The sequence below is a fragment of the Aquimarina sp. I32.4 genome (assembly GCF_002924285.1).
GTDB lineage: Bacteria > Bacteroidota > Bacteroidia > Flavobacteriales > Flavobacteriaceae > Aquimarina.
In genome coordinates this window covers 1-57365 of record NZ_PGUB01000017.1, presented here as the reverse complement: position 1 = coordinate 57365, position 57365 = coordinate 1, and the positions used below count along the sequence as shown (strand labels likewise).

Annotated in this window: 47 protein-coding genes and 1 pseudogene; 42 read left to right on the top strand and 6 right to left on the bottom strand. The window is 33.9% G+C overall.

Annotated elements, in window-relative coordinates; all coding sequences use genetic code 11:
- Positions 1-72 precede the first annotated feature (72 nt).
- From CVD18_RS05895 to CVD18_RS05885, 3 genes are all read left to right on the top strand, one after another.
- Positions 73-459 carry a creatininase family protein gene (locus CVD18_RS05895; RefSeq protein ID WP_103864517.1) on the top strand — a complete coding sequence of 129 codons (387 nt, stop codon included), beginning with the start codon at positions 73-75 and terminating at the stop codon, positions 457-459.
- Between the two features lie 71 nt (positions 460-530).
- Positions 531-740 (top strand): hypothetical protein, encoded by a 210-nt coding sequence (locus CVD18_RS05890; protein WP_103864516.1) that lies wholly within the window; start codon positions 531-533, stop codon positions 738-740.
- A 451-nt stretch (positions 741-1191) separates the two neighbouring features.
- Entirely contained in the window at positions 1192-2433 is a 1242-nt protein-coding gene (locus CVD18_RS05885; protein WP_103864515.1) for a hypothetical protein, read from the top strand.
- Between the two features lie 67 nt (positions 2434-2500).
- Here the strand turns inward: CVD18_RS05885 and CVD18_RS05880 are convergent, their stop codons facing one another.
- Positions 2501-3334: a universal stress protein gene (locus CVD18_RS05880; RefSeq protein WP_369858584.1), complete on the bottom strand. Its 834-nt coding sequence runs from the start codon at positions 3332-3334 to the stop codon at positions 2501-2503.
- 193 nt (positions 3335-3527) lie between these two features.
- Here CVD18_RS05880 and rimP point away from each other — a divergent pair, with 193 nt between their 5' ends.
- The 3 genes from rimP to infB are packed head-to-tail and all read left to right on the top strand — an operon-like array spanning position 3528 to position 8146.
- Complete coding sequence (gene rimP / locus CVD18_RS05875) at positions 3528-4028, top strand: ribosome assembly cofactor RimP (RefSeq protein WP_233194484.1); 501 nt, start codon at positions 3528-3530, stop codon at positions 4026-4028.
- A 15-nt stretch (positions 4029-4043) separates the two neighbouring features.
- Entirely contained in the window at positions 4044-5276 is a 1233-nt protein-coding gene (nusA, locus tag CVD18_RS05870) for a transcription termination factor NusA (RefSeq protein WP_103864514.1), read from the top strand.
- A 44-nt stretch (positions 5277-5320) separates the two neighbouring features.
- A complete protein-coding gene (gene infB, locus CVD18_RS05865; protein ID WP_103864513.1) occupies positions 5321-8146 on the top strand; it encodes a translation initiation factor IF-2 in 2826 nt (941 codons plus the stop codon).
- Between the two features lie 631 nt (positions 8147-8777).
- On the opposite strand, the gene CVD18_RS05860 is transcribed toward infB, so the two are convergent.
- Entirely contained in the window at positions 8778-9233 is a 456-nt protein-coding gene (locus CVD18_RS05860) for an SPOR domain-containing protein (RefSeq protein WP_103864512.1), read from the bottom strand.
- A gap of 224 nt (positions 9234-9457) precedes the next feature.
- On the opposite strand from CVD18_RS05860, the gene CVD18_RS05855 reads away from it, so the two are divergent.
- The 19 genes from CVD18_RS05855 (at position 9458) to CVD18_RS05765 (ending at position 39235) form a co-directional block, all read left to right on the top strand.
- On the top strand, positions 9458-10780 hold the full coding sequence (locus CVD18_RS05855; RefSeq protein WP_103864521.1) for a c-type cytochrome: 1323 nt from the start codon (positions 9458-9460) through the stop codon (positions 10778-10780).
- Positions 10781-10838: 58 nt separating this feature from the next.
- The gene (locus CVD18_RS05850) at positions 10839-13964 is read left to right on the top strand and encodes a TAT-variant-translocated molybdopterin oxidoreductase (protein ID WP_103864511.1); all 3126 of its coding nucleotides are present in this window, start codon (positions 10839-10841) and stop codon (positions 13962-13964) included.
- 35 nt (positions 13965-13999) lie between these two features.
- Positions 14000-15736 carry an NrfD/PsrC family molybdoenzyme membrane anchor subunit gene (nrfD, locus tag CVD18_RS05845; RefSeq protein ID WP_103864510.1) on the top strand — a complete coding sequence of 579 codons (1737 nt, stop codon included), beginning with the start codon at positions 14000-14002 and terminating at the stop codon, positions 15734-15736.
- Between the two features lie 4 nt (positions 15737-15740).
- The gene (locus CVD18_RS05840) at positions 15741-16280 is read left to right on the top strand and encodes a DUF3341 domain-containing protein (protein ID WP_103864509.1); all 540 of its coding nucleotides are present in this window, start codon (positions 15741-15743) and stop codon (positions 16278-16280) included.
- A 5-nt stretch (positions 16281-16285) separates the two neighbouring features.
- Entirely contained in the window at positions 16286-16960 is a 675-nt protein-coding gene (locus tag CVD18_RS05835; protein ID WP_103864508.1) for a cytochrome c, read from the top strand.
- 44 nt (positions 16961-17004) lie between these two features.
- Positions 17005-18348, top strand: coding sequence for a quinol:cytochrome C oxidoreductase (locus CVD18_RS05830; protein ID WP_103864507.1), 1344 nt, complete (start codon positions 17005-17007; stop codon positions 18346-18348).
- A gap of 31 nt (positions 18349-18379) precedes the next feature.
- Positions 18380-19456, top strand: a complete 1077-nt coding sequence (locus CVD18_RS05825) for a cytochrome c oxidase subunit II (protein ID WP_103864506.1) — start codon at positions 18380-18382, stop codon at positions 19454-19456.
- Positions 19457-19498: 42 nt separating this feature from the next.
- Entirely contained in the window at positions 19499-21325 is a 1827-nt protein-coding gene (locus CVD18_RS05820) for a cbb3-type cytochrome c oxidase subunit I (protein ID WP_103864505.1), read from the top strand.
- A gap of 269 nt (positions 21326-21594) precedes the next feature.
- A complete protein-coding gene (ruvB, locus tag CVD18_RS05815; RefSeq protein WP_103864504.1) occupies positions 21595-22617 on the top strand; it encodes a Holliday junction branch migration DNA helicase RuvB in 1023 nt (340 codons plus the stop codon).
- Positions 22618-22642: 25 nt separating this feature from the next.
- Positions 22643-23974, top strand: a complete 1332-nt coding sequence (locus CVD18_RS05810) for a cytochrome P450 (protein WP_103864503.1) — start codon at positions 22643-22645, stop codon at positions 23972-23974.
- Positions 23975-24098: 124 nt separating this feature from the next.
- Complete coding sequence (locus CVD18_RS05805; RefSeq protein ID WP_103864502.1) at positions 24099-24632, top strand: mechanosensitive ion channel family protein; 534 nt, start codon at positions 24099-24101, stop codon at positions 24630-24632.
- A complete protein-coding gene (queG, locus tag CVD18_RS05800; protein ID WP_103864501.1) occupies positions 24633-25556 on the top strand; it encodes a tRNA epoxyqueuosine(34) reductase QueG in 924 nt (307 codons plus the stop codon).
- A gap of 245 nt (positions 25557-25801) precedes the next feature.
- Positions 25802-28093 carry an NADP-dependent malic enzyme gene (locus CVD18_RS05795; protein ID WP_103864500.1) on the top strand — a complete coding sequence of 764 codons (2292 nt, stop codon included), beginning with the start codon at positions 25802-25804 and terminating at the stop codon, positions 28091-28093.
- A 568-nt stretch (positions 28094-28661) separates the two neighbouring features.
- Positions 28662-29243: a Holliday junction branch migration protein RuvA gene (ruvA, locus tag CVD18_RS05790; protein WP_103864499.1), complete on the top strand. Its 582-nt coding sequence runs from the start codon at positions 28662-28664 to the stop codon at positions 29241-29243.
- A 4-nt stretch (positions 29244-29247) separates the two neighbouring features.
- Positions 29248-36456, top strand: coding sequence for a cell surface protein SprA (sprA, locus tag CVD18_RS05785; protein WP_369858583.1), 7209 nt, complete (start codon positions 29248-29250; stop codon positions 36454-36456).
- A gap of 285 nt (positions 36457-36741) precedes the next feature.
- Positions 36742-37125, top strand: coding sequence for a glycine cleavage system protein GcvH (gene gcvH, locus CVD18_RS05780; protein ID WP_103864497.1), 384 nt, complete (start codon positions 36742-36744; stop codon positions 37123-37125).
- Complete coding sequence (locus CVD18_RS05775) at positions 37097-37519, top strand: VanZ family protein (RefSeq protein ID WP_103864496.1); 423 nt, start codon at positions 37097-37099, stop codon at positions 37517-37519. The genes gcvH and CVD18_RS05775 overlap by 29 nt, the downstream gene beginning before the upstream one ends.
- Positions 37520-37651: 132 nt before the next feature.
- Positions 37652-38377: an energy transducer TonB gene (locus CVD18_RS05770; protein ID WP_103864520.1), complete on the top strand. Its 726-nt coding sequence runs from the start codon at positions 37652-37654 to the stop codon at positions 38375-38377.
- 111 nt (positions 38378-38488) lie between these two features.
- Positions 38489-39235, top strand: a complete 747-nt coding sequence (locus tag CVD18_RS05765) for an energy transducer TonB (protein WP_103864495.1) — start codon at positions 38489-38491, stop codon at positions 39233-39235.
- A 143-nt stretch (positions 39236-39378) separates the two neighbouring features.
- Here CVD18_RS05765 and CVD18_RS23095 read toward each other — a convergent pair whose 3' ends face one another.
- Entirely contained in the window at positions 39379-39738 is a 360-nt protein-coding gene (locus tag CVD18_RS23095; protein WP_233194482.1) for a hypothetical protein, read from the bottom strand.
- A gap of 147 nt (positions 39739-39885) precedes the next feature.
- Positions 39886-40152, bottom strand: coding sequence for an MBL fold metallo-hydrolase (locus CVD18_RS23090; protein WP_233194481.1), 267 nt, complete (start codon positions 40150-40152; stop codon positions 39886-39888).
- A gap of 295 nt (positions 40153-40447) precedes the next feature.
- Here CVD18_RS23090 and cyoE point away from each other — a divergent pair, with 295 nt between their 5' ends.
- The 15 genes from cyoE to tsaB all read left to right on the top strand — a co-directional run bounded on the left by cyoE (position 40448) and on the right by tsaB (position 54161).
- Positions 40448-41350, top strand: a complete 903-nt coding sequence (cyoE, locus tag CVD18_RS05755; RefSeq protein WP_103864519.1) for a heme o synthase — start codon at positions 40448-40450, stop codon at positions 41348-41350.
- Positions 41341-41922: a cytochrome c oxidase subunit 3 gene (locus CVD18_RS05750; protein WP_103864494.1), complete on the top strand. Its 582-nt coding sequence runs from the start codon at positions 41341-41343 to the stop codon at positions 41920-41922. Before cyoE ends, CVD18_RS05750 begins: the two co-directional genes overlap by 10 nt.
- A gap of 139 nt (positions 41923-42061) precedes the next feature.
- Positions 42062-43045: a cytochrome c oxidase subunit 3 gene (locus tag CVD18_RS05745; RefSeq protein ID WP_103864493.1), complete on the top strand. Its 984-nt coding sequence runs from the start codon at positions 42062-42064 to the stop codon at positions 43043-43045.
- 21 nt (positions 43046-43066) lie between these two features.
- Entirely contained in the window at positions 43067-43426 is a 360-nt protein-coding gene (locus CVD18_RS05740) for a cytochrome C oxidase subunit IV family protein (RefSeq protein ID WP_103864492.1), read from the top strand.
- A gap of 136 nt (positions 43427-43562) precedes the next feature.
- A complete protein-coding gene (locus CVD18_RS05735; protein ID WP_103864491.1) occupies positions 43563-44216 on the top strand; it encodes a hypothetical protein in 654 nt (217 codons plus the stop codon).
- A 40-nt stretch (positions 44217-44256) separates the two neighbouring features.
- Positions 44257-44991, top strand: coding sequence for an SCO family protein (locus CVD18_RS05730; protein WP_103864490.1), 735 nt, complete (start codon positions 44257-44259; stop codon positions 44989-44991).
- Positions 44984-45526: a DUF420 domain-containing protein gene (locus tag CVD18_RS05725; RefSeq protein ID WP_103864489.1), complete on the top strand. Its 543-nt coding sequence runs from the start codon at positions 44984-44986 to the stop codon at positions 45524-45526. Before CVD18_RS05730 ends, CVD18_RS05725 begins: the two co-directional genes overlap by 8 nt.
- A 70-nt stretch (positions 45527-45596) precedes the next feature.
- Positions 45597-45836, top strand: a complete 240-nt coding sequence (locus tag CVD18_RS05720) for a hypothetical protein (RefSeq protein WP_103864488.1) — start codon at positions 45597-45599, stop codon at positions 45834-45836.
- Positions 45837-46043: 207 nt separating this feature from the next.
- The gene (locus tag CVD18_RS05715) at positions 46044-46748 is read left to right on the top strand and encodes an ABC transporter ATP-binding protein (protein WP_103864487.1); all 705 of its coding nucleotides are present in this window, start codon (positions 46044-46046) and stop codon (positions 46746-46748) included.
- A complete protein-coding gene (locus tag CVD18_RS05710; RefSeq protein ID WP_103864486.1) occupies positions 46738-47967 on the top strand; it encodes an ABC transporter permease in 1230 nt (409 codons plus the stop codon). The genes CVD18_RS05715 and CVD18_RS05710 overlap by 11 nt, the downstream gene beginning before the upstream one ends.
- Positions 47968-48052: 85 nt before the next feature.
- The gene (locus CVD18_RS05705) at positions 48053-49318 is read left to right on the top strand and encodes an ABC transporter permease (protein WP_369858582.1); all 1266 of its coding nucleotides are present in this window, start codon (positions 48053-48055) and stop codon (positions 49316-49318) included.
- Positions 49319-49356: 38 nt separating this feature from the next.
- Positions 49357-50481: an efflux RND transporter periplasmic adaptor subunit gene (locus CVD18_RS05700; protein ID WP_103864484.1), complete on the top strand. Its 1125-nt coding sequence runs from the start codon at positions 49357-49359 to the stop codon at positions 50479-50481.
- 122 nt (positions 50482-50603) lie between these two features.
- Positions 50604-52052: a TolC family protein gene (locus CVD18_RS05695; protein ID WP_103864518.1), complete on the top strand. Its 1449-nt coding sequence runs from the start codon at positions 50604-50606 to the stop codon at positions 52050-52052.
- A gap of 73 nt (positions 52053-52125) precedes the next feature.
- A complete protein-coding gene (locus tag CVD18_RS05690) occupies positions 52126-53397 on the top strand; it encodes an efflux RND transporter periplasmic adaptor subunit (protein WP_103864483.1) in 1272 nt (423 codons plus the stop codon).
- Positions 53398-53498: 101 nt separating this feature from the next.
- Positions 53499-54161, top strand: coding sequence for a tRNA (adenosine(37)-N6)-threonylcarbamoyltransferase complex dimerization subunit type 1 TsaB (tsaB, locus tag CVD18_RS05685; RefSeq protein WP_103864482.1), 663 nt, complete (start codon positions 53499-53501; stop codon positions 54159-54161).
- Here tsaB and CVD18_RS05680 read toward each other — a convergent pair.
- Both CVD18_RS05680 and CVD18_RS05675 read right to left on the bottom strand, forming a co-directional pair.
- Positions 54115-54822 carry a hypothetical protein gene (locus CVD18_RS05680; RefSeq protein WP_103864481.1) on the bottom strand — a complete coding sequence of 236 codons (708 nt, stop codon included), beginning with the start codon at positions 54820-54822 and terminating at the stop codon, positions 54115-54117. The two genes, tsaB and CVD18_RS05680, sit on opposite strands and share 47 nt — an antisense overlap.
- A 444-nt stretch (positions 54823-55266) precedes the next feature.
- Positions 55267-56129: pseudogene (locus CVD18_RS05675) on the bottom strand (IS5 family transposase).
- Between the two features lie 334 nt (positions 56130-56463).
- On the opposite strand from CVD18_RS05675, the gene CVD18_RS05670 reads away from it, so the two are divergent.
- Positions 56464-56790: a roadblock/LC7 domain-containing protein gene (locus CVD18_RS05670; protein ID WP_103864479.1), complete on the top strand. Its 327-nt coding sequence runs from the start codon at positions 56464-56466 to the stop codon at positions 56788-56790.
- Between the two features lie 32 nt (positions 56791-56822).
- A complete protein-coding gene (locus CVD18_RS05665; RefSeq protein ID WP_103864478.1) occupies positions 56823-57197 on the top strand; it encodes a hypothetical protein in 375 nt (124 codons plus the stop codon).
- Positions 57198-57365 lie beyond the last annotated feature (168 nt).

Sequence of the window (57365 nt, the reverse complement as noted above, 5' to 3'; positions counted from 1 at the left end):
AACATATCTTTTTAAGACCAAAAGCTACAGAGGGGTCAATATGACCAGAATGGGGGTCAGTATCCATAGAATATCCATTATAGCGGAGGAACTGAAGCAACTGGACCGTATGTGGTACTAGGGAAACATAACTTCAAATTGAAATCTTATACCCAAAGAGTTGCTAAAGGTGTAGGAAAGACTCTTGTTGTTCTGATAATACCTTTTGCTCCAAATCATATAAGCTTAAAAAAGTTCTCAGGAACAATATCTCTTGAAGAGCAAACCTTTTATAATGTCAATAAAGAAATAGCATTGAGTATGATATCGAGTGGTTTTACGCAGATTATTTTAATGTGTGACCATTATAATAGTCAACAACCTCTTAAGGAATTGGCAGATACACTTGCCTCAAGCTATAGAAACCAAAAAGTAGATGTGTATTATGCAGGTAACGGTTATGCAAAAGCAAGGGGATAATTGAAAAATCAATTAAAAAACGAAACATAGCTGCAGGAGGACATGGTGGTCATTGGGATGTTTCTGAAATAATGTCCATTTCAAAAAAGCATGTTCGGCCAAATTTGTTTGGCATTGGTGATACAATTAAGGGAGGAAATGCACAACTTGATCGTCGAGGTGTCTCAGGTAATCCTAGAAAAGCTAATGCAAAAGACGGGCGACAATATGCAGATTTGAGGGTTAAATTGTATATAGAAGAAATTAAAAATCACATAGAAACTTTTAGACAGGAGGAATGAAAATTCACATAAAATCAGGAGTTCCTCATCTTATTAAAATAGTGTGGTTGAATGTGACAAAACCAAGTCCTGTTGTATACCAAATATACACTACTTACTTTGCCAAAGGTAAGGCATGTTACAAACTTGAATACGTTTATTTGACGTAAGAAGACTTATCTGTTTTTGTCTTTATCCGTTATGGGTATATAGTTGAGTTGATAAGAAAAACACAGGTTTTCAAAATTTTAAGTTTGAAGAGTAGGTCAATATAATCTATAACTAATATGACCTGTAATTTTGAATTTGGTAAGCTAGAAAATTCCTTTACATTGAAAATGCAAAACCTAACGAACGTCGTGATCTTTGATTACTTTAAAGATAACCGTTGAGTAAGAGTGTTTTTATAAAGCTAATGACAAAGTTTTAACTTAAATAATTATGTAATTTTGACTCCATAAAAATAAAAGGGATGATTAAGTTTTTTAGTATAATATCTATAGTTGGATTGCTGTTCAATGGTTGTAGTGATGGTAAATCGAATAAGTCAAATTCAAGAAGCTCTGAGGTTGAATCAGCTCATGTCTTGGCGTATCGAATGGAGACACCTGAAGGAAGAATTTATTATATGGAAGTTCATGAAAAGATACCATCTAAGAGTAATGTGTCTGAAGCAGTCGAATTGGGATTAAACAATAGAATTTATTCTTATAATGAGCACCCTTATACTTGGAGCCGTGATGATGCGACGATAACCAAATGGAGCGTAGACAAGGCTACCTTGGAAGTATCAAAGAACGGAGTTATTAGTTTTGCGCATTTAGGTATTTCGGGAGATGTTGCACCTCCCGTTTTTCTATCAGATACTCAGGCTTTTTTTTCAAAGCTTGCCGAAGGAGTGATCGTAGAGTGGAACCCTTCCAACATGAAGATCACAAAAGTTCACAATGTAGACCCACTTCCTGATGTTGGTGTGCAAATCGACTGGTATAAAGATTGGTTTAAATACCTTCTTTCAAATGGAAAAATTTTAATGTCTATTGAATTTGGTACACCTGTTTTCTGTTGTTCAGAGTATGTGAAACCAGGTGCAATGGTGGCAATTTTTGACCCTACAACCAGTTCTATCGAATATAGTAAGGATAACCGATTATATTCAAATGGACTTGACATTCTCTCAGATGAGAAAGGTACAAAGTATTTAACTCCTGGAAGAAGAAATGCTTTTGTAGCTCCTTACTTTAAGGAAAATGATGTGCCAAATCCTTTTGCTTTACTAAAACTCAATGATGATGGAACGTTTGATTCAGATTTTTATGTTGATCTGTCCAACGTCCTTCCAATTACATTTTATGCTTCTAGTACTTTTATGTTAGATAATAAGCTTGTTTTTACTTATGTAGATGCTAAGGAGTATAACCACCCAGATTCATATGACCAGAGGTGGTCGGTTTATGGAGGAGGTGATTTTAAGACGGTAGTACTGGATCTGGAAACACTGAAAGTAACCCCATTCACAGGACTTGATGAGGACTATGATTATACTCAATTTAATAATACAATTGATGGGGCAAAATATTTCTTTGCTGGTTATACTGATTCAGCATTAGACACAGAGTTTTCATTTTTCCTTAGACAAGATGGGTTTGATGATTTTAAAGTTGTTTCTTCTCACAAGGGGGGTACAATGCAACATATAGCAAAACTTTGGTAGCAATTTTACGTAGAAACAAATGAGCAGGAGTCTGTAATTTCTGGTTAGTCTTAAAAAAAAACCTCGGTTATATTTTAAATGTTAATACAGGGCGTTTTGCGTGATTTACTACATCTTCTCCAAGACTTCCGTTTATAAAATGTGATATTCCTTTTCTTCCGTGGGTGCTGATACCGATCATGCCAGCATTAATTGAATTGGCAAAGTTGAGGATTCCTTTTTCTACAGTGATATCGTTATAAATATTTAAGGTGTGGTTTTGTAGAGAGAGAGAAGAAGTCATTTTATTCATTTTTTCTTCAGTCTCATGTGTAGTTTTAAAACCGTTTGCAGTGTTGATCCAAACAAGATGAAGCTTTGCGTTGATGGATTTTGAAAATTCATGAGCGGCTAATAAGCAAGATTTGTCTTCGTCATCAAAATTTGTAGCATAAACAAAATCATTGATTTCAAAAATATCACAATCCTCTTTAATAACTAAGACAGGCTTTTTTGATGTGCGAACTATTTTTTCTGCATTAGAACCGATGAATAATTCTTCAAAACCAGTAGATCCATGAGATCCCATGATAATGATGTCAATATTGTTTTTGGTGCTAGAGTTGATAATACCATGCATTACATCTTCAAAACTTACAGTTTCTATGACTTCGATATCCTGTAAATAGTCTTGTTTGAGTACTTCTTCAAATTTTTTATGAGCCTGTTTCATAAAGAATATAGCCTCAGGGGCTGGTGCAGGAGCACCAGAAGACATAAGGTCAGTAAGGTGAATTGGTAGTTCTAGTATGTGAAGCAAAAAGATTTTAGAATCATTTCTTTTTGCAATTTGCGCAGCAACCTTCAGTGCGCTTTCTGCTTGTCTTGAGAAATCGGTAGGAACAAGTATGTTTTTTATCATAATATAACTTTTTTGAAAGGTGTATATGTTTACCGTTTTGTGAATTTAGAATCTCAATCTTGTCTAGATCGAAGCTTAAAGAAAAAGAGTCTATAATATGGTATCTTAAATTTACGAATAAATTCATTCTCAGCGATATTTTGTATCTAAGATATTATTACTATCTTTGCACCGTTGAAATTAAAAAACCAGAATGAGGGGACGAGAAGTCCCCTCTTTTTATCTATTTATGCCATTAAAGGACAAAGTTCAGAATTTATTAGAAGAGGCGCTTCAAGAGAATCCGTCTTTATTCTTAATTGAAAGTAAGATTAACTCAGGTAATAGTATTGAGATTATTATCGATGGTGATGATGGTGTTACTGTAGAGAATTGTATTGCTGTAAGTAGAGCAATAGAGCATAATTTGGATAGAGAAGAAGAGGATTTTTCTCTTCAGGTAATGTCAGCAGGGGTTTCAGAAGGAATTAAGCATGTTCGTCAATACAAAAAAAATATTGGTAGAAAGCTGAAAGTAAAAACAACTGAGCAAACTATAGAAGGGGAACTTGTTTCGGCAACAGAAGATGTAATTGAGTTGACTTGGAAAGCAAGAGAGCCAAAACCTGTTGGTAAAGGTAAGGTAACAGTTACTAAGGAAGCTGCTATAGCTTATAAAGATATTGTAGAAGCAAAAGTTATGATAACATTTTAATAATAATATATTGATATGGAAAATATCGCATTAATAGAATCATTTTCAGAATTCAAGGATGATAAATTTATAGATCGTGTTACATTGATGTCGATCTTGGAAGATGTGTTTAGAAATGCTCTTAAGAAGAAGTTTGGTAGTGATGATAATTTCGATATTATTATAAATCCTGATAAAGGAGATTTGGAGATATGGAGAAATCGTATCGTTGTTGCAGATGGAGAAGTTGAGGATGACAATCAAGAAATATCAATAACAGCAGCTAGAAGAATAGAACCTGATTTTGAGGTGGGAGAAGATGTGTCAGAAGAAGTAAAGCTTATTGATCTGGGAAGACGTTCTATATTAGCATTGAGACAGAATCTGATTTCTAGAATTCATGAGCATGATAACACCAATATTTATAAGCAGTTTAAGGAATTAGAAGGAGAGATATATACGGCAGAAGTGCATCATATTCGACATAGAGCGATAATTATGTTGGATGATGAAGGAAATGAGATTATCTTGCCAAAAGATAGACAGATCCCTTCAGACTTTTTTAGAAAAGGAGAAAATGTAAGAGGAGTTATTGAATCTGTAGAGCTTAAAGGTAATAAGCCATCTATAATTATGTCAAGAACATCACCTTTGTTTTTAGAAAAATTATTTGAATCTGAAATACCCGAAGTGTTTGATGGGTTAATCAGCGTTAAGAAAGTGGTGAGGATACCAGGAGAGAAAGCAAAAGTAGCTGTAGATTCATATGATGATAGAATAGATCCTGTTGGAGCATGTGTGGGTATGAAAGGATCGCGTATACATGGTATAGTGAGAGAATTAGGTAATGAGAATATTGATGTTATTAATTATACTAATAATTTACAATTATTTATTACAAGAGCACTAAGTCCTGCAAAAGTTACTTCTATAAAGATTAATGAAGAGACTAGTCGAGCAGAAGTTATGTTGAGACCAGAAGAGGTTTCAAAAGCAATAGGGCGAGGTGGTCATAATATAAGATTAGCGGGTCAGCTTACAGGTTTTGAGATAGATGTGTTTAGAGAAGGTGTTGAGGAAGATGTAGAGTTAACAGAGTTCTCAGACGAAATAGATTCGTGGATTATAGAAGAGTTTTCTAAGATAGGATTAGATACTGCTAAGAGTATTTTGGAACAGGATATTAGTGATTTAGTAAAGCGAACTGATCTTGAAGAAGAGACAGTAGGCGAAGTGATTAGAATTTTAAAATCTGAATTTGAAGATTAATAATCACAATTAATTATATTTGAGCATTAAATAATAAGGCGTTTATGGCTGAAGCAGGAACAATGAGACTAAATAAAGTATTACGCGAATTCAATATCTCGCTAGATCGAGCTGTTGACTTTTTGAATTCAAAAGGTCACGAGATTGATGCGCGTCCTACTACAAAAATTTCTTCAGAAATTTATAAGCTCTTGTTTGATGAATTTCAAACAGATAAGAGTAAAAAAGTGGCTTCAAAAGAAGTTGGAGAAGAAAAGAAGAAGGAGAAAGAAGCATTGCGAGTGCAAATCGAACATGAGCAGGAAGAAAGACGTAAGCGTGCTGAGGCTCGTGAAGTTGTGAAAGCTAAGGCTAAATTAAACGGACCTAAACAGGTGGGTAAAATAGAATTAGGAGCTAAAAAGAAAGAAGAGGGTGTAGAGCCTAAAAAAGAAGAAGTAAAAGAAACTCCTTCTGCTAAAGAAGTTCCTAAGAAAGAAGAAGTAAAAAGTTCTGAACCTGAGATGATTTCAAATAGGCCAAAAAAGCAAGGTTTGAAAATAACAAAACAGGCACCTCCTGCGCCAAAAGAAGTAAAGAAAGAAAAACCTAAAGAGCCAGAGGTGAGTAAAAAGGAAAAGCCTAAAGAGCCAGAGGAGCAACCTGTGGTTTCCTCAGAGCCAGAAAAAGTAAAGACTCAGTATAAAAAATTAGATGGTCCTAATTTTACAGGTCAAAAAATTGATTTAACTCAGTTTAAAAAGCCTGCTAAAAAGAAGGATGATAAATCAGATAAAAAATCTTCTGCAGGAGATGCTGCAAAGAAACGCCGTAGAAGAATAAGTAAAGATGGAAATCAAGGTTCTGGCGGAGGTAGACCTGGAGGTCAGTCTGGTGGAGGAAATCGAGGAGGAGGAAACCGTGGAGGTGGAAACCGTGGAAGAGGACCAGTAAAAGGAAAAAGACCTGCTGTTGTCAAGGAAGAGCCAAGTGAAGAAGAAGTACAAAAACAAGTAAGAGAGACTCTTGAGAAATTACAAGGGAAATCTAATAAGTCTAAAGCAGCAAAATATCGTAGAGATAAAAGAGATCAGCACCGTCAAAAAGCTGAAGATGATGTAGCGCAACAAGAACAAGAGAGTAAAGTGCTTAAGGTGACAGAGTTTGTTACTGTGTCAGAAGTGGCAACGATGATGAGTATATCTACTACAGAAGTAATCTCAGCATGTATGTCTCTTGGGATTATGGTAACGATGAATCAGCGTTTGGATGCAGAAACATTGTCTATAGTAGCAGATGAATTTGGGTATGAAGTAAATTTCGTAACAGCTGATATTGAAGAGGCTATAGAAGAAATTGTTGATGCCCCAGAAGATTTAGAAAATAGAGCTCCAATAGTAACAGTAATGGGTCATGTTGATCATGGTAAAACATCATTACTAGATTATATTAGAAAAGAAAATGTAATTGCAGGAGAGAGTGGAGGAATAACTCAACATATCGGAGCTTATGGAGTGCAATTAGATAATGGGCAAAAAATAGCCTTCTTAGATACTCCAGGTCACGAAGCATTTACAGCAATGCGAGCTCGTGGTGCTCAGGTAACGGATTTGGCGATTGTTGTAATTGCGGCAGATGATGATGTGATGCCACAAACTAAAGAAGCAATAAGCCATGCACAAGCAGCAGGAGTTCCAATTATATTTGCTATAAATAAAGTTGATAGACCTGAGGCAAACCCTGAAAAGATAAAAGAAAAATTAGCTTCTATGAATTTGTTGGTAGAAGATTGGGGAGGAAAAATTCAATCCCATGATATTTCAGCAAAAACAGGATTAGGAGTAAAAGAATTGCTAGAAAAAGTGCTTCTTGAAGCAGAAATACTTGAGCTTAAAGCGAATCCAGATCGTATGGCATCAGGAACAGTTGTAGAAGCATTCTTGGATAAAGGAAGAGGGTATGTGTCTACAATATTAGTGCAAACAGGTACACTACGTATAGGAGATTATGTTCTTGCTGGTAAAAATAGTGGTAAGATAAAGGCAATGCATGATGAGAGAGGGAATAATGTAAAAGTAGCAGGACCCTCTACCCCAGTTTCTATTTTAGGACTTGATGGTGCGCCACAAGCAGGGGATAAGTTTAAGGTATTAGAAGATGAAAGAGAAGCAAAAGATATAGCTTCAAAACGAGCGCAATTACATAGAGAGCAATCTGTTCGTACACAAAGACATATTACGCTTGATGAGATTGGACGTAGAATTGCGTTAGGAGACTTTAAAGAGCTTAACATAATCCTAAAAGGGGATGTAGATGGTTCTGTAGAGGCGTTAACAGATTCGTTCCAGAAATTATCGACAGAAGAAATTCATGTAAACATAATCCATAAAGCGGTAGGAGCAATAACAGAAAGTGATGTATTATTAGCATCTGCATCTGATGCGATTATTATTGGGTTTAATGTAAGGCCAGCAGGAAATGCTAGGCAAGTTGCAGACAAGGAAGAAATAGACATCAGAACGTATTCGATTATTTATGATGCTATTAATGATCTTAAAGATGCGATGGAAGGGATGTTGTCTCCTGTAATGAAAGAAGAAGTTACGGGTACGGCTGAAATTAGAGAGACATTTAAGATTTCTAAAGTTGGAACAATTGCTGGTTGTATGGTATTGACAGGTAAGATTTATCGTAATTCTGGAATCAGATTGATTAGAGAAGGAGTTGTAGTTTATACAGGAGAATTGGCTTCTCTTAAACGTTTTAAAGACGATGCAAAAGAGGTTGCCAAAGGGTATGATTGTGGATTGCAAGTGAAGAATTACAATGATATAAAAATTGGTGATGTAGTAGAGTCGTATCAGGAAGTAGCAGTAAAAAAGAAATTGTAGTATTTCTTTTAACTATAAATTTAAAAAGGCTAATAACTTTCGTTATTAGCCTTTTTAAATTTATAAGGATAGTGAGGATGTTTGCTGTGGTAAAAGGATAGTTTTTGTTGTTTTGAAAATGTTGTTTTGTGAGGTGCTACTAGTCTGATTAAATGTAAAAGAAGCTTATGTAAAGGCTGAAAATATGTTAAGAACAAGTTGCTTTCCTTTGATAATTTAAGCTCAATATGATTTTTCTCTATTCTCTTTCTTAAACAATACTCGACCTGATGTTTTTTTTAACTAGGTATGAGCTTGCGGTGTTTATAGAAGTGTGGTTGTAATAGTGATGTTAACTTGATTTAATGTAAGGAGGAAGTGTTCTTTTATAGATGTTTTTTAGGTTGAAAAGAACGGAGGTGAAGATATCAAGTTATTTTCTGTAAAAGCCTAGTCTTGATTATAAATATTCTTTATTTCATTTCAAAAAAAACTTGAGTTTATGGTTTTTGTGTTCTTGTAGGTTTATGTGAATTCACGATTCTTAAAAGGTGTTGGTGTAGAAAGGGTGTTTGCACTAAAAAAAGAATAAAAAAAACTCCTGAAATTACGCTCAGGAGTTCTTTATGGATGTTGTTGTGGTATAGTCTTGTTACTTTTTCTCTGGTTTAAATATGAATGCGTTTGGAAATTTTGCGTGTACTTCTTTTAAGGCTCTATCGGCTTCTAGCCTTGTTCTGTAATTCCCCATCCATACTTTGTAGTTAGGGGTCTCCCATTGGATAGATGAATCCCAATCAGGGAAGGCTTCTTTAGATGCTCTTGTAATTTCATTTGCCTTGTTTAGGCTTCCATAATATAGTTGAATTTTGTAACGATCACTAAACTCTCCGTCTTTTTCCATTTTTGACTTTATATCAAGAAGCATTTTTATTTTGGGATCTTGGTTGATAGTAACAGAGGCTTCTGGCTGTGAGTACGTATTTGCTTGAACAAAAGTGTTTTGATTTGAAGTTTGATCTGAATCATCTTGAGCGCTTAAAGTGCTGATAATTAAAAAGAAGAAACTAAATAAGGGTGTATAGTTCGAAGTGTTTAATATTCTCATTACAAATTGATTTAATGCAAAGGTAAAGTTTAATAGTTTAAAATTGTTAATTTGTTTTATTTAGAATTAATATAAATTAATAGTTAACGGTTCTCTAACATTTCTAAAATCGACTTATTGTAGTACTTTTGTTACCGAATTAAATGTGCCGGTTTTTATGTCTTTTTGTTAAAGATAAAAGAAAAAACCATACCAAAATTAAGACGATAATTCTACTTGAAGATATGAAACAGGTGAAACACCGAAATTCAGCCTCTAAAATCCTAATCCTAGGAACTGTTTTTTTATTTACTTTTTTTAATCCTGTGTACGCACAGGATGCACCAGCTGTTGATGCTGCTGTTGCAACTGAAGCTTCATCTGGAGGAGATGTAGCCAAAGGAGAAGAGTTGTTTAAATCACTTTGTGCAGCTTGTCATAAGCGATATAAGAAAATGACAGGCCCTGCGCTTTTTGGAGTTGCTGATAAGTATGAGAAAGAATGGATATATTCTTGGGTAAAGAATAGTACTGCAATGATTGCCTCTGGTGATGCGCAGGCTGTTGCTATCTATGAGGAATATAACAAGACTGCAATGAATGCTTTTCCGCAGTTGTCTAATGCTGATATAGATAATATAGTAGCATATGCAATGGTGCCAAAAGCTGATCCGCCACCACTGCCACAAGGAGGAGGTTCTGAGGTTTCAGGAAATAACGGTTCTGGTATTTCTGTTAATGTGATGTTAGCAATACTGGCATTGGTGTTCTTGATGCTTGTAGTAGTGTTGTTTTTGGTAAACAAAACACTAAGAAATTTTGCAGAAGCAAACAATGTAGTATTGCCACAATCAAAAGGAAGAACTCCAATATGGAAAGCTTTTATTGAGAATCAATTCTTGGTACTTGTTACAGTAGTTCTATTAATGTTAGCTAGTGGGTACTATGTGTATGGCTACTTTATGCAGGTAGGAGTTGATCAAGGGTATCAGCCAGTTCAGCCAATACATTATTCACATAAGATACATGCTGGAGATAATGAGATAGAATGTAAGTACTGTCACTCTTCTGCTAGAGTAAGTAAAACATCAGGAATTCCTGCTCTAAATGTATGTATGAACTGTCATAAGTCTATAAGTGAAGTGGCAGAGGCTACCGCGACAGCAGAGCATTCAAAAGAATTTTATGATGGAGAAATCCAGAAGTTATATAAAGCAGTTGGATGGGATGCAGATTCGCAATCATATACAGGTAAAACAGAACCAGTAAAATGGATTAGAATTCATAACCTGCCAGACTTTGCATACTTTAATCACTCTCAGCACGTAACTGTAGCAGGAGTAGAGTGTCAAAAATGTCACGGTCCTGTAGAAGAGATGGAAGTTATGTATCAATTTGCTCCACTTACAATGGGATGGTGTGTTAATTGTCATAGGGAGACCAACGTAAAAGTTGCAGACAATAAATATTACGAGAAAATTCATAAAGAACTTTCTAAGAAATATGGTGTAGATCAGCTGACAGCTGCTCAGATGGGTGGTTTGGAATGTGGTAAGTGCCATTATTAATAATAAAAAAATTGTTTCCGTAGTTGGAAGAATAGTAAGAAGCTAATATCAATTATATATGTCATCAAACAAGAAATACTGGAAAAGTGTTGAAGAGCTAAACGAAAATAGCTCTATTGTTGAGACGCTACAACAAAATGAATTCGTAAAGGAAATTCCTACGGATGAGTTTTTAGGTGATAAATCATCGTTAGAGAATTCTTCGACATCACGTCGTGATTTTCTTAAATATGTAGGTTTTAGTACAGCAGCTGCTTCATTGGCAGCATGCGAAGGTCCCGTTAAAAAATCGATACCATATGTGGTTCAGCCGGACAGAATTGTTCCTGGTGTGGCAAACTATTATGCTACTACAATTGCAGATGGGTATGACTTTGCTAGTGTCTTAATAAAAACTAGAGAAGGTAGACCAATAAAAATAGAAAAAAACAATTTAGCTAAAACTAATTCTGATGCCAATGCAAGAGTACACGCTTCTGTATTGTCATTATATGATAGTGCAAGGCTTCAAGGACCAAAAAAGGGAAATGAAGATATTAGCTGGGATGCTTTAGATAAAGAAGTAAGTTCTAAGTTGAATAACTTAGGAGGTAAAGAACTTGTGTTGTTAACACAAACATATGCTAGTCCTTCTACTGCAAAACTAATTTCTGAGTTCAAAGCAAAACATCAAAACGTAAGACATGTAGTGTATGATGCAATTTCCAATGATGAAGCGTTGGATGCGTATCAATTAATGTATGGTAAAAGAGCGCTTGCAGATTATGATTTTGCAAAAGTAGATACGATTGTAAGTATAGCTGCAGACTTTTTAGGAGATTGGCAAGGAGGAGGGTACGATGGTGGTTATGCACAAGGTCGTATTCCTAAGAATGGAAAAATGTCTAGGCATGTACAGTTTGAGGCAAATATGTCTTTGACAGGTGCTAATGCAGATAAAAGAGTGCAGGCTACTCCATCACAACAAAAGCAAGTATTAGCTGCATTGTATAAATATGTTACTGGTTCAGGAGGTTCCAAAGGAGGTCTTGATTCAGGATTGGATGCTCAGGTTGTAAAAGCAGCAAAGCAAATACAGAAAGCAGGAAGTAATGCGGTAGTTGTTAGTGGTATTCAGGATGTTGATGCTCAGTTGTTGGTTTTAGAGATTAATAAAGCAATACATAGTAAAGCATTTAATGAGAAAACCCCTCGTACAATACGGAAGGGTGATGCTAAAGCAGTAGCACAATTAATAAAGAGTATGAATGCAGGGCGAGTAGGTGCCGTGTTAGTTGCTGGAGTTAATCCAGTATATTCATTACCGAATACAGAAGAATTTAAGACAGGTCTTGAAAAAGTAGATATCTCAGTTGCATTTAGTATGCATAATGATGCAACAGCAGAATTGTGTGACTATATAGCTACAACACCTCATTATTTAGAATCATGGGGAGATGTCGAATTGAAGGAAGGAAGCTATAGTTTGATGCAACCTACAATTAGACCGTTATTTGATACAAGACAATTTCAGGAAACATTGTTGAAATGGACTGGAAATACAGCTACGTATCATGAATATATAAAAGATGCATGGACTGGGATTCTAGGTAATACTTCTTGGAACCAAGCTTTGCATGATGGGGTATTAGAGAAACCAGCTCTTGTAAAACAAGAACTGGTAGATGCAATAGCGATGCCTGAAGGAGATGTTGTAGAGGGTGCCTCTGTAAAATCTACAAGTCCTGATGTTGATTCTGCAGCAAGAAGATTGTCTACTGCAAAATCAGCTGAATTTGAACTTACATTATACACAAAAACTGCTTTAGGAGACGGTCAGCAAGCGAATAACCCTTGGTTACAAGAATTGCCAGATCCAATATCTAGAGCATCATGGGATAATTATTTAACAGTTTCTGGGGCAGATGCAGATGCATTAGGGTTGACAAATGAAAATGTTGCCAATGGAGCTTTAAATGGTAGTTATGCAAAAATAACTGTAGGTAAATCTGAGCTTATTGTTCCTGTTCTTATACAGCCAGGGCAAGCAAAAGGTTCTGTAGGATTAGCCTTGGGTTATGGTAAAACAAAAGGAGTTAAAGAAGATATGAAAGTTGGGGTAAATGCATATCCTTTGTATCAAAATTTTAACGACGTTCAAAGTGTTTCTATAGTTGCAGTAGGAGGAGTTCATGAATTTGCGTGTGTGCAGTTGCATAATACGTTAATGGGGCGGGGAGATATTGTAAAAGAAACTACATTAGAAGTATTTAATACAAAAGATAAACATTATTGGAATGCAATTCCTGAAGTAAGCAAAAATCATATAGAATTTGAGGTTACTTCACCAGAAGTAGACCTTTGGGATGAATTTGATCCATCAATAGGTCATCATTTCAATCTTTCTATTGACTTGAATGCTTGTACTGGATGTGGAGCATGCGTTATTGCTTGTCATGCAGAAAATAATGTGCCTGTAGTTGGTAAATCAGAAGTGCGTAGATCTAGAGATATGCACTGGTTGCGTATTGACCGTTATTACTCTTCAGAAGAGAGTTTTGATGGTGATAATCAAAAGAAAGATAATATTGCAGGATTAGGAAGTTCATTGTCTGAGTTTGGAGAGATGGAAAATCCATCAGATAACCCTCAGGTAGTATTCCAACCAGTAATGTGTCAACATTGTGACCATGCGCCTTGTGAGACTGTATGTCCTGTGGCAGCGACATCACATGGTCGACAAGGACAAAATCATATGGCATATAACCGTTGTGTAGGTACAAGATATTGTGCAAACAACTGTCCATATAAAGTGCGTAGATTTAACTGGTTCTTGTATAATAACAATGACGAGTTTGACTATTACATGAATAATGACTTGGGTAGAATGGTACTTAATCCTGATGTAACTGTACGTTCTAGAGGGGTTATGGAGAAGTGTTCTTTCTGTATCCAGTCTACGCAAGCAATTATCTTAAAAGCAAAACGTGAAGGAAGACTTGTAGAAGCAGGAGAGTTTAATGATTCTTGTGCTTGTTCAGCTGCTTGTTCATCAGGAGCAATGCGTTTTGGAGATGTAAATGAAGAAGGTAGTAAAATTGCAGAGCTAGTAAAAGATGACAGAGCGTATCATTTATTAGAGCATGTAGGAGTAAAACCAAACGTAGTATATCAGACTAAAGTAAGAAATACTACAGAAGCCTAATTAACTAAAATAAAGAATCAATTCAATTATAAAGGATTATGTCTCATTACGAAGCACCTATAAGAAAACCTTTAGTAACCGGTGATAAAACATATCATGATGTAACATTAGATGTTGTAGCGGCGGTAGAAGGAAAAGCAAATAAGTCTTGGTGGATTGTGTTTTCAATCTCACTTATTGCGTTCCTTTGGGGTATGGGTTGTATAATATATACAGTCTCTACAGGTATTGGAACCTGGGGATTAAATAAAACAGTTGGATGGGCCTGGGATATCACCAATTTTGTATGGTGGGTAGGTATTGGTCACGCTGGAACCCTTATTTCGGCGGTACTGTTATTATTCCGCCAGAAATGGAGAATGGCAATTAACCGTTCTGCGGAAGCAATGACGATCTTTGCTGTAGTTCAGGCAGGATTGTTCCCAATTATACACATGGGGCGTCCTTGGTTGGCGTATTGGGTATTACCTATACCAAATCAATTTGGATCATTATGGGTAAACTTTAACTCACCATTGCTTTGGGATGTATTTGCGATATCAACATACTTATCAGTATCATTAGTGTTCTGGTGGACAGGTCTTTTGCCTGATTTCGCAATGATTAGAGACCGTGCCATTACACCATTTAATAAAAAGATTTATAGTTTACTTTCTTTTGGGTGGAGTGGAAGAGCAAAAGACTGGCAACGTTTTGAAGAAGTATCTTTGGTTCTTGCAGGTTTAGCAACACCACTTGTACTTTCTGTACATACGATTGTATCTTTTGATTTTGCTACTTCTGTAATACCAGGATGGCATACCACGATATTTCCACCATATTTTGTGGCAGGAGCGGTATTTTCTGGATTCGCAATGGTAAATACACTTCTTATTATTATGAGAAAGGTATCGAATCTAGAAAATTACATCACCATCTTGCATATAGAGTTGATGAATATTGTAATAATGATTACGGGGTCTATAGTAGGGGTAGCTTATATTACTGAGTTATTCGTCGCATGGTATTCTGGAGTAGAGTATGAGCAGTATGCATTTCTTAATAGGGCAACAGGACCTTATTGGTGGGCATATTGGGCGATGATGACATGTAATGTGTTCTCTCCACAGTTTATGTGGTTCCCAAAATTGAGAAGAAGTATTATGTTCTCTTTTATTATTTCTATTGTAGTAAACATAGGGATGTGGTTTGAACGTTTTGTGATTATCGTAACCTCATTACATAGAGATTACTTACCATCTTCATGGACGATGTTTTCTCCAACCTTTGTAGATATAGGAATATTTATAGGTACGATAGGATTCTTTTTTGTCTTGTTCTTACTGTACGCAAGAAGCTTCCCAGTTATTGCTCAGGCAGAGGTAAAATCAATACTGAAATCTTCGGGTGAGAAATATAAGAGATTAAGAGACGCGGGGAAAGATCATAGAGATGAGCTTCCTAAGAGAGAGGTAAAAATAATTCGAGAGGATGTACAAGTATCTTCAGAAAATGTGGCAGTAGAAGCAAGTCAAGAAGACATTAATAGTTTATTAGGTAATCTTGGATCTTTTGACCCATCTACTCAAAAGGCAGATGATCTTAAGCAAGTAAATGGTATCGGCCCTGTAATGGAAAAGAAACTTAATGAGATCGGAATATTTACTTTTGATCAAGTGAGTAAAATGACCTCTACAGAGTATGATATATTAGATAGTATTACAGGATCTTTCCCTGGTAGAGCACAACGTGATGATTGGGCTGGTCAGGCACAACAACTAAAAAATAACTAAGAGTATGGCATCAAAAGTTATACATGCACTATATATTGATGACGATATCCTGATGGATGCCGTTAAGAAAGTTCGAACAGAACATTATCATATCGAAGAGGTTTATACCCCTTTTCCAGTCCACGGGCTAGATAAAGCAATGGGATTACCTCATACACGTTTGGCTATTACAGCCTTCTTATATGGTTGTGTCGGTTTGACTATAGCAACTGTGATGATGAATTATATCATGATAGAAGATTGGCCTCAGAATATTGGTGGAAAACCAAGTTTTAGCTACCTTGAGAATATGCCTTCTTTTGTGCCGATTATGTTTGAACTTACCGTGTTTTTTGCAGCGCATTTAATGGTAATAACCTTTTATATGAGAAGTAAGTTATGGCCGTTTAAGAAAGCAGAAAATCCTGATGTAAGAACTACAGATGATTATTTCTTGATGGAGGTTGACGCAGGGAGTCATGATGTAGATCATCTTATTAGTTTCTTGGGTAATACCGGAGCAGTAGAAATTAAAGTAATAGATAAGGAAGAAGATAACCATTAGTAATAATGAAGAATACTATAAAAATATTAGCAGCGGCAGTAGTGATAATTTGTGTTGTTTCTTGTCAAAATAAATCAAAGCCTAATTATCAGTATATGCCTAATATGTATGAACCAGTAAGTTATGAAACTTATGGGGATTATAAGGTTTTTCCAGGTAGTCAGGAAGCGATGTTGCCTGTAGAGGGGTCTATTCCTAGAGGATGGATGCCATATGAATATGAAAATTCAAATAATGGATATCTTCAGGCTAAAGATAGTCTGAAAAACCCTATTCGTTATACCAAAGAAAACGAAGAAGTAGGTAAAGAATTATATGATATCTATTGTGCAATTTGTCATGGAGGAAAAGGAGATGGTAAAGGTACATTAGTGAAAAGAGAAAAAATTCTTGGGGTTCCTAGTTATGCAGATGTAGGTAGAGCAATCACAGAAGGGAGTATTTATCATGTAATGTATTACGGGATTAATTCAATGGGGTCTTATGCTTCTCAGACAAGTGAACACGAGCGCTGGCAAATTGTTCAATATGTGCAAAAATTAAAAGCTGATCTAGAAGGTAAAACACCTCGAATTGATACAGAGGTTGTAGAAGTGGTAGAAGTAGTTGTAGATGAAAAGCATGAAGAGCTGGCAAACGATCATCAAGAACCAGCAAAAGATCATAGTAACGCACATTAATAGTGCATTAGTAAAAAAGTTAAGAATAACGATATTATAAAGATATGTATACGCTATCAAATAGATTAAGATTATTTTCTATCATCCTTATGGTTGTAGGTTTAGTAGGTCTTGTTGTTGGATTTGCACAAAGGCCTGGATCTATACAGGAAGTAAAAGAAATGATGGCAACGCACGACGCTCACGGCGGTGGTCATGGAGAATCACATGCAGAAAAAAGCGACCATGGAAAAGAAACTCATGGTGAAAAAGCAGACGAAGAAGATGCTCATGGAGGAGATGCACATTATGAGCATGTTTTACATCAATTACAAAACAAGCCTTGGGCGTCGTTATATGTAGCCGCATTTTTCTTTTTTATGATAGCCTTAGGTGTATTGGCATTTTATGCAATACAGTTTGCGTCACAATCAGGTTGGTCCCCAGTACTCTTTAGAGTTATGGAAGCTATTACAGCATACCTAGTACCTGGTGGAATTGTGCTTTTTGTAATCTTGGCATTATCAGGATTTCATATCAACCATTTATTTGTTTGGGCAGACCCTAAGGTGGTAGAACACGATGCACTTCTTCAAGGTAAAGCAAGTTGGTTAAATGGTACATGGTTTATTATTAGAGCAGCATTCTTTTTAGCAGGCTGGATGTTATACCGTCATTTTGCGGTAAAATATTCAAGATTGCAGGATGAGGATTCAACAGGTAATAAATGGTATAAGAAAAGTTTTAAAATATCGGCAGCGTTTTTGGTGTTCTTTATTTATACAGAATCTATGGCATCATGGGATTGGATTATGAGTTTTGATCCACACTGGTTTAGTACGTTGTTTGGGTGGTATGTATTTGCAAGTTTATTTGTTTCAGGAATTACCACAATAGCTTTGTTAACTATTTACTTAAAGTCTAAAGGGTATTTAGAGTTTGTAAATAATAGCCATATTCATGATTTAGCTAAATTTATGTTTGGTATCAGTGTTTTTTGGACATATCTTTGGTTTTCACAATTTATGTTGATATGGTACTCGAATATTCCTGAAGAGGTAACGTATTTTATTACTCGTATAGAAGATTATAATTTACCATTTTTCGGAATGTTAGTGATGAACTTTATTTTTCCATTATTAGTATTAATGAATAGTGACTTTAAACGTGTAAACTGGTTTGTTGTAATGGCAGGAATTGTTATTCTTTGTGGACACTATATAGATATTTTTAATATGATAATGCCTGCAACTGTTGGTAAATCTTGGTTTATAGGGATCAGCGAAATTAGTGCTGTGTTATTATTCCTTGGATTGTTCTTGTTTGTAGTGTTTAGAGCATTAACCAAAGCACCTTTGTTAGCTAAAGGAAACCCATATATAGAGGAAAGTAAGCATTTCCATTATTAATTTGAATTGTAAAAAAAGAAGATAGATAAAAATGACTGTATTCTTAACCATAGTAGTTATAGCGCTTTTTGGAATCACCTTATGGCAAATGTCAAAAATATTGAATTTGTCAAAAGTAAGTGGAGAAGATAACTCTCAAGTAGCAAATGATAAGGATAATAACTTACAAGGTAAGTTAATGCTTGTATTTGTAGTGCTTTTTTATATATTGATGGCATATTGTTTTATTCAGTATAACTCATATTTTTTACCTGAATCAGCTTCAGAACATGGAGTAGATTATGATAGATTGATGCTGATATCAATGGTGTTGATTATGATTGTACAAATCCTTACTCAAGGGTTGTTGCACTTTTTTGCATACAAATACAGAGGTAAAAAAGAAAACAAAGCATTGTTCTTTGCAGATAATGATAAATTAGAATTTATTTGGACTATTATTCCAGTAATAGTACTTGCTGGATTAATTATATATGGATTATTTACTTGGACCGATATCATGAATATTGATGAGAATGAAGGAGATCCATTAATCGTAGAGTTATATGCATATCAGTTTGACTGGCGTGCAAGATATGCTGGTGCAGATAATGAATTAGGTAAAGCTAATGTGCGTTTTATCGAAGGTATTAATACATTAGGATTGGATGTCTCTGATGGTTACGGAAAAGATGATAAAATAACAAATGAACTACACCTGCCTGTAAATAGAAAAGTAATTTTTAAGATGCGATCTCAAGATGTATTGCATTCTGCATACATGCCTTTCTTTAGAGCACAAATGAATGTTGTTCCAGGTATGATTACTGAATTTGCATATACACCAACTCTTACTTCTGAGGAGATGAGAAATAGTGAGTTTATGATAGAGAAAGTTGCTACTATCAACAAAATCAGAAAAGAGAAAAGTAAAAAATTGGTTAAAGCGGGAGACGAAGCTTTAGAAGAGTATACTTTTGATTATTATTTGCTGTGTAATAAAATATGTGGAGTATCACATTATAACATGCAGATGAAGATTATCGTAGAATCTGAAGAAGATTATGAAGCTTGGATAAAAGAGCAAACTACTTTTGGTGAGCAGTTATCAGCACAAGCAAGCAATTAAGAAAGATAATAATAATATATCATATTAAATATAGATAAGGATATGTCAGCAATAGCAAACGTACACGATCACGCAGAAGACCATGCTCACGATCACGGACATCATCATAAAGAAACATTTATTACCAAATATATCTTTAGTGAAGATCATAAAATGATCTCTAAGCAATATTTGATTACTGGTTTAATCATGGGAATCATTGGTATTGCAATGTCTCTATTGTTCAGAATGCAAATAGCATGGCCTGATCATAAATTTACGGCTTATGAAGTTTTATTAGGTAAGTTTGGTGAAGATGGAGTTATGGATCCAGGAATCTATTTAGCTTTAGTTACAATACATGGTACTATAATGGTATTCTTTGTATTAACTGCAGGGCTAAGTGGTACGTTTAGTAATCTTCTTATTCCATTGCAAATTGGAGCACGAGATATGGCATCAGGATTCCTGAATATGGTGTCTTACTGGTTATTCTTTTTGAGTAGTATAATCATGATTTTATCATTATTTGCAGAGGCTGGACCTGCATCAGCAGGATGGACAATCTATCCTCCGTTGAGTGCATTACCACAAGCCATTGGTGGATCTGGTACAGGAATGACGTTGTGGTTAGTGTCTATGGCAATATTTATAGCCTCTTCTTTATTAGGTTCTTTAAATTATGTGGTAACAGTAATTAATTTGCGTACCAAAGGAATGTCAATGACAAGAATGCCACTTACAATATGGGCTTTCTTTGTGACTGCTATTATTGGTGTGGTTTCATTTCCAGTGTTATTATCAGCAGCATTATTGTTGATTATGGATAGAAGTTTTGGTACTTCTTTTTATCTAAGTGATATTTATATACAAGGAGAAGTATTACATAACCAAGGAGGGTCTCCTGTACTTTTTGAACATTTATTCTGGTTCTTAGGACATCCAGAGGTATATATTGTATTACTACCAGCTTTAGGTATTACATCAGAAGTTATAGCAACAAACTCGCGTAAACCAATATTTGGATATCGTGCAATGGTTGCTTCAATATTAGCGATTGCATTTTTGTCTACAATCGTATGGGGACACCATATGTTTGTATCAGGAATGAATCCGTTTTTAGGTTCTGTATTTACATTTACAACCTTATTGATTGCAATCCCTTCAGCTGTAAAATCGTTTAATTATATAACCACACTGTGGAAAGGTAATTTACAATTTAATCCAGGGATGTTATTTTCTATAGGATTGGTATCTACTTTTATTACAGGAGGACTTACAGGAATTATATTAGGAGATAGTACATTAGATATTAACGTACATGATACATATTTTGTAGTAGCACATTTCCATTTAGTAATGGGTATATCTGCATTGTATGGATTATTTGCAGGAGTGTACCACTGGTTCCCTAAGATGTATGGTAAAATGATGAATAAAAACTTGGGGTATGCACATTTTTGGATAACAGCAATTGGAGCATACGGAGTGTTTTTTCCAATGCACTTTGTTGGAATGGCAGGATTACCAAGACGTTATTATACCAACTCTAACTTCCCGTATTTTGATGATTTAGCAGATACAAACATATTAATTACAGTATTTGCATTTATTGCAGCTTTTGCTCAATTGATATTCTTATATAACTTTATTACCTCTATGTTTTACGGTAAAAAAGCAGAACAAAACCCTTGGAAATCTAATACACTTGAGTGGACGACTCCTGTAAAAGCTACACATGGTAACTGGCCTGGAGAGCTCCCAATAGTACATAGATGGCCTTATGATTATAGTAAGACCAATGAGGATGGAGAGTATGTTATAGCTGGACAAGATTATGTACCGCAAACTGTTCCTTTGCAAGAAGGAGAAGAAGAAATGCATCACTAAAAAAAGAATAGACAGGATAACAGTACAGGTATAAATTAGCTGTTAGCCTTATAAAATAAAAAACGCTCAGAAATTCAATTTCTGAGCGTTTTTTATTAGGATATACGTAGTTTAGTAATATCTCAACAGATGCTTCACCATTTAGAGTTATATCAGCTATATCTTAATGTGTAATTGGTATTATAGGTAATAGATAAGGCTCAGGTTTTTCTAGTATCTTTGTGTTGATTAAATATGATCTATACAATACCTTTTACTCAATTCAATATATGAACGAAAACCTCGATCCAACAAACGACAATTTTTCTAATGAAGATCTGGATGTAGAAAAAGCATTAAGGCCTCTTGCCTTTGATGATTTTGCTGGTCAGGATCAAGTTCTCGAAAATCTGGAAATTTTTGTTAAGGCTGCGAATTTAAGAGAAGAAGCATTGGATCATACCTTATTCCATGGCCCTCCTGGTCTTGGTAAGACGACATTGGCGCATATTTTGGCAAATGAATTAGAGGTGGGTATCAAAGTTACATCAGGACCAGTTTTGGACAAACCTGGGGATTTGGCAGGTTTATTAACAAATCTAGATGATAGAGATGTTTTGTTTATTGATGAAATACATCGATTAAGTCCTATTGTAGAAGAATATCTATATTCTGCTATGGAGGATTATAAGATCGATATTATGATCGAAAGTGGCCCTAATGCACGTACAGTACAGATTAATCTTAACCCATTTACATTGATAGGAGCAACAACCCGTTCGGGATTGTTAACAGCACCTATGAGAGCTCGTTTCGGGATACAATCACGATTACAATATTATACCACAGAATTATTATCTACCATAGTGCAACGTAGTGCGTATATCCTAAATGTTCCTATTTCTATGGAAGCAGCTATTGAGATAGCAGGTAGAAGTAGAGGAACACCAAGAATCGCAAATGCTTTATTACGTAGAGTAAGAGATTTTGCTCAAATTAAAGGAAATGGAAAGATCGATATAGAAATCTCTAAGTTTGCCCTCAAAGCATTGAATGTTGATGCACATGGTTTGGATGAGATGGATAATAAGATTTTGATGACGATGATAGATAAATTTAAAGGAGGCCCTGTAGGGTTAACTACAATAGCTACAGCGGTAAGTGAAAGCCCTGAAACTATAGAAGAAGTCTATGAGCCTTTTTTGATTCAACAAGGGTTTATCATGCGTACTCCCAGAGGTAGAGAAGTAACAGAAGCAGCCTACAAACATCTAGGAAGAGTAAAAGGAGGAATTCAGGGAGGTTTGTTTTAAGCAAATAATCTAATAAGTATATCATATGGGGTACAGAGAAATCCCAACAGTTTCTTTTTTTAAGGTAATTCAGAATGCAAGTCGTATTCTCAAAAATCCACTTCCTTTTCATCGAGAGAATTTTGAAAAATCAGGAGATATTTTCAAAGTCAAATTAGGGTTTGGAAAATCAGCAATTTTTATTCGAGATGCAGGTTTTGCTAAACATATGCTACAAAAACAGCACAGAAAATATACAAAGTCTGCATTACAAACAAAAGATTTGGCCAAATATATAGGAGAAGGCTTACTTACTTCTAGTGGTGAAAAATGGTTAAAGCAAAGGCGTTTGATCCAGCCAGCATTTCATAAACGAAAGTTGGAACTACTTATAGGAACAATCAAAGAAGTTATTGAGGAAGAAGTCTCTAAAATTACTACAGAAAAAAATACAGATATTTTTCCTGCAATGAGTGATTTGGCTTTTAGAGTGGTTGCAGAATCATTATTTGGATATACTGATACAGGAAATACGATAAGTAGATTGCAATATATAACAGAAAAGGCACAAGAATCTCTGATTAAAGAAATAAGACAACCCTATAAAAAATGGTGGTTTCGCTTTAGCGGAAAGATAAAAAAGACTTTTCAGTTAACACAAGAGGCAAGAGATATCCTTACTGTTATTATAGAAGATAGAAGAAAATCAAATCAAAGCCACAATGATCTTTTGGATATGTTGTTAACAGCAAAATACGAAGATGGAAGCTCCATGGATAATGAGCAATTGATTGATGAAATTTTAATCTTGTTTATTGCAGGTCATGAGACAACATCAAATGCATTAACCTTTACATTGTTGTTGTTAGCATTGCACCCCTCGATTCAGGAAAAGGTATTTAATGAAGTCTCTATAACTGCAGAATACGAATCTATAATAGAAGAAATAGGACAATATCAATATACCAAACAATGTGTTGAAGAAGCAATGAGGCTATACCCGCCAGCATATTTTTCTGATCGAGTCGCAATAGAAGATGATACCTATAATGATATTAAACTACAAAAAGGCGATACGATTTTGATTTCGTTTTATGAAATTCATAGACATCAACAATTTTGGGATAGCCCATCTACCTTTGATCCAGATAGATTTGGTCTCAATATAGATAAAAAACAATATTCAGATTGTTACTTTCCTTTTGGCGCAGGGCCCAGAATGTGTATTGGTAATAATTTTGCAATGTATGAAATGATTCTGGCGATAAGTACTTTGATAAAAAAATACCATATCACTACACATCTCAAAGAAATTGAAATTAAACCTTTGATTACTCTAAAACCAGAGAATGCAATCATAAAACTTGTACCTAGGTAGAAGATCGTAATATCTCTTATTGGTATCGAATCGGTTCTTTTTTGCAATAGTTATATACTATTTCTTTTAATCTTCATGTATTTGGTATTTTTACAAAAACAATGAAGTTTATTAAACAAACGATATGATACTTGTTTACAGAGATGAGATTTTATTGACAGTCATAATAGTAGTGCTGTTGTTTTTTGTGTTGTTGATAACAAAACAGGTGATTAAGAAGTTTTCGGTTTTAAGAGCTATAAATCCAAATCGAAGAAAATTAATACGTAATCTATCATATCTGTTTCATTATCTTATTGCAGGAATAGCTTTAGTTGTTGTCTGGGGAGTTAAGTTTGAAGAATTTAGTGTTTTTATATCTTCAATACTAGCTGTTATAGGGGTAGCTTTTTTTGCACAATGGTCAATTTTATCAAATCTTACAGCTAGTATTATCTTATTTTTTAGCCACCCAGTAAGAATTGGAGATCGAATACGAGTGTTGGATAAGGATTTTGACTGGACAGGAGAAGTTAAAGACATTACTGGTTTTTATCTATTTATGATTACAGATACAGGAGAAAATATAACATTACCTACTTCATTGGTGATTCAAAAAGGTATTCAGATAATGAATAAGCTTCCAGAGGAGCAAATTCATGATAAAGAAGAAGTATAATTGAATTCTAAAACCCAATATACCGAGCTTATTAAAACAGAGGCAAAACGTTTAGGTTTTTTGTCTTGTGGTATTTCTAAAGCAGCATTTCTAGAAGAAGAAGCACCTAGATTAGAAAAGTGGCTCAATCAAAATATGAATGGGCAGATGTATTATATGGAAAATCATTTTGATAAGCGTTTGGATCCAACTAAGTTGGTTGATGATTCAAAAAGTGTAATCTCATTACTACTCAATTATTTTCCTTCAGAAACTCAAAAAGATCCTGATGCTCCAAAGGTTTCTAAATATGCCTATGGTACAGATTATCATTTTGTGATCAAAGATAAATTAAAACACTTATTACATTTTATTCAAGAAGAAATAGGAGAAGTTCATGGTAGAGCCTTTGTTGATTCGGCACCAGTTTTAGACAAAGCATGGGCAGCAAAAAGTGGACTGGGGTGGATAGGTAAAAACAGTAATCTGCTGACACAAAAAGTAGGTTCTTTCTATTTTATAGCCGAACTTATTATTGACCTAGATTTAGAATACGATACTCCTGTTACCGATCACTGCGGAACCTGTACGGCATGTATAGATGCTTGCCCTACCCAAGCAATCGTAGAACCTTATGTAGTTGATGGCAGCAAATGTATTTCTTATTTTACTATAGAGCTTAAAGAAGAAATTCCATCATCATACAAAGGGAAATTTGATGATTGGATGTTTGGTTGTGATGTATGCCAAGATGTGTGTCCATGGAACCGATTCTCGAAGTCACATAACGAACCTCTTTTTGATCCAAAACCAGAACTATTGGATATGTCAAAAAAAGATTGGGAAGAAATTACTCAGGAAGTCTTCTCTAAAGTGTTTCAGAAATCAGCAGTAAAGAGAACCAAATTTTCAGGATTAAGTAGAAATATTAAGTTTCTTAAATAGTGATATCGTTTTTTAAAAATTAAAATGACTTAAATACAAGAAATTACTCGTTGTAGATTTTTTAGAGTTGGGCAGGTGTTGTAAATCAGTGATTTAATGTGATTTTTTGAAGATTCTTTTGCATTAATTTTTGCATGTCAAACAGACTTGTACCTTTGTATGTATTCAATGAATGTTTTTGTACGATTTCATATGAGAAATGGTATTGCATTTAATTTACATTCACAAATTTATCTTGATAGCGTATGAGTATCGAAAGTAAAAGAAGAGAGGCATTAGTATATCACGCTAAGCCTACCCCCGGAAAAATAAAAGTCGTCCCTACAAAAAAGTATGCGACCCAAAGAGACTTATCGTTAGCATATTCTCCTGGAGTAGCAGAACCTTGTTTAGCAATAGAAAAAGAAAAATCAGACGTTTATAAATATACAGCAAAAGGAAATTTGGTTGCTGTAATATCAAATGGTACAGCCGTTTTAGGGTTAGGAGACATAGGTCCCGAAGCCTCAAAGCCAGTGATGGAAGGTAAAGGGCTTTTGTTTAAGATCTTTGCCGATATTGATGTGTTTGATATAGAGGTGGATACCAAAGATGTAGATGCTTTTATAGAAACGGTTAAAAATATTGCACCCACATTTGGAGGAATTAACCTTGAGGATATCAAAGCTCCTGAAGCTTTTGAGATAGAAAGACGCTTAAAAGAAGAGTTGGATATTCCTGTAATGCATGATGATCAACATGGGACAGCCATAATTTCTGCGGCGGCATTATTGAATGCTGTAGAAATTGCAGAGAAAAAACTAGAAGAAGTTAAAATTGTAGTTAGTGGAGCAGGAGCAGCTGCAGTGTCATGTACCAGATTATATAAAGCTTTTGGTGCAAAGTCAGAGAATATAGTGATGACCGATAGCAAAGGAGTAATCCGTAAAGACCGTGATAACCTTACCCCAGAAAAAGCTGAATTTGCTACATCAAGAGATCTCAATAACCTAGAAGATGCTATGAAGGATGCAGATGTGTTTATAGGTTTGTCAATGGCCAATTTGGTGACGCCAGATATGTTGATATCGATGACAGATAATCCTATTGTTTTTGCAATGGCTAATCCAGATCCCGAAATAAAATATGACTTGGCGATAAAAACGCGTAAAGATGTTATTATGGCAACTGGTAGAAGTGATCATCCTAATCAGGTTAATAATGTACTAGGATTTCCATTTATTTTTAGAGGAGCATTAGATGTAAGAGCAACTGCAATTAATGAAGAAATGAAGATGGCAGCTGTAAAAGCATTGGCAGAATTAGCCAAAGAGCCAGTTCCTGAGCAGGTAAATATAGCGTATGGAGAAACACGTCTTAATTTTGGTAAAGAATATATAATACCTAAACCTTTTGATCCAAGATTGATGGCCAAAGTGCCTCCTGCGGTAGCAAAAGCTGCAATAGAGAGTGGAGTGGCAACAGAACCTATTACTGACTGGGAAAAATATGAAAATGAGTTGTTGGAGCGAATGGGTAACGACAATAAATTAGTGAGATTATTGTTGGACAGAGCAAGAACAAACCCAAAACGAGTTGTTTTTGCAGAAGCAGACCACTTAGATGTGTTAAAAGCAGCTCAAACAGTAAAAGAAGAAGGTATTGCTTACCCTGTATTGTTGGGACGTAAAGATGTTATACTAGAATTAATGCAAGAGATTGATTTTGATCCTGCTGATATTGAAATCATAGACCCTAAAGCAGATGAAGAGAGCGAGCGTAAAAATAAGTATGCCAAAAAGTATTGGGAAGCCAATAAGCGTAAAGGAATTACCTTGTATGATGCAGAAAAATTAATGCGAGAACGCAATTATTTTGCAGCAATGATGGTCAATGAGAAAGATGCAGATGCACTACTTTCAGGATATTCTAGAAGTTACCCAACCGTTGTTAAGCCTATATTAGATCTTATAGGTCTAGCAAAAGGGTCGACTAGAATTGCGACTATGAATGTGATGATGACAGAAAAAGGACCTTTATTTATTAGTGATACATCAATCAATATTGATCCTTCTTCAAAAGAATTAGCAAAAATTGCGCAAATGACAGCTAAGACCGTAGAGATGTTCGGGGTAAAACCTGTAATGGCAATGATTTCTTATGCTAATTTTGGGTCATCAAAACACCCAGATGCTACAAAAGTACAGGATGCAGTAGCATATTTACATAGATATTATCCTGATCTAATTGTAGACGGAGGATTGCAAATGAATTTTGCTTTAAACAGAAAAATGAGAAAGGATAAGTTTCCGTTTTCTAAGCTTAATGGGCAAAAGGTAAACACATTGGTTTTTCCTAATTTGGATTCAGCAAATAGCAATTATAAACTATTAAGTGAGCTAAATAATGCAGAATCTATAGGTCCTATTATGATGGGTATGAATAGACCAGCTCACATTCTTCAACTAGGAGCAAGTGTAGAAGAGATAATCAATATGGCTGCAGTGGCTGTAATTGATGCTCAAGAGAAAGATAAAAGACAGGCGCCTCTATCATAAGTTGATGATAGTATTTGTTATAGTGCTATCAATAAATAAAACATTTAAACCTTCTTTGTGTATTAAAATTTATTCTTGAAGTAATTTTAATACACAAAGAAGATTTTATTCGAAAAAACCTTCCTACCTGCCAAAAAGACGTTCCGTTAGACTCGGATGTCTCAAAATTAGACTTTGAGTCTCCAAAATTAGAGAAGAACTACCCAAATTTAGACACTCGAACCCCAACGTTGAGTCTCGTCACTCTAAAATTGAGCCTCCTAAGTCTAAATTTTTATCAAATTAACCCAACAGAAGGTAAAATCGCACCATCACATGGTAGAAGAACCCCAACGTTGAGACATAAGGTCTCAAATTTGGAGCATAATACCGTAATAGAATATAATTCTCCAGTTATTTGTTGTACATGCTATTAAGAAGAAAAAATAATAAAATATAGAAAACATGCTTTTGTTTAAGATAAAAAGATGGAGTATATAGAGGAATAACATTTTTAGAGAAGGCATTTTAGTAAGCGCTATATAGTAGAATTTTACTACATTTGGTTACTTAACATCAACTTACATACATGATCACACATATCAAGGGGAGGCTTGTAGAAAAAAATCCAACTGATGTCGTAATAGATTGTAATGGGGTAGGGTATTTATTACATATCTCGTTACATACATTTTCTTTAATTTCTGGAGAAGAAGTATTACAACTATATACGCATTTACAGGTTAAAGAAGATTCCCATACCTTATTTGGTTTTGTAGAAAAATCTGAAAGAGAGATTTTTAGGCTTTTAATTTCAGTTTCTGGAATAGGAGCTAGTACAGCAAGAACAATGTTGTCTTCTTTACATCCTGATCAGGTAAAAGAAGCGATAGCTACCAATGATGTAGCTACCATCCAATCAATTAAAGGTATTGGGGTCAAAACAGCCCAGCGTGTTATCATTGATCTAAAAGATAAAATTCTTAAAGTGTATAATATCGACGAAGTTTCAGTGTCTCAAAGCAATACTAACAAAGATGAAGCGTTATCTGCTTTAGAAACTCTCGGATTTAATAGAAAGATTGCAGAAAAAGCTATTGACCGAGTTCTAAAAGTAACCCCCAAAGAAACAGTAGAAAATATTATTAAACAAGCACTGAAAAATTTATAAAGCATTGAGTTTGTCTAATCACTTTCGTTTTGATTTTTTTAGAATATTAGTATGTTTCACGATACTTTACGGTGGGGTTTTACACGGTCAAGAGAATGAAACTGTTCGAGATTCTACAAGTACCACCTTTTCTTGGGGGCAACTCTCATTGCCAGACCCAAACAGTATTGTAACCAAATATGAATATGACCCAATAACAAACAGGTATATTTATAGAGAGATGCTAGGTGATTTTAATGTAAGATATCCACTCTTTTTAACACCATCAGAATATGTAGCGATGGTAGAAGCAGAACAGCAAAAAGCTTATTTTAAAGAAAAGATGGAAGCTTTTAGTGGTAAAAAAGATGGAAGTGAAGAAAAAAGGAAGAATTTACTTCCTATTTTTTATGTCAATTCTAACTTTTTTGAATCTATTTTTGGAGGAAGTGAAATAGAAATTGTACCACAAGGTTCTGTAGAAATGGATCTAGGACTATTATATACCAAGCAAGATAACCCTGCTTTTTCACCAAGAAACCGAAGTAATTTTACATTTGATTTTGATCAGAGAATAAGCTTAAGTCTACTTGGGAAAATAGGAACAAGGCTTAAGATAACAGCAAATTATGATACAGAAGCTACTTTTGATTTTCAAGATCAATTAAAGCTAGAATACACTCCAACAGAAGACGATATCATTCAAAGTATAGAAGTAGGTAATGTGAGTATGCCTCTTAATAGTTCTTTGATACAAGGAGCGCAAAGCTTATTTGGAGTTAAAATGGGATTACAGTTTGGTAAGACAACAGTAACAGGAGTATATTCAGAACAGCGATCAGAAACAAGATCAGTTAATGTAGAAGGAGGCGGTACAGTAGAGGATTTTGAACTCTTTGCGTCAAACTACGATGAGAATAGACACTTCTTTTTATCACATTATTTTAGAGATACGTATAATGCTTCATTAAAAAATTATCCTTTTATTAATAATAGAGGAATTCAGATTACAAGAATAGAAGTATGGGTAACCAATAGAGCAACAAGTGCTCAAACACTTACAAATGCACGTAATATTGTAGCGCTTCAAGATATAGGAGAAGCTCCTAATACAGGTAATTTTACAATTCCAGCTTCTTTGTTTAATACAACAGACTCGAAAGCATTTCCTAAAAATGAAAATAATGACCTAGATCCAACAGAAATTGGACCTGGAGGTCCGATCACAGAAGCAATAAGACAAGTATCAACTGTGCAGCAAGGTTTTATTGGTCCTATAGCAGGATTTAACGAGGGGTTTGATTATGCAATCTTAGAAAATGCAAGAAAATTAAATGAGAGTGAATATACGATTAACCAAGAACTAGGATATATATCACTAAATCAACGATTGAATAATGATGAAGTTCTGGGGGTAGCATTTCAGTATACCGTTGGAGGAGATGTTTTTCAAGTAGGTGAATTTGCAAATGGAGGAGTTGATGCTACTATTGGGAATACAGTAGGAAATACAAATGTAGATGTAGGAGCAAGTCAAAGTTTGATCGTGAAAATGATTAAAAGCCCTATCACTAATGTGGATTTGCCAATATGGGACTTGATGATGAAAAATATCTACAGTACAGGTGCATTTAGATTAGAACAAAGTGATTTTAGGTTAAATATATTATATGTAGACCCTTCGCCTGTAAATTATATTACTACAGCAGAAGGTTCCTCAGTAGCATTACCAGCAGATGTAGAGCAAACAACCTTATTAAAAGTGTTTAATCTTGATCGTCTTAATCCTAATGGAGACCCCGTGCAAGGAGGGGATGGTTTTTTTGATTATGTACCTCCTATTACAGTGGACTCGCAAAACGGAAGAATTATATTTACCACAGTAGAGCCTTTTGGAGAACATCTTTTTGATAAGCTAGATAATGGGCCAGCTGGAGCAAATTATAGTGATCCAGGCACTTATAATGCCAATCAAGCAAAATACGTGTTTCAAGACCTATATAATCAAACCAAAGTTGTAGCAGAGCAAAGATCAGCAGATAAAAATAAGTTCCAGTTAAAAGGACGTTATAAATCATCAGGACAAGATGGGATTCCTTTGGGAGCATTCAATGTGCCTCAAGGATCAGTAACCGTTACTGCAGGAGGTAGAGTACTGCAAGAAGGAGTTGATTATACAGTAAACTATCAATTAGGGCGAGTGAGTATTTTGGATGATGCTTTATTATCATCAAATACACCTATACAAGTCTCTACAGAGAATAATGCTGTGTTTGGTCAGCAAACCAAAAGATTTACAGGAGTTAATATTGAGCACAAGTTTAGTGATGATTTTATAGTAGGTGGGACTTTTTTGAATCTGAATGAAAGACCAATAACTCAAAAATCTAACTACAGTTTTGAGCCAATTAATAATACGATATTAGGGTTTAATGTAGCCTATGCGACCGAAGTTCCTCTCTTAACCAGAATGGCGAATAAATTACCTAATATAGATACAGATGTGCCGTCTAATGTATCTATTAGAGCAGAGGGAGCATATCTTATTGCAGGAGCACCCAAAGGAGCAGATTTTGATGGAAAAGTAACTACTTATATAGATGATTTTGAAGGAGCGCAAACAAGAATCGATGTGAGCTCACCTCTTTCTTGGGAGCTTTCTAGTGTTCCTATAGGGTTTGGAGATCCTGATAATCCTGCTAGTGATAATATGATCGAAGGATTGAAGTCAGGGTATAGGAGAGGAAAACTAGCCTGGTATTCTATAGACCCTATTTTTTATAGTAACGGGAGACCAAGCGGAATTACAGAACAAGATTTGGCTTCTAATGCTACCAGAAGAGTATTTATTAGTGAGGTTTTTCCTGATACAGATATTGTACAAGGCCAATCACTAGCGTTGTTTACATTGGATTTAAATTATGATCCTACAACAAGAGGACCTTATAATTTTAATCCATTACATGCACCAGGGTCTAACCAGTCACAACCTGATCCCAAAAGTAATTTTGCAGGAATAACAAGGCAATTGACATCTACAAATTTTGAGCAATCAAATGTTGAATTCGTAGAATTCTGGTTAATGGATCCTTTTGAATATGATGATATTGACAATCCAGGTGGAACGATTGTTATGAATCTTGGTAATATAAGTGAAGATGTATTGAGGGATGGTAGAAAACAATACGAGAATGGATTACCAGACGGAACAGGACAAAATGAAAATGTCGTAGAGACAGAGTATGCAACAGTACCAGCAAATCAATCTTTGATTTATGCTTTTGATTCAGAGGGTCAAGCAAGAGTTCAACAAGATGCAGGTTTTGATGGTCTAGGGGATGCAGATGAAAAACAAAAATTCCCAAATTTCCAGTCATTGGATGATCCTTCAGGAGATAATTATAGATATTTTCTTCAGGCAGATGGAGATGTTTTGCAAAGGTATGCTGATTATAACGGTACAGAAGGAAATTCACCTACTAGTGTGTCTAATACAGATAGAGGAAATACTACATTTCCTACAGCAGAAGATGTAAACAGGGATAATACAATGAATACTATTAATAGTTATTTTGAGTATGAGATTCCTGTTTTTAAAGGCATGGGTGTTGGTAATGATGGAGGAACAGGTTATATCTCTGATGTTAGAGATATACCTATAGAAGTTTCGGGACAAGAAATAAGAACTAAATGGGTTCGGTTTAAGATACCTATCTATGACCCAGATAAGTCAATAAATATTAGTGACTTTAGGTCGATACGATTTATGAGAATGTATCTTACTGATTTCTCTCAGCCTGTGTTATTACGATTTGCTAATATGGATTTGGTGCGTGGTGATTACAGAAGGTATGTTGTAGAAGGTAATCAAACCAATGACCCAACTAGTGGTATCAATGTATTTGGTGATAGTGAGGTAGTAGTAACTTCTGTAAGTGAAGAAGAAACCCCAAACTATAATACGCCACCAGGAGTTGTGAGAGAGCAATTAAATAATAACAACAATATTATTAGAGAAGATGAACGTTCTCTTGCCCTTACTGTAAATGATCTTCAATCAGAAGATTCTCGTGGAGTATATAAGAATTTTAATGTTGATATGCGTCAATATGAAAATCTAGAATTGTTTTTGCATGCCGAACCAATACCAAACGGAACTCTGAATGATGGAGAACTTACCGCTTTTGTAAGAATGGGTAATGATTTTACAAATAATTTTTATCAAGTAGAAATACCATTACAAGTCTCTGATCTGAATAATAGCAATAGAGATCATGTTTGGCCAGTTGCAAATAAACTTAACTTGGACTTAAGTTTATTACAAAAAATTAAATCGGCAGTTTTAGGAGCCTCTAATTTTGACGCTAATACCTTGGTATTTTTTGATGCTAATGGAGAAAATCCAGATGCTAATCCATCTGCAAATTTGACGCCAGGAAGATTAAGGTTAGGAATCAAAGGTAATCCTAATTTTGGAGACATACGAGTGATGATGATAGGTGTCAAAAATGAGAGTACTACGAATCAATCTGGAACAGTTTGGTTTAATGAGATGCGTCTTAGCGATTTAAAAAATAGAGGAGGATGGGCTGCTGTAGGTAGTTTGGATGCTAATGTTGCAGATTTTGCAAACGTTAGTGCGTCAGGAAGGATCAGTACTATTGGATTTGGAGGTATAGAACAAGGACCAAATGAACGTAGTAGAGAAGATATTAAGCAATATGATTTGACTACCAATGTAAATTTAGGACAATTATTACCTAAAAAATGGGGGGTTCAAGTACCATTTAATTACAGTAGAGGAGAGGAATTGATTACCCCACAATTTGACCCCGAATTTCAAGATTTAGAACTTCAGGATCGCTTGGATAATATAGCAGATCCTAGAGAGAAAGAGCGAGTAGAAAAGCAATCAACCGATTATACAAAAAGACAAAGTTTTAATGTGATAGGGTTGCGTAAGGAACGAACAGGGGATAAAAAACCGATGCCTTATGATGTAGAGAATTTTACATTTTCTGGAACCTATAATCAAACAGATCATCGTGATTTTGAAATAGAAAAATCATTGGATCAAACTGTAAGACTTGGAGGAACATATGATTTTAGTTTTCAGCCTAAGGAGATCGAACCATTTAAGAAGGTGAAATTCTTAGGAAAAAGTAAGTATTTTGATTTGGTTAAAGATTTCAACGTCAATCTTCTTCCTACAAGTGTTTCTGTAAATTCTAATATTAATAGACGATATAATGAGCAAGTATTTAGAGATATTACATTAGATGAAGGAAGTATCTTACCAGTATTGTACCAACGTAATTTTCTGTATGATTGGCAATATGGGATAAATTATAATTTGACCAAGTCATTGAACTTTGCTTTTACATCTGCTAATAATCGTATTGTCAAAAACTTTATTGATGAAAACAATAATGTCGATAATACAATAGACATATGGAGTGGTTTCTTTGATATAGGAGATCCTAATACACATAGTCAGCAATTACAGGTTAATTATGAGGTTCCTTTTAAGAAAGTACCTGTATTAAAATTTATGAGAGCTACTTATTCTTATAATGCAGATTTTCAGTGGATAAAAGGTAGTGAGGCTTTGAAAACCTTAGAAGGTATTCCTGATCTAGGAAACTCTGTGCAGAATGCAAATGTTCATACACTCAATGGGTCGTTGGATATGAATACATTGTATAAATATGTAGGGTTGACCAAAATAAAACCAGGAAGAAAGAAAGGTAAAAACAAAGGTAAAAACAAAGGTGTAAAAGAAACAAAAGGAGTGGCAGGAGTGCAACCCAAAAATGACGCTAAGAATAAAAAGAAAAGAGGTAAGAGTAAATTAAGCGCAGGAGATAAAGCGTATAATACACTTATTGGCTTGGTTACAGCGGTAAAAAAGGTAAATGTAAATTATCAACAAGATAGCGGGATTTTTCTGCCAGGGTATCTTAGAGAACCAGGTTTTGTAGGGACATTAAAACCTACTTTAGGGTTTACCTTTGGAAGCCAGTCAGATATTAGACATCTTGCTGCACGTAACGGATGGCTTACTTTGTATGATGAGTTTAATCAACAATATCAGGAAGTAGTAGGAAAACAACTTAATGTACAAGCTACCGTAGGATTACTCAAAGATCTTAAGATAGATATTAGTGCAACAAGAAATTCCTCTGAGACATATACAGAAAATTATAATGTAAATACAGATGGCTTTGGGAATATAAATGTAAACGATCCATATAAATCTCTTTCAGGAAATACCTTTGGTAATTTTACCATATCAACATTACTTATAAAAACAGCATTTAAGAAAAGTGATATGTTTTCGTCAGAAGCTTTTGATAAGTTTAGAGAGAACAGGCTTACTGTAGCAAGACGTTTAGCTATTGATAACGGAAAAAACCCTAATGATACAGATCAGGATGGTTTTCCTATTGGATATGGTAAAACAAATCAGGCAGTATTATTACCAGCCTTTTTAGCGGCGTATTCTGGAGGAAATGCAGAAAAGGTTCAAAAAGGAGCATTTAGAGATATTCCTTTGCCAAATTGGGATGTCAAATATACAGGGTTGATGAGAGTGAAATGGTTTAAAAAACGTTTTAAAAGATTCTCTGTAGCTCATGGATATCGTGCTAATTATACAATCAATCAGTTTCAGACCAATCTAGAATATGGTAATGATAATAATGAGTTTGATGAAGGAGGTAACTTTAAGAATCCTTTGTTGTTTGCCAATGTAAACTTAACAGAGCAGTTTAGTCCTCTTGTACGGTTGGATATGGAAATGAAAAACTCGATAAAAATTCTAGCTGAATGGAAAAAAGATAGAGCATTATCATTGAGTTTTGATAATAATTTACTTACCGAAATACAGGGTAATGAGTATATAATAGGACTTGGTTATAGGTTAAAGGATCTTACTTTTGCAACTAAGATTGGAGGAAGGAAGAAAGTGCTGAAAAGTGATCTGAATTTTAGAGCGGATTTATCTTTACGACAGAATGAAACATTAATCAGGTATCTAGACTTAGAGAACACTCAAATAACCGCAGGACAAGATATTTATGGGGTAAAATTTACCGCAGATTACTCATTAAGTAAGAACTTAACAGCATTATTCTTTTATGATCATACTTTTTCTGAATATTCTATTTCTACAGCGTTCCCACAGACGACTATACGAGGAGGATTTACATTGAGGTATAATTTTGGTAACTAAATACCTTAAGGTTCTTTAGGTTCAAAAATAGAGCAATCTTTGTAGTTGTATTGTTATTGAATTTAATGTTGGTTTACATTTGTATAAGGAGTGCTACTTTGCAATAAGGTTTTGAAGGAAATTTCTTTCTGAAAAACAATAAATTTTAAATTCAAGTAGGTTTATTTTTTTAGAAGAAAAGCTAGATAATTGTTTTTTGATAATTTTTTATCATGTTTTTCTGTAATTTAATAAAATAGATTTATTTTCGTCCTCATAATATTAACAACTCATAAAATTTTTCGAATGAATATTCCTGCAGATTTAAAGTATACGAAAGATCATGAATGGATCAAAATTGACGGTGATGTAGCTACAATTGGAATTACCGATTTTGCACAAGGCGAATTAGGTGATATCGTGTATGTAGAAGTAGAAACAGTTGGTGAAGAACTAGGAGAACAAGAAGTTTTTGGAACAGTAGAAGCTGTAAAAACTGTATCTGATTTGTTTTTGCCATTAAAAGGAGAAATTATAGAGTTTAATGAGGCTTTAGAAAGTGAGCCTGAATTGGTGAATAGCGATCCTTATGGAGCTGGATGGATGGTAAAAGTAAAGATATCTGATGTTTCTAAAGTAGCCAATCTATTACTATCTGCCGATGATTATACAGAAGTTATTGGGGCATAAATTTCTTTTGTGCCAACTTATTATCCTTACAATATTATTAACCTGGGTGTCACTAGCAAAACTTGTAACCCCAGTTGAGTTTAAAATTGAAGGGAGTGATAAGATTGGGCATTTTATTGCCTATACTGTTTTTTGTGGAGCTTGGTTTTTATTTTTGTTTTTTTCAGAAATAGTAAATAAGAGTTTAAAACAAAGCCTGCTAATGGCTTCAATCATATGTATATTGTACGGTATGCTGATGGAGTTGTTACAAGCTTCTCTTACAACGTATCGTAGCCCAGAGTGGTATGATGTAGTTGCAAACACAAGTGGAACGATTTTTGCTGCCCTTGTTATTGTGATGTTTAGAGCTACAATAATAAAATATAAGCGAAATAAGCAGAATATCAATTAGATAAAGTTTTTTTTTGATCAAAAAGAGCGAAGATAAAAGTTAAAAAAATATTTTTTTGATTTACATTTTTGTCTTTAGTTGGAAATTACAAAAGAATTTAGCTATTTTAGCAATCCTATAACGATTATAAATATGGAACCAAAGAAAAATCCAAAAGCAGATTTAACTAAAAAAAGTATCTTATTCCTTCAATTAGGACTTATTTTAGTACTTTTTATAACATGGCAAGGAATAGAGTGGAAAACCTATGAGAGAACAGCCATTGATATTGGTCAGGTTAATCTTGATGAATTGGAAGAAGAAGACGTGCCAATTACTCAGACTCTGAATACACCACCACCTCCTCCACCGCCGCCACCTGCTCCAGAGGTTATAGATGTAGTTGAGGATGAGGCTGAGGTAGAAGAAACTATTATTGATGATACTGAAACCGATCTGAAAGAAGAAATTGTAGAGGTTGAAGAGATAGAAGATACTGAAGAAGAAGAAGTAATAGCAGATGTGCCATTTGCAGTTATTGAGAATGTACCAGTTTTTCCTGGTTGTGAAGGTGCAGGAAATAATAATGCCAAGAAAAAATGTATGAGTGAGAAGGTTAAGAAATTTGTTAACCGTAAATTTAATACAGATATTGGTAGTGAACTTGGTCTTTCTGGTGTAAATAGAATATATGTACAGTTTAAGATTGATAGAAGTGGTAATATTGTAGGTGTTAAGGCAAGAGCTCCACACCCAAGATTACAAAAAGAAGCACAGAGAGTGGTAAAGTTATTGCCTAAGATGACTCCAGGGAAGCAAAGAGGAAAAGCAGTAGGAGTACTGTATTCTTTACCTATAGTTTTCCAAGTGCAGGACTAGATAAAAAATATTTCTTATATATGAGAATCCCGTTACATTTATGTAGACGGGATTCTTTTTTTGGTATGCTTGTTGATTTAGATTTTAATTGTAACGTTAAAACTAAATAGTATGAGTAACAAGCATGATGCTAATGTACGAAAAAGTGCATTGGTAAACTTTCAGATCGGACTTATAGCAAGTCTATTATTTACCTATGTAATGTTTGAGGTGTATACTGCTACGCCAGTTGTAGTAAGTAATGAACAAAGTCTTATTATTGATGAGCCTATTGCTGATTGGAGTGGGGTTTATAAGGTTTATGAGGCTCCTAAGTCAGCAGAGATTGTTGAGAAGCGATCAAAGCCAGTAGCAGACCCAGAGAAGTTTACCGTAATAGATGATCATAAGAAGATAAGCGAGGCAAGGAAAGAATTTGTAAATGATCCTGTAAGTTCAGATCCAATAGATCCCAGTTCTATTATAGATGTAGAGCCAGATGGTATTGATGAGCCAGAAGTGTTGCCATTTGTAGCTGTAGAGTATGTTCCAGTTTTTCCAGGTTGTGAAAAGCTAAAAACAAACTCAGAAAGAGCCTCTTGTTTTTCTGATAAGATTAAAAGGGTGGTTGCTAAAAAATTCAATACAGACTTAGGTGAAGATTTAGGTTTAAAAGGATTACAGCGTATTTATGTTCAGTTTGAGGTGTATAAAGACGGAACAATACAAAATATTATGGCTAGAGCTCCACACCCTTCATTAGTAAAAGAAGCTAAGAGAGTGGTTGCAAAATTTCCTAAAATGACTCCAGGTATGCAGAGAGATAGAGCAGTAACAGTTAGGTATCAGTTGCCAATTGTTTTTAAGGTGCAAAATTAAAATTAGAAAAGCCTGCTGTGTAAATCAGTAGGTTTTTTTTGTGACACCAGTTCTTCTTTGGATTTATTTAAATACGATCATAAGTTTTTTGCTTTAGAAGAGATAAAGTATGTGCTAAACTGCTTTTTGTAATGAAGCTTTGGTTATTCTTCTTTTTTGGTTAAGCTAGTGTAAATGGTTTTTAGTATCTGTGTAGAATTGATAAAGCCATCACCGTATCCTTTTGCATCATAGTTACTAGTGAGAGAAGCGTTTTTCATAATTACTTCTTCGGTATTGCCGAGTTCTATTTCTTTTTTAATTGAATTAGTAATTTCTTTTAGCATTTCTAAGAATGTTTTAAGCTCCTTTTTGTTCGACAACTTCCCATGTCTAGGTATGATTTTGGTATCTTCATTAACAATGAGTAAAGCTTTTTCTATGGCTTTTATGTATCCTTTGATGCTACCACCAGATTTTAAGTCTATATATGGATAACGACCATTAAAAAATGTGTCTCCCATGTGTAATACATTTCCGTTTACAAAATAGATAAGAGCATCCCCATCTGTATGTGCATTGTGTACGTGGAAAGCATTAATATTTTCGTTTTTAAATATAGTTGAAAATCTTCATTAAAGGTGATTACTGGTAATGAAGAAGGAGTAACGTTACCTTTTTTGTTGTTGTTGCTTTTTCATTCTTGACCTCACATTTTTTTGAGCAAAAATTGTAGCGCCATTATTAGCCATATTCTCATTGCCTCCAGTGTGGTCGCCATGAAAATGAGTGTTAATTACTGTGGTAACAGGTTGGTCACTTATCGTTTTTAAACTAGAAAGAATCTGGTTGGATAACCTTGCAAATTGATCGTCTATGATAAATAAACCTTTTTCGTTTTTGAAGATGGTAATATTACCACCTTGCCCAGTAAGCATATAAATGTTTTTGGATATTGAGTCAATAGTGATTGTTTGACTCTGTTTTTGTGCTATAGAGGCTAGGGGTAAAAGTATTATCCCAAGAAGCAGTAGTTTTTTTATATAAAAAAATTACTTTTCCTACTAATTTGATTATCAAAATGTTCTGTGAGTTGAGTGTGTGGATATGTTGTCTGGAGTGTGAGTAGTTGTTAAAAGGTGAATTATAAGTAGTTATAAGTTGTCTAAAACGCTTTTAAGGTATATCTTTGCACCACTTTTAAAAAATGCTATTTTAGAAAACGTGCAAAACTTGAGCGTGACCCAAATAAATACTTCAAAAATATCTGTAGTTCAGGATTTTAAGGAAATTACAAAAATGCGCTTGGCGTTAAGTGTTGTTTTTTCTTCTGTTGCGGGATATTTACTAGGAGTAGATACTGTTTCTTGGAGTACCCTTGTTCTTCTAGCTATAGGAGGGTATTTTATGGTTGGAGCATCCAATGCTTTTAATCAGATTATAGAACGAGATTTAGATAAATTAATGGATAGGACTAGAAATAGACCAATACCATCTGGTAGAATGACGGTAAATACAGCATTTGTTATTGCAACTATTTTTACTATTGCAGGAATATCAGTACTCTATTCAATAAACCCTAAAACAGCAATGTTTGGAGCGATTTCTATATTTTTATATGTTAGTTTATATACACCGTTAAAGACAAAAACTCCATTATCTGTTTTTGTAGGAGCAATTCCAGGAGCAATCCCTTTTATGTTAGGGTGGGTAGCTGCAACCAATGATTTTGGGATAGAGCCAGGGACATTATTTATGGTTCAGTTTTTTTGGCAATTCCCTCATTTTTGGGCTATCGGATGGTTCTTGTATGATGATTATGAAAAAGGAGGCTTTTTTATGCTTCCTACAGGGAAAAGAGATAAAGGAACAGCAGTGCAAGTTATTATTTATACAGTGTGGACAGTGGTGACATCGTTAATACCTGTATTTGGAGTCACAGGGAAACTTTATATCACGCCAGTTTCGGGAGTGATTATTTTGTTATTGGGCTTTGTTTTATTAAGATTTGCTATTAGTTTATATAAAATTAGAGACGCAAAGACAGCAAAACAATTAATGTTGATGAGTGTCTTGTATATTACATTGTTGCAGGTTATTTATGTAGCAGATAAATTTATTAGAATATGGATTTAACACAAGGGACAACAAAAGAAAAGATAGATAGAGCAAAAAAGACAATGATGTGGTTTGCTATGATTAGTATGGCAATGGTTTTTGCAGGACTTACCAGTGCTTATGTTGTAAGTAAAAGTAGAAAAGATTGGGCGACAGATCTTGTGTTTCCTAGTGCTTTTGTGTATAGTATTATAGTGATTATAGCAAGTAGTATTACATTTTATTATGTAAAAAAAGCTATAGAAAATAATAACCGTAAGTTGGCTTCTCTTTTATTGTTGTCTACACTAGCTTTAGGAATTGTGTTTGTGTTTTTGCAGTTCGAAGGTTTTGGAGATATCATACAGCAAGGGTATCATTTTACAGGGCCTACCTCTAATATTGTTTCTACATTTATGTTTGTGATTGTAGTGACTCATTTGGCACATATACTAGGTGGGATTATTGTGCTTTTAATTGTAATTTATAATCATTTTAAACAAAAATATAAAACAGGTAAAACTTTAGGATTAGAACTAGGTGCAATGTATTGGCATTTTGTTGATTTTCTGTGGGTTTATCTCTTTTTGTTCTTGTATTTTGTAAAATGATCTTTTTATATCGATGTAATTCTATAAAAGAGATTGTTTTAAAGAATAGCATTTGCAACAATTAAAAAATAAAATTGAGCAGATGAAATGATAAAATTGATTATTTTTGTGGAAAATTTAACAACACCAAATTCTTTATATGGAAACAGCTGTTACTAAAACAGGTACTGAAGATAAAATCTGGGGAGGAGGCAATGAGCCACTCAAAGTAAGTTATGGTAAGATGATGATGTGGTTTTTTATCCTTTCGGATGCACTTACATTTTCAGGTTTTCTTGCCGCATATGGATTTTCAAGATTTAAGTTTATAAACTCTTGGCCAATAGCTGATGAAGTTTTTAATCACTTTCCGTTTTTGCATGGAGTAGATGCGCCAATGTATTATGTAGCATTGATGACTTTTGTTCTTATATTCTCATCTGTAACTATGGTGTTAGCAGTAGATGCTGGTCATCAGATGAAACAGAAAAAAGTAATTCTTTATATGTTCTTAACAATTATAGGAGGATTTATTTTTGTAGGGTCACAAGCATGGGAGTGGAAGAATTTTATAAAAGGTGAATATGGAGCAGTAGAGACCAGAGGTGGACAAATATTGCAATTTGTAGATGCAGAGGGTCATAGAGTCGCGCTAAAGGATATTGCCATAGTAAATACCCATAATGAAAGAGTTCAACATGAGAATAAAAATGGGGTTTGGTATGATAAGGAAAAAGTACTTCCTGCGTTTAGCGTAGAAGAAATAAAAGCTGGTTTTTCTAAAAATAAAGATTTGTTGTTGAGAACTCAAATACTTACAGAAAAAGGAGCAAAAACTATTTTGACAAGAGAAGAATCTTTAAAGAGGTTGAATGGAGATGTCATAGGGATCGTAGAAGGTGCCAATATGGTGCATAACGAATATGGGAATCCGCTATTTGCTAACTTCTTTTTCTTTATTACTGGTTTTCACGGTTTTCACGTATTTTCAGGAGTAATAATTAATATCATCATTTTTATAAATGTAATTCTAGGAACATATGAGAAAAGAAAGAATTACGAGATGGTAGAAAAGGTTGGTTTATACTGGCACTTTGTAGATTTGGTATGGGTATTTGTATTTACATTCTTTTACCTTGTTTAATAAAAATATAGTAGATATAAAATGGCACACGATATAGCGCATCACGAATCGAATACAGGAAAAATATGGAAAGTATTTATACTGTTATCTGTTGTTACAATAGTAGAAGTTATTTTAGGTATTATAAAACCTGCATTTTTGATAGAAACTACTTTTATTAGTATGAAACTATTGAACTGGATTTTTATAATTCTTACAATTTATAAAGCATATTATATTACTTGGTCATTTATGCACATGGATGGAGAGACAAAAGGCTTGAGAAGGTCAGTTGTTTGGACAGGAATTTTTCTAATCTGTTATTTGATATTTATTCTATTGACAGAAGGAGATTATGTGTATGAAATCTTTAGAGCTGGTTATAAAAGCTGGGACTTTTAATTGCTGATATGATATAAGTTAAAAGCATTGTAAAAGGGCGGTTTTTTGAACCGTCTTTTTTATTTTTGTACCATTGTTCTGAACCAGTTCTTGTTGAGTGTAATTCAGAGATAATTTCAAATTGTTTGTTTGTCAAATGAAAAAAATTCTTGTCTTAGGAATCTTGTTTATGTTGCCGTTGGTAGCCTATTTGTTTTTTGCTTCTGGGGTACATAATTTTGCAAAACTCCCTATACTTACTGAATCAATAGGAGACCTTAAAAACTTTGAGAGCTTACACGCTAAAGAAGTTAGTTTTGATAAAAAAATTACTGTTTTAGGTTTTTTAGGAAAAGATATTTATAATAAACAAGGGAATGCGTTTAATCTAAATCAGAAGATTTATAAAAAAAACCATGGATTTAGAGACTTTCAATTTGTAATGGTTTTACCATATGGTAGTGAAGAAGAGGCAAAGAAGTTGCTGGATGAATTAGGGAATATAGCAGATGTTTCTGGTTGGAATTTTCTTTTTGGAACTCCTGAGAGTTTAAAAAGCTTATTTAAAAGCCTTAAGACCACACATGAATTAGATGCTAATCTAGCGACACAATATGTCTATATAATAGATAAAAGTAAAGGATTACGTGGTAGAGATGGTGCTCTTAAAGAAGGTGAAAAAATAGTGTATGGATATGATGCCAGTTCGGTAGCCGATTTATCAAATGTAATGGTTGATGATGTAAAAGTGGTTCTTGCAGAATACCGCCTTGCATTAAAAAAATATAAGGCAAATCGTAAAGGGGAATAAATTTTGAGAACACTACTTCCTTAAACTAATAAAGAAAACAATGAAAAAGTATTCATACGTTGGTGTATCATTTGTCATATTGATTTTTGGTATAATTTTCATTCCTAAAATTGTAGATAGGGTAAAAGGCTCTTCTATTGTAAAAAATGATAGAATGAGTGCTGGTAATCCTATAGCTAATGAGAAATTAGGGTATATAAAGATTAATGATGCATTAAAAAAAATACCAGAGTTTGCTTTTTTAGATCAGGATAGTACTTTGATAACGAATCATGATTATAAAGGAAAAGTATTTGTGGTTGAGTTTTTCTTTACCAGTTGTCCTACAATATGCCCAAGGATGAATAAAAATTTAGTCTACCTTCAGAATAAGTTAAAAGACTATGATAAATTTGGGATAGCTTCGTTTACGATTAATCCAAAAATCGATACTCCACGAAGACTCAAGAAATATGCTGAAAATTATAAGGTAACAGATCCTGATTGGCATTTTCTTACAGGTGATAGAGAAGATATTTATGAGCTGGCTAATACTGGGTTTAATATTTATGCAGCAGAAAATCCTGATGTACCAGGAGGATTTGAGCATAATGGCTACTTTGCATTGATAGATCAGCAAGGATATATAAGGTCTAGGTATGATGCCTCTGGGAACCCTTTGATTTATTATAGAGGAACTATAGGAGTTGATGAGGAAGAAGATGAAAATGGAGAAGAAGAACAGATTACAATCTTATTAGAAGATATAAAGAAATTATTAAAAGAGAATGAGTAACCTTTCAGCAGTAGAGAAAAAATATAATAAGTGGATTGTAATACTATCGATAGTAATACCTCTTGTGGTAGCAGTATTGTTTGGTGTCAATTTAAGAAGACTGGGGTTTGATGTAGAACCACTTACTTTTTTACCTCCTATCTATGCAAGCATGAATGGTTTAACAGCACTAGTGTTAATAGCCGCTTTATGGGCGGTAAAAAATAAGAATATTGCATTACATGAAAAACTTATGAAAACTGCAATAGTGTGTTCTGTAATGTTCTTGCTTATGTATATCGCGTACCATATGACCAGTGATTCTACAAAATTTGGAGGAGAAGGTATGATACGATATGTTTATTATTTTATATTGATAACCCATATTATATTATCGATTGCAGTGATCCCTTTTGTGTTAATTACTTATGTTAAAGCACTAGCTAAAAGATTTGATAAACACCGAAAAATAGCAAAAGTGACCTTTCCTATTTGGTTGTATGTAGCTATTACTGGTGTGGTGGTATATTTTATGATATCCCCTTACTACGTCTAAAAAAAAGTAATGTCTTTGTAAGATAATAAGTAGTAGAAGAGGTAATATAAAAACAAAAAGAATAGTACATATGCAAGTAAAAGTTTTTTGTGTCATAGTTTTGTTTTTAATGTGTGTTATTCCTGCAGAGGCACAGTGCGCGATGTGTAGAGCCGTTCTACAAAACGAAGAAGGCCAAGAAGCTGCAAAAGGTATTAATAATGGTATTGTGTATTTAATGATTATCCCTTATGTGTTAATAGGGGTTGTAGGGTATTTTATTTATCGAAATAAAAAGAAATCTACCAATTCGAAAAATAAACCTTTATAAGATTCTTAATTTTTTAACATTTCTCTAACAGAATTTTGTGTAACAAAAATGTAACCTTGATAGTCTTATCTAACATGACTACACTAACCTGTCAAAAATCTTCAAGGGAAAATTAGAAGATGAACCAAATATAATAAGTGATCTTGTTAGTGAGTCTTAGTTTTATTAAGGTGTGATTTTATGCCTTGCAAATCTTAATCCGGTATTATGATTGAAATAAAAGACTTACATAAATCTTACCAAATGGGGAGCAATTCTCTTCATGTACTAAAAGGGATAGATTTTAATGTAAAAGAAGGGGAATTAGTTGCAATTATGGGGTCATCTGGTTCAGGGAAATCTACATTACTGAATATTTTGGGGATGCTTGATGAAGCTGATAGCGGAACCTACTTTTTAGATAACGTTCCTATCGAAGGGTTAAACGAAACCAAAGCAGCGCAATATCGTAATCAGTTTCTAGGGTTTGTTTTTCAATCTTTCAATTTAATTAACTACAAAACAGCTTTAGAAAATGTGGCTTTGCCGCTGTACTATCAACGCAAAAAACGCAAAGAAAGAATAGATAGAGCATTGGAGTATTTGGGTAAAGTTGGGTTAGCAGAATGGGCAACGCATTTGCCAAGTGAACTCTCTGGTGGGCAAAAACAACGTGTTGCTATAGCTAGAGCACTAGCAGCAGATCCAAAAGTGTTATTGGCAGATGAACCTACAGGAGCATTGGATAGTAAAACATCTTATGAAGTAATGGATATTATACAAACCATCAATGATGAAGGAAAAACAATACTGGTAGTTACTCATGAACCTGATATCGCAGATATGTGCAAAAGAATTGTACATCTCAAAGATGGTGTTATTGTAGAAGATAAAAAGGTAGAACAAATAAGAGCTTCTCAATATGTTCGATAGAGATAGATGGAGCGAAATATTTGAAGCAATAGGAAAGAATAAGTTACGTACATTTCTTTCAGGATTTACAGTAGCATTAGGGATTTTGATTTTTACCATATTATTGGGATTGGGTAATGGTCTTCTTAATAGTTTTTTAAGCAGCTTTGTTGATGATGCCCAAAATGGTATATTCATCCGTAGTGGTAATACTTCTAAGGCATATAAAGGTTTTCAAGAAAATAGAAAAATTCAGTTTAAAAACGAAGATCTAGAATTTGTGAAAAACAATTATCCAGGTCAAGTAGAATTTATTACTCCTAGAGTATATAGGGGAGGTACGGCAAAATACAAAAAAGAATCAGGAACGTATAATATAAGGGCTGTAAGTCCAGATCATCAATATCTTGAGAAAACAATAATGATGAAAGGTAGGTATCTCAATCAGGCAGATATTAATGATCGTACCAAGAATATTGTTATAGGAAGACTTGTAGAAAAAGATCTCTTCAAAAAAGAAAGCGCTCTGGGAAAAATGCTAGACATAGATGGAATACCGTATAAAATAATAGGTGTTTTTCAAGATAGTGGAGGTGATAATGAAGAACGTTTGATTTATATATCCTATAAAACAGTACAATTACTTTATGGTAATAATGACCATGTAAATCAGATAAATCTTTCTTATAATATGGCAATGAGCACAGAACAAGCCATTGCATTTTCAAAAAAAATAGAAGAAGATTTAAAAGAAAGATTAAAGGTAGCACCCGAAGATCAAAGTGGAGTTAGAGTAGAAAGTTTTGCAGAAGATATCAAAGACACTATGGTAATTCTAGGGGGTATTTATATGATCATATTTGTTATTGGTATAGGTACCCTCATTTCAGGAGTAATTGGGATTGGTAATATTATGACTTTTAGCGTAAAAGAGCGTACCAAGGAATTAGGAATCAGAAAAGCATTAGGAGCATCACCAAGATCAATTATAGCAATGGTATTACAAGAATCTGTCCTAATAACATCAATAGCTGGGTATCTAGGGTTAATCTTAGGAATTTTGGTGTTAAAATTGATAGGAAATAATCTTGAGAAGTTTTTTATTCTTAATCCTAAAGTAGATACAGGGGTGATCATGGTTGCAACAATGGTGCTGATCTTTTTTGGACTTTTGGCGGGATATATCCCAGCAAGAAGAGCAGCACGAATAAAACCAATAATTGCTTTGAGAGATGAGTAATAGATATCAGAAATAAACAAACTAGTAGGTAGGTAAATATTGCATAAGTGATGTTGTCTATTAATTATGAACCCATAGATATAACATGATGAAATTTATATTTGAGAGAGATACTTGGCAAGAGATTTATGGCGCGATTCGCAAAAATAAGATCAGAACAATAATTACAGTTATTGGAGTGACTTGGGGGGTGTTTTTGTTTGTATTTCTTTTAGGAATGGCAAAAGGTCTAGACAATAGCTTTAGAAGCCAGTTTAATGACTTTGCAACCAATACAATGTTTCTTTGGGGACAACAAACTAGTATACCTAATGAAGGTTTCAAAAGAGGACGTAGAATGCAACTTACACTAGATGATGTCGAGGAATTAAAATCAAAAGTATCTGGTATAGAGTATATTACTCCGCGTAATGTTACAGGGCAATGGGGAACTCCTCCTGGTCAATTTGTAAAAGGATCTAAATCTGGAGCTTTCAAAATATTTGGGGATTATCCAACAATAGATAAAGTGTCAAAGAAAAAAATATTTGACGGAGGAAGATTTATTAATGAAGAAGATATAAAGTATGAGCGTAAAGTTTGTGTTATAGGTGAAGATATCTATAAGCAATTTTATGAAAAAGATGAAGATCCAATAGGAGGGTATGTTAAGGTCAATGGAATTTATTTTAAGGTTATAGGAGTGTATAAGCCTACTCAAACTGGATTTGAAGGGAATGACTCTATTTTTTTACCATTCACTACATTTCAGAAAATTTTCAATCAAGGAAAAGATATATCCTGGATGGTTATTACTGCCAAAGCAGATAGAAATATTGTAGATACAGAAAAAACTATAAAAACATTGCTCAAAAGAATGCATAATGTACATGCAGAAGATACACAAGCTTTTGGGAGTTTTAATTTGGGTAAAGAGGTGGCAAAAGTAAATGGGTTTTTATCGGGGATGAGACTGATTACCTATATTGTAGGTATTGCCACTCTTATTGCAGGTGTAATAGCGATAGGTAATGTTCTTTTGATTACTGTAAAAGAACGTACAAGAGAAATAGGAGTACGTAGAGCACTTGGGGCAACTCCCGCAGAAGTAAGAGGGCAGATCATGTTGGAGTCAATCATGCTTACTTTTGTAGCAGGATTGTTGGGCTTTATTTTTGGAACCTTATTACTTTGGGGGATTAATACAGCAATAGGCAATAATGATGATATACCTATTTTGAACCCAACAGTAGATTTCTTTGCTGCAACAGGAGCACTATTAGCGATCGTGTTATTAGGAACTTTAATAGGTCTTATTCCTGCACAAAAAGCCGTAAGTATTAGGCCAATAGAAGCATTAAGAGAAGAATAAAATAATAATTTAGAATAATCAAATCAATCAGAAATCAGATGAAAAAGTTTTTTAAAATCCTGTTAGTAGTGTTATTAGTAGTTGCGCTTGGTTTTTCAGGAAAATACTTAATCGACTCTAATAGTAAATCACCAATTGTATTTACTACCGAAAAAGCGTTTAGAACATCGATTGAAGAAAAAACCGTGGCAACAGGAAAAGTAGTTCCAGAAGATGAAGTGCAGATCAAGCCTCAGATTTCAGGAATTATAGAAAAAATTTATGTCGAAGAAGGAGATTCCATAAAAACGGGAGATCTAATAGCAAAAGTAAAAGTGGTGCCCAATGAGCAATCATTAAACAGTGCCAGAGGCCGTGTCAAAAACTCGAAAATCGTTTTGGATAATGCCAAAGTGGAATATGATAGAAATAAAGCACTTTTTGATAAAGGTGTTATTTCAAGTCAGGATTTTAATAATATAAATTTACAATATAATCAGGCAAAGCAGGATTTATCTAATTCAAGAAGTGATCTTCAAATTATACGAGTAGGGTCGGCAGGAGGCTCTTCTATGGCTAATACCAATATTCGAGCAACTGTATCAGGAACTATCCTAGAGATACCAGTAAAAGAAGGAGATCAGGTAATCGAGAGTAATAATTTTAATGACGGGACAACAATTGCTACTATTGCAGATTTAAATAAAATGATTTTTGAAGGGAAAGTAGATGAGGCAGAAGTAAATAAATTAAAAATAGATATGCCACTCAATGTTAGCCTAGGAGCAATAAGAGATAAAGAATTTGATGCAAAACTAAAATTTATTGCACCTAAGGGAAGTGAAGAACAAGGAGCCGTTCAATTTAAAATTGAAGGAGAAGTATTTCTAGATAAGTCATATTTTATTAGAGCAGGATATAGTGCAAACGCCTCAATAGTATTAGATACAAAACAAGATATTTTAGCTATAAAAGAAGCTCTATTACAATTTGATAAAGAAACAGAAGACCCTTATGTAGAGATAGAAACAGGAGATCAAGAGTTTGAAAGAAGAGATATAGAAATAGGACTTTCTGATGGAATTAATGTTGAAATTTTATCAGGAATAACTGAAAAAGAAAATATTAAAATCTGGAATAAAACAGAGCCTATCAAAAAGGAAAGTAAAGAAAATCAAGACTAAAATAAATTTTTAATAATCTGTAACAACATCAGTCAATCATATACCAATATTATAGTATGAAATTAATAGTAAGAGATTTAAGCAGGTTGTCATTATATAAAGAAGCTTTAAATTCTAAACTTATGAAAAGTAAGATTTTAATTTTGTGTATCGCATTTTTTGGGATTACGGGTATGCAAGCACAAGAAAAGAAATGGACACTAAGAGAGTGTGTAGAATATGCATTAGAGAATAATATTTCTATAAAGCAATCTGCACTAGATGTAGAGGCTTCAAAGATCGATCAGTTAGATGCAATGGGTAATTTTTTACCCTCATTAAATGCGAATGCATCCAATTTTTGGAGTTCAGGTTTGTCTACAGACCCTATTACAAATGAAAATAAGACACAGACATTTAGAAGTTCAAATTATGGAGTGTCTATGGGAGTAACATTATTTAGTGGTCTAAGAAATATAAAAACTTTTCAAAGAGCAAAACTAAATAAATTACTAAGCCAATATAACCTTGGTAAAACCAAAGATGATATAGTATTATTTATAGCAAATAGTTATTTGCAAGTGCTATTGAATAAAGAATCACTAAAAGTAATAGAGAAACAACATGAGATTACATTAGAGCAATTACAACGTACCAAAGATTTAGTAGATGCAGGGGTATTGCCACAAGGAGACTTATTAGAGATTGAAGCTACCTCTGCAGATGAGTTAACAAGAATCGTACAAGCAGAGAATGCAGTACAAATAGCATTAATAGGGCTAGCACAACGATTACTGATCAAAAATTATGCAGATTTTGATATTGCTGAACAAGAATATTTGGTTCCTGCATCAGAAATATTAAATAAACCGATAGATCAAGTAATCGCAAAAGCTAGAGAGTCTAGATATGAAGTACAGATTGCGGAGCAGAATATGCTAATTGCAGAAAAAAATCTTGAAATATCAAGAGGGGCATATTACCCAACATTAAATGGTTCTTTTAATTATAATACCAGAGAATCAGGAGCAAAGTCTTTTGCTAGAGTTTTAGATGCAAACAACCCTGTATTGACACAAAATATAGGAGTAGTAGAAGGAACTGGGCAAAATGTAATTAGCCAAACACCAAATTTTCTTCTTGCAGAACAAAATGCAGCACCCTTTATAGATCAATTATATACCAATGATGGTATTTCTTATGGGTTTTCACTCTCAGTACCTGTTTTTAATGGGTTTACTGTGAGAAATTCTGTTAAGCGAAGTAAAGTAAATGTAAAACGTACCGAGTTTCAATTAGAGCAAGCAGAATTAGATCTGGATAGTAACGTATATCAAGCCTATTTAGATGCAAAAGGGGCTGCAGAAGCATATGAAGCAGCTCAGGTGTCTGTAAAAGCACAAGAAAGAGCATATGAGTACGCAAAGGATCGTTATGATGTAGGATTGACCAATGCATTTGATTTTAGTCAATCAAAATTTAGATTAGAAAATGCACAAAGTCAAGAAGTACGTAATAAATTTGATTATATTTTTAAACTAAAAGTATTAGAACTTTATTTTGGAATAAAGATCGCTGATATAAAATTATAAAGTATAGTTTTCTGATCCTTGAGTAAGGACAGGTAGTTATATGAATACAATAGAACCAACATTGAATTAGATTATGAGTACAAAGAAATTACTTTTTATTTTAAGTGCAGTAGTCCTGTTAATGATCCTTCTGGTGTATGGAAAAAAATCAGGGTGGTTCGGTAAAAGTGGAAATTTTAGAGAGGTTACTGTTGCAAAAATTGAGAAAATAGATATTATAGAAACTGTTTCTGCTACAGGAAAAATACAACCAGAAGTAGAAGTAAAGCTTTCGTCAGAAGTATCAGGAGAGATTATAGATTTACCTATCAAAGAAGGACAACAAGTACAAAAAGGAGACTTGTTGGTACGTATTAACCCAGATATTATTCAGTCGGGACTCAATCGATCACAAGCAACTCTAGAGAATATAAGAGCAGGGTTACGACAAGCAGAAGCAAGTTTAAAAGAGTCAGAATTAAATTATGAGCGTAATAAAGGCCTGTTTGAAAAAGGGGTGATATCTAAGGCAGAATGGGATAAATCTATATCTTCATATGAGGGAGCAAAAGCGGCCAAACAATCAGCGTATTATAATGTGAGAAGTGCACAGGCAACTGTAAATGAAGCCAAAGATAATTTGAGTAGAACCTCTATCTATGCCCCTATGACAGGTACAATATCAAAGCTATCTGTAGAGCTGGGAGAGCGAGTAGTAGGAACACAACAAATGGCAGGAACAGAAATTGTAAGAGTGGCAAACCTTAACAATATGGAGGTAGAGGTGGATGTGAATGAAAATGATATTGTTAAAGTAGAAATTAATGATGCTACGGTTGTTGAAGTAGACGCATATCTTAAAAAGAAATTCAAAGGAATTGTTACAGAAATTGCAAATTCTGCAGAAAGTACTATGAGTGCCGATCAAGTGACTAATTTTAAAGTAAAAGTTCGAATTCTTGAAGAATCATATGCCGATCTTATTGAGGGTAAACCCGATAGTTATTCTCCGTTTCGACCTGGAATGACAGCTACGGTTGATGTTATCACAGAAAAAAGAGAAAATATCATTGGGGTTCCGATAAGTTCGATAGTAATAAAAAATGACACAACAACTATAAAGGAAACTACTGTTGAGAAAAAAATAACTTCAAATTCTGATAAAAAATTTGAATGTGTATTTATAAAAAATGGAGAGACGGCAAAGTTGAGAGTGATAAAAACAGGAATTCAGGATGATGGTAATATTGAGGTAGTAAGCGGTTTAAAAGTAGGAGAAACTGTTATTACAGGGCCTTATAATATAGTTACCAAAATATTAAAATCAGGTGATAAAGTAACGATCTCTGATCCCAAAAAACAGTAGAATTACATCTAGCGTTATATATTCTTTTTTTTATATTAAGACAGAATTAGTTTAAAAAAATAGTTTTTAATTAAGTTATCTTTGCTCAAAATATTTGATAGATGGCTTATATTCTTTGTATAGAAACTTCAACTACAAATTGCTCTGTGGCATTAGCCAAGGGTGATAAAATAATTCAACTCAAAGAAGATTATAATAGTTCATATTCTCATGCAGAACGATTACATAACTTTATAAATGAGGTAATCAAAGACGCTGGGATTGATATAAGAGACCTTTCTGCTATTTCTGTTAGTAAAGGCCCTGGTTCTTATACAGGATTAAGAATAGGTGTTTCTGCAGCAAAAGGACTCTGCTATGCGTTGGATATTCCTTTGATTTCGATACCAACCTTAGGGTCATTAGCTATGCAGATAAAAGAAAAGGAGTGTTATATAGTTCCTATGATAGATGCCCGTAGGATGGAGGTGTATTCAGCGGTTTTTAAGAGTGAGGGGTATGATGAGATTCGAGAAACAAAAGCTGAGATTCTTACTGAGACTTCTTTTCAAACATATTTAAGAGATAAAAAAGTATATTTTATAGGTAACGGAGTAGATAAATTTTCAAAAATTTGTAAAGATGTCAATGCTGTTTTTATACAAAACAAATTGCCATCTGCAAATGAGATGGCAATGTTAAGTTATCCTAAATTTTTGGGACAAGACTTTGAGGATGTTAGTTATTTCGACCCCTATTACTTAAAAGACTTTGTGACGGGGTAGCATCGGTGCTTTTTAATGCATTATATCTTGCTACTAATCTAATAAGGTCTTCTTCCTTTTTTAGGCGAATGCTTTCCTTTTTTAGATATGCTTTTAGCTCATCTTGCTTATCACTAAATGTAGCTAGCATCTCTTTTTTATTCATAGGTAATTCCATGATAATACCAGATTCTTCTAAATAGTAGGTGGTAATCATTCTAATAGATCCAGGCTCAGTGATTCCGTCTATTACCCCTGTTTTTACTGGTGGATCTTTAATTTTTAGTGTAAAACGCTTATAAATACGATATCTGTCTGATAATTCAACCAATACATAGTATCCTTTCCGGTCGCTGTTTCTCTGGTTTTTGAAGTCACAATAGTAAAAATAGTCACCATCTATTCGTGCATGAACTGTAGGTGATTTAACGACCTCAAATAAATCTGATTTTGAATTGTATTCTAAAGCATCAGAAAAAATATTGTATTTGAGTTTGGCATCAAAAGTTCCCGATTTTTCATCAATAACACTTGATTCTTTGTACCTGCTTTTCATATAAACACTACCATTGTACTCGTCATACATATGAATTCTAGAAGTAGGTGTCAATAAATTTCTGGGTAATTGGGCAAAAAGTGAAGATGAAATCACTAAACATAATAAAAGTAGTATTTTTCTCATAGTTTTCTTTATTTAGGTCATAACAATTTAAAAAAATAACATAATGAATACAAATAATATTGCTTTTTGTTCAAATTATTGCGAATTATTTAATGTCAATAAGTCAAGTGTCTCATTATTAGCAATAAAAAATGCGTTTTAACATATATTTCACATAGTTTCACATAATTTTACTGAGGAAAAACCGTGAAAAACTATGTTTTTGTATAATGTAAACCATTGTTAACATGTGGTTTATGTTGTATAATGGTTTTTTGTACTATGAAATTCAATTAAATTGCTTTAACAAATATTAATTTTTAATGTTATTTATAATAATTTAACTCTAAAGGGAATAGCGATCTTAGGTGTATTCAGAAAGTGAAGAGTAAATGAATAATTTACTTTTAAACGCATTAAATGATAAATCTTTTTATCTTATAAATGAAGTGATTTAAACTTTTTCTAGTTCTTTTTTTTAAATTTTTTAATCGCTATGACAATGAATGACAGGTAATTAAAACCTATCCAACTAGTTACGATAGTATCATACCTATTGAGCAGTGACCTATAGCTATCCATCCAAGCATTGGTTCTCTCTATAGCATATCTTTCATTGTAAAGTTCTTGGTCGAAATATTCACCTCTGTCTAGGTCTCCATTACGTTTATTGAAACATACATTTGCATTAATATCCTTTTTATCACATGAGTTTCTAAAGTCCTTGGCGTCAAAGCCTGCATCTGCATTGAGAAATAACCCCTCTATAGAAATATTAGCGTCTTCCAATGTTGATGTTACTACCTCGAATTGAGTCTCAATATCATAGAGATCATTATGATTACCTGCTAAAGGTTCTGACAGGGCAAGAGGCAATCCCTGTCTATCACTTAAATAAAGGGCATTGGTAGTTTTACGTTTTTTTCTTCCTTGATATTCCACTTGTTCTCCACCTCTAATAGCTGGAGTATGACTACCATCTAAATCTACACTAGAGAGATCAAAGTTAGATTTATGCTTAGTTAGAAAACCTACCCAACAAGATTTCCAAACTCCACTAACACACCATTTTCTGTAATGATAGTAAACAGACTCCCAACTCAATGATTTTCCTTCAAAGAAAATTTGAGTTGGTAATTGATGCCATTGAACTCCTGTTTTTAACTTGTAAAGTATAGCATTTACAATCTCAACTAAGGGAACTGTTGGAGGAAACCCTCGCTTGGCTAATGGTATGTGTGGAATTATTTCCATTTCTATTGTATATTTGTCTAGTACGCTGTACATAATGGGCTGCTTTTAAATAATTTACGTGTCGTAACGCAAATATCGGCAGCCCGTTTTTACAATTCAAAAAAAAGTTTAAATCAGTTCAATGCTATTTTCTGGTTTTTAGAGAATTAAAGCAGTGTTTGTGTGAAATATAATAATCATATATTTTGTGTTAATTAGTGATTCTACTTGTGCTAATCTATTCAGATATGGGGATGGTGTTATTAAATTATTAACAAAATAATTAAAATGAGCATAATATTTCTATTTAGAAGAGGAATGAATAGGCTTATTGTATGAATTATATCGATAAAAAGTGTAATTTTGTCGATGCAATCACAAACTCACAAAATCAACGTTAATTTAATGTTAATATAAAGTAAAGAAACAGTGAGTAAAGACCATCTTGTAAGTTCAACAGAAGTAATTCAAATTACCGGAGCTGATGCTGCTCTCATTTTAGATCTTAAAGGAAATGTAATAGATGCAACTCATGTAGAGTATCAAGAAAATATTGCAGCAATGATGGAAATGACTTTTTCTATGTGCAATAATTTGTCTATAGATGTGGAGAATGGTAAGCTAGATCAACTGCTGGCAAAAGCCTCTGATGGATTCTTGATTGCCAATCGACTAAAAACGGATCATATTGCAGTGATATTCTCTAAAGACCATTCAAGAATAGGTCTATTTCTCAAAAAAATTAGTTCAATTTAAATAAAAAATAATATAATAATAAAACTACCATTATGTCAAATTTTTTAGATCAATTTGTTGATGATATCAAATCAAATGTACCTGGATATATCGCTGTATCTGTAACTGAGGTTGCCACAGGTGTTTCTTATGCATCTCATTCTGATAAAGCAGATTTTGATCCAGAGATAGCATCTACTTTTAATCTTGAAGTAGTAAAAGCTAAAATGAAAGCGATACAAGCTTTGGGGATGAAATCTACTATCCAAGATATTATGATTACGCTAACAGATCAAATTCATCTTATCGATGTATCTGAGAAAGCAGAATATTTTATATACCTTGCTGTAGATTCAAATAAAGCAAACCTTGGAATGACAAGAGCATTATTGAAGAAGTATAAGAAAGATATCGTAAAGGAATTATAGTCATTAGGTAATTTAACTAATGAAACTTTGAGATTGGAAGTTTTAAACTAATTAAAATTTTAATTAAAAAAGTAAGGAATTCAAAAAAAGGGGGTTTACGACAAATTTCCCTTTTTGTTAAAATTTAGTATTTTTATTAGAAACATATTTAATGGATATAAAGACTCA

What these genes read in the sequence shown, in the direction of transcription:
- CVD18_RS05890 (WP_103864516.1), top strand. Translation starts at nt 531, where the DNA reads ATGTCCATTTCAAAAAAGCATGTTCGGCCAAATTTGTTTGGCATTGGT.
- CVD18_RS05885 (WP_103864515.1), top strand. Translation starts at nt 1,192, where the DNA reads ATGATTAAGTTTTTTAGTATAATATCTATAGTTGGATTGCTGTTCAAT.
- CVD18_RS05880 (WP_369858584.1), bottom strand. Translation starts at nt 3,334, where the DNA reads ATGATAAAAAACATACTTGTTCCTACCGATTTCTCAAGACAAGCAGAA.
- rimP (WP_233194484.1), top strand. Translation starts at nt 3,528, where the DNA reads ATGAGGGGACGAGAAGTCCCCTCTTTTTATCTATTTATGCCATTAAAG.
- nusA (WP_103864514.1), top strand. Translation starts at nt 4,044, where the DNA reads ATGGAAAATATCGCATTAATAGAATCATTTTCAGAATTCAAGGATGAT.
- infB (WP_103864513.1), top strand. Translation starts at nt 5,321, where the DNA reads ATGGCTGAAGCAGGAACAATGAGACTAAATAAAGTATTACGCGAATTC.
- CVD18_RS05860 (WP_103864512.1), bottom strand. Translation starts at nt 9,233, where the DNA reads ATGAGAATATTAAACACTTCGAACTATACACCCTTATTTAGTTTCTTC.
- CVD18_RS05855 (WP_103864521.1), top strand. Translation starts at nt 9,458, where the DNA reads ATGAAACAGGTGAAACACCGAAATTCAGCCTCTAAAATCCTAATCCTA.
- CVD18_RS05850 (WP_103864511.1), top strand. Translation starts at nt 10,839, where the DNA reads ATGTCATCAAACAAGAAATACTGGAAAAGTGTTGAAGAGCTAAACGAA.
- CVD18_RS05840 (WP_103864509.1), top strand. Translation starts at nt 15,741, where the DNA reads ATGGCATCAAAAGTTATACATGCACTATATATTGATGACGATATCCTG.
- CVD18_RS05835 (WP_103864508.1), top strand. Translation starts at nt 16,286, where the DNA reads ATGAAGAATACTATAAAAATATTAGCAGCGGCAGTAGTGATAATTTGT.
- CVD18_RS05830 (WP_103864507.1), top strand. Translation starts at nt 17,005, where the DNA reads ATGTATACGCTATCAAATAGATTAAGATTATTTTCTATCATCCTTATG.
- CVD18_RS05825 (WP_103864506.1), top strand. Translation starts at nt 18,380, where the DNA reads ATGACTGTATTCTTAACCATAGTAGTTATAGCGCTTTTTGGAATCACC.
- CVD18_RS05820 (WP_103864505.1), top strand. Translation starts at nt 19,499, where the DNA reads ATGTCAGCAATAGCAAACGTACACGATCACGCAGAAGACCATGCTCAC.
- ruvB (WP_103864504.1), top strand. Translation starts at nt 21,595, where the DNA reads ATGAACGAAAACCTCGATCCAACAAACGACAATTTTTCTAATGAAGAT.
- CVD18_RS05810 (WP_103864503.1), top strand. Translation starts at nt 22,643, where the DNA reads ATGGGGTACAGAGAAATCCCAACAGTTTCTTTTTTTAAGGTAATTCAG.
- CVD18_RS05805 (WP_103864502.1), top strand. Translation starts at nt 24,099, where the DNA reads ATGATACTTGTTTACAGAGATGAGATTTTATTGACAGTCATAATAGTA.
- CVD18_RS05795 (WP_103864500.1), top strand. Translation starts at nt 25,802, where the DNA reads ATGAGTATCGAAAGTAAAAGAAGAGAGGCATTAGTATATCACGCTAAG.
- ruvA (WP_103864499.1), top strand. Translation starts at nt 28,662, where the DNA reads ATGATCACACATATCAAGGGGAGGCTTGTAGAAAAAAATCCAACTGAT.
- gcvH (WP_103864497.1), top strand. Translation starts at nt 36,742, where the DNA reads ATGAATATTCCTGCAGATTTAAAGTATACGAAAGATCATGAATGGATC.
- CVD18_RS05775 (WP_103864496.1), top strand. Translation starts at nt 37,097, where the DNA reads ATGATTATACAGAAGTTATTGGGGCATAAATTTCTTTTGTGCCAACTT.
- CVD18_RS05770 (WP_103864520.1), top strand. Translation starts at nt 37,652, where the DNA reads ATGGAACCAAAGAAAAATCCAAAAGCAGATTTAACTAAAAAAAGTATC.
- CVD18_RS05765 (WP_103864495.1), top strand. Translation starts at nt 38,489, where the DNA reads ATGAGTAACAAGCATGATGCTAATGTACGAAAAAGTGCATTGGTAAAC.
- CVD18_RS23095 (WP_233194482.1), bottom strand. Translation starts at nt 39,738, where the DNA reads ATGGGAGACACATTTTTTAATGGTCGTTATCCATATATAGACTTAAAA.
- CVD18_RS23090 (WP_233194481.1), bottom strand. Translation starts at nt 40,152, where the DNA reads ATGCTTACTGGGCAAGGTGGTAATATTACCATCTTCAAAAACGAAAAA.
- CVD18_RS05750 (WP_103864494.1), top strand. Translation starts at nt 41,341, where the DNA reads ATGGATTTAACACAAGGGACAACAAAAGAAAAGATAGATAGAGCAAAA.
- CVD18_RS05745 (WP_103864493.1), top strand. Translation starts at nt 42,062, where the DNA reads ATGGAAACAGCTGTTACTAAAACAGGTACTGAAGATAAAATCTGGGGA.
- CVD18_RS05740 (WP_103864492.1), top strand. Translation starts at nt 43,067, where the DNA reads ATGGCACACGATATAGCGCATCACGAATCGAATACAGGAAAAATATGG.
- CVD18_RS05735 (WP_103864491.1), top strand. Translation starts at nt 43,563, where the DNA reads ATGAAAAAAATTCTTGTCTTAGGAATCTTGTTTATGTTGCCGTTGGTA.
- CVD18_RS05730 (WP_103864490.1), top strand. Translation starts at nt 44,257, where the DNA reads ATGAAAAAGTATTCATACGTTGGTGTATCATTTGTCATATTGATTTTT.
- CVD18_RS05725 (WP_103864489.1), top strand. Translation starts at nt 44,984, where the DNA reads ATGAGTAACCTTTCAGCAGTAGAGAAAAAATATAATAAGTGGATTGTA.
- CVD18_RS05720 (WP_103864488.1), top strand. Translation starts at nt 45,597, where the DNA reads ATGCAAGTAAAAGTTTTTTGTGTCATAGTTTTGTTTTTAATGTGTGTT.
- CVD18_RS05715 (WP_103864487.1), top strand. Translation starts at nt 46,044, where the DNA reads ATGATTGAAATAAAAGACTTACATAAATCTTACCAAATGGGGAGCAAT.
- CVD18_RS05710 (WP_103864486.1), top strand. Translation starts at nt 46,738, where the DNA reads ATGTTCGATAGAGATAGATGGAGCGAAATATTTGAAGCAATAGGAAAG.
- CVD18_RS05705 (WP_369858582.1), top strand. Translation starts at nt 48,053, where the DNA reads ATGATGAAATTTATATTTGAGAGAGATACTTGGCAAGAGATTTATGGC.
- CVD18_RS05700 (WP_103864484.1), top strand. Translation starts at nt 49,357, where the DNA reads ATGAAAAAGTTTTTTAAAATCCTGTTAGTAGTGTTATTAGTAGTTGCG.
- CVD18_RS05695 (WP_103864518.1), top strand. Translation starts at nt 50,604, where the DNA reads ATGAAAAGTAAGATTTTAATTTTGTGTATCGCATTTTTTGGGATTACG.
- CVD18_RS05690 (WP_103864483.1), top strand. Translation starts at nt 52,126, where the DNA reads ATGAGTACAAAGAAATTACTTTTTATTTTAAGTGCAGTAGTCCTGTTA.
- tsaB (WP_103864482.1), top strand. Translation starts at nt 53,499, where the DNA reads ATGGCTTATATTCTTTGTATAGAAACTTCAACTACAAATTGCTCTGTG.
- CVD18_RS05680 (WP_103864481.1), bottom strand. Translation starts at nt 54,822, where the DNA reads ATGAGAAAAATACTACTTTTATTATGTTTAGTGATTTCATCTTCACTT.
- CVD18_RS05665 (WP_103864478.1), top strand. Translation starts at nt 56,823, where the DNA reads ATGTCAAATTTTTTAGATCAATTTGTTGATGATATCAAATCAAATGTA.